Here is a 52,930-nt window from a genome sequence, read left to right as displayed (position 1 = left end):
GCCTGAGCCTGCTGACGCGCCAGACGGAAGACCCCTGGGAGCAGGCGGCGATCACCAGTTCCGTGCTCGACCCCGTCCAGCTCGCGGAGGTCGTCGACGACCCCTACGAGCGGGCGTACCTCAACAAGCTCCGCCCGGGACTCGTGGAACGCCACGGCGAATCACCCGCCGCGCGTGAAGCCATGGACCGGCTGCTGCTTGCCGACGACCCGGACGAAATCCTCTGGCAACGGGTGAGTCTCGCGCTGCTCCTGGACGAGGCGCGTGAGCACCGCGCCGCACCGCGCCCGGAGACCAACCGCCCTCTCCCTCCTCCTCTCCCGGAAACGTCCCGGGGCCTGCGCGCATGGCTGCGCCGCAGGAAGGTGCCCCGCGATCAGGCGCCGTCATGACGGCCAGGAAATATCGGAGGCCCGAGACCGTCAGCCAGGTCGGAGCTTGGGCTCTCGTCCGATGGCTGGAGAGACGGCGGCGGGGCGACCCACTGGGGCCGGGCGCCCGGCCCCAGTGGGGGGAGAGCTGAACGCGAGAACTCGCTGCTGGCCGTGCACTGGCCCCCGGGCGCAGTTGGTGTGTACCTGCCGCTAGAGTGCGTTGTTTGGTTGACGGGCCTTACGGCGAGGGGGACGCATGAGTGGGCAACTGAGGGACACAGCGAGTGAGTTGGCCGAAGTGCTGTGGCGGGAGCACACCGTGTACCGGGACCGCGCCGGGGGCGTCGTCATCAGGGGCGAGCACGTGCAGCGCTGGATCAGTCTCGCTCCGGCGGGCGGCCGCGGCGAGGTCCTCGTCCGCGCCGGCCGCATCCTCGACGGCGGCACCACGGCCCCGGCACGTTCGGAGGCGATAGTGCCGCTCGACGCCGGGACGGCCCAACTCGCCGCGACCTGCCGCCGGCTGCTCGCCGAGGCGGCGGTGGACGCGGCGCCGCGCGCGCCGGGCCCGTCAGGCGCCGACCGCTCCAAGCGCTTCGGCCACTCCAGGGGCGTGGGCCGCTCCGAGGCCTCCCGTCGGTCCGGCCGGTTCAGACGGTCGGGCGAGCCGCGCCGACGGGGGAGACACACGAGCTTCACCTCATGGGTGGTCCTGGTGTGTGTGGTGGGCGTGGTCGCCCTCTTCCTCTACAGCGCCGGGGTGTTCGGCAGGTAGCGGCACAGCGTCACGCGACCCGTGTGAAAGCTCTTGCTGGGAAGGCCAGTGCGCTTCAGACAGGCTTGCGGGCCTCGATGAGGAAGCGGGTCGAGTGGGCCACGAACGGTCCCTCGCTCTCGATCCGGTCGTGCAGTTCCCGCAGCCGGTCGCGGTACTGGCCGACGGTGAAACCGGGGACCATCCAGATCACCTTCCGCAGGAAGTAGATCACCGCGCCGATGTCGAAGAACTCGATCCGCAGCCGCTCGAACCGCAGGTCGGCGACCTCCAGGCCGACCGCTACGGCCTCCCGGCGTGCGTCGTCGGGGTGCCGGCCGCGGCGGACTTCTCCCGGCTGCGGACCGAGGAAGTACTCGACGACCTCGAAGACGCTGGAATGGCCGACGTGCTGGGCGAGGTATGTGCCGCCGCCCTGGAGTACGCGGGCGATCTCCTCCCACCACACCGTCGCGGGATGACGGCTCGTCACGAGGTCGAAGGCGCCGTCCGCGAACGGCAGCGGCGGTTCGTCCGAGTCCGCGACCACAATGGCGCCGAGCGGGTGCAACAGCCGCGTCGCCTTGGCGACGTTGGGCGGCCAGGACTCGGTGGCCACCATTGTCGGCGGCAGCTTCGGCGCTCCGGCGAGGACTTCCCCTCCGCCGGTCTGGATGTCGAGAGCGGCGGACGCACGGGCCAAGTGCTCGCTCATCGTGCGCTGGTAACCCCACGAGGGGCGCTGTTCGGTGGCCCGGCCCTCGAGCCAGGAGAAGTCCCAGCCGTCCACCGAGACGGCCTCGGCTTCGGATACGAGTTCGTCAAAGGTGCGTGACATACCCGGATCATTGCGTGGGGAAACGGACGAAGTCAAAGAAGATTTCCATGCTATCCCCTTGGCAAGAGGCCTGTTTGCCATGATCGCTTACATGTCTCCTGTCTCCGCTGCCGCCTGGTGGCCGGCCTCTCTCACCACTTCGAGGCTCACCCTGCGCCCCATCGAGTCTTCGGACGTGCCGGAGATCGCGCGCCTGTGGACGCACCCCGCAGTACGCCGCTACCTCGGCGGCCCGGTGGCCGAGCAGACGGTGCGCAGGCGTGGGGAAGCATGTGTCGGCGCTCCGGGAGCGTTCAGCGTCGTGGGGCAGGACGGGGGCGCGGTCGTCGGGCTGGTGACGGTGGAGCCAGGCGCCCGGGACGGCCGTACGGAGGTCTCGTACCAGTTCCTGCCGGAGTACTGGGGCCGCGGCTATGCCCGCGAAGCGGTGGCAGCCGCCGTCGGCTGGGCCTCAGTAGCGGTGCCCGACGGCCCCGCGGGCGTGGTCGCGGTGACCCAGGAGGCCAACGCCGCTTCCCGGCGCCTGCTCGAAGCGCTCGGCGCGACGTTGACCGACAGCTTCATCGAGTGGCAGGAGCCGCAGGTGCTGTACGCCTTCGACGAGCGAAAGCACCTCGACGGCGAAACGGGCCGCTTTCGACCCTGCCCGGATTCGCGCGCCCGGAGCTGACCAAGCCGGGCCGGGCGGGCGCCCGAGGGGTCCTGTACGGCGAGTGAGGCCGCCCAACCCTTCTCACGCCGTCGGTCGCCCACACGCCGCGCTGACCGGCTGCGTCGCGAGATAACACCCCAATGGCGCAGAAGACCAGAATGAAATCGTCCGAATTCATGGCCGCCTCCACATGCGAAACCCTGGCATTGCGGTTACTCGTAGGTCATGGCATCGAAGTGGCAGCAAGAGCATGGAGACGACGAGCACGGGCACGAACCCAGGCCGGCGGACGCCGGGGCGGGCGCGGAGTCCGGCAGTCGTGCGGGCCCCGGCCCCGAGGTGGAACGGAACGCTCCCGACAAGCCCACCCAGATGGGCAAGCAGTCGTGGGGGGCGGTGCTGAAGCGCACGATGGCCGAGTTCAAGGACGACGAGCTGACCGACCGGGCCGCCGCGCTGACGTACTACGGGATCCTGGCGCTGTTCCCCGCGCTGCTGGTACTCGTGTCGATCCTGGGCATCGCGGGCGAGTCGGCGACCAAGGCCGTCCTGGACAACATCGCGAAGCTGACGCCGGGCTCCGCCCGCGACGTCATCACCGGGGCGGTCGAGCAGCTCCAGGCCAGTGGCAGCGGTACGGGGTCGATTCTGGCGATCGTCGGTCTGCTGGGTGCGTTGTGGTCGGCGTCCGGCTATGTGGCCGCGTTCATCCGTACCTCGAATGCCGTCTATGACATCCCCGAGGGCCGGCCGGTCTGGAAGGTCACGCCGCTGCGGCTGGTCCTGACCCTGGCGCTGATGATCCTGGCGTGCGTCAGCGCCCTGATCGTGGTGTTCTCCGGCGGCCTCGCCCGGCAGCTGGGTACGAGCCTGGGGATCGGCGACACCGCCCTGAACGTCTGGTCGATCGTGAAGTGGCCGGTCCTCGTCCTGCTGGTCACCATCATGATCGCGCTGCTGTACTGGGCGTCGCCGAACGCGCGGGGACGCGGCTTCAGGTGGGTCACGCCCGGCAGCTTCCTGGCCCTGGTGATCTGGTTGATCGCCTCGGCGGGATTCGCGCTGTACGTGGCGAACTTCGCTTCGTACAACAAGACGTACGGCACCCTGGCCGGCGTGATCGTTTTCCTGGTGTGGCTGTGGATCACGAACCTGGCGATCCTGCTGGGGCTGGAGTTCGACGCGGAACTGGTTCGCGAGCGCGCCATCGTCGGCGGCCACCCCAGCGACGAGGAGCCGTACGTCGAACCGCGCGACACGCGCAAATGGACCGACGAGGACCGCAAGCAGATGGGTAGCGACCAGAGGGGCAGCGACCAGAGGGGCGGCGACCGGACGGGCGGCGACCGGACGGGCGGCGACCAGAGGGGCGGCGACCAGAGGGGAGGCGACTGAGTGCCGGAGCGGCGCCTGAGCCGGGGTGTCGACGGGGTGAGCCTCACACATCCGAAAGAGGCCACGACGCGGCTGCTCCACGACCTTCGCCGCCTCGACCGCAGGCTCACCCGACGGGCCGCCTCCTGGGACTCGCCGTGGGCCCGCCAGGTGCTGCCGGCCGTGGAGTCGGTGGCCGAGAGGACCAAACTCTGGTGGGGCGCGGCCCTTGCCATGGCTGCCCTGGGAGGCGCCCCGGAACGCAAGGCCGCGGCCGGGGGAGTGGTCAGCATGCTCTCCGCGCAGGTGATCGCGAACGCGGTGTGCAAGCAGCTGTACGCGCGGGGCAGGCCATCTGCGGACATGATCCCGCACGACGACGTCCAGGACCGGCCGGACAGCTCGTCCTTCCCCTCCGGGCACACCGCCGCCGCTGTTGGGTTCACCGTCGCCGTGGCCCTCAGCTCGCCCTGGCTGGGGGCGGCGGCAGCGGTTCCCGCCGTACTGGTGGCCCTGGAGCGCGTCCATGTGGGGGCGCACTACCCCAGTGACGTCGCGGCCGGCGCCGCCATCGGTGTGGGCAGCGCCCTGCTGGTGCATCACGCACCGCGCCTGATGCTGCGCCTGCTGCTGTAGCGGAGGAGACGAGGTTACGCCGGAGAGGCCGGCGGGCGGATCGTCCGCGCGTCCTCTGCGGCGCGGGTGTCGGCTGGCGGGCGCCCGGAGTAGGGGCTACGACTTGAAATGACAGCCACCAGCGGGCAGGTCATCGCCACCGCCACGGCGGGCGCGGGACGAGATGCGGCAAGGAAAGGCAGGCCACGAGGATGAGCATGTCAGCGGACCAAGCGCGCCACAGAGATGCCGAGGAGTCGGTGGGCGATCTGGTCAAGCACGCGTCGGAGCAGATTTCCCAGCTGATGCGGCAGGAGCTGCACCTGGCGCAGGCCGAGATGCAGCAGAAGGGCAAACGGTTCGGGCTCGGCGGCGGTCTGCTGGGCGGAGCCGGCGTCGTGGGCTTCGTCGCGCTGCAGGCCGTCGCGGCCACCGCGATCGTGGCCCTCGACCTGGTCTGGCCGTTGTGGCTCTCCGCGCTGGTCGTCACCGGCGCCCTGCTCCTGCTCGCGGCGGTACTCGCCCTCGTGGGCAAGAAGCAGGTCGGCCGGGCCACTCCGGCCACCCCCGAGCAAGCGATCCGGAGCGTCAAGGCCGACGTGGCCGAGATCAAGGAGAGGGCACGGCGATGACGGACAAGGCCAAGGGCGACGGTTCCTCGCCCACCCCGGACCAGTTGCGGGCGCAGGTGGAGAAGACCCGCGAGGAGCTCGGCCGGACGGTCGAAGCTCTGGCCGCCAAGGCCGACGTAAAGGCGCAGGCACAGCAGAAGGCGGCGAAGGTCAAGGGCCTCGTGCACGACAAGGCCGCTTCTGCCAACGAGCAGTTGTCGGGCACGGCTCACGTGCTGGGGCGGAAGATGCACCCCAGGAGCGTCGAGCCGGGTGCGCACACCAAGGGCGGCGCTCACACGAACCGCAATCTGCTCGTGCTTGCCGGTCTGGCGGCGATCGCGGTGATCGTCGTCGCCACGCGCCGCAGCGGGAGGTGCTGGTGAAGGCGTCCAAGATCGCCTACAAGCCGGTCGGCATGCTGCTGGGCGCCCTGAGCGGCGCCTTGGCCGGTGCGGTTTTCAAGCAGGTGTGGAAGGTCATCGGGCACGACGAGGACGCCCCCGACGCCACCGACCAGGAGCGCGGCTGGCAGGAGGTCGTGCTCGCCGCTGCCGTACAGGGTGCGATCTTCGCCGCGGTCAAGGCGGCGGTCGACCGCGGAGGCGCCACCGCCGTACACCGCCTGACCGGAACGTGGCCCGGCTGACGGTGTGTTCGTACGCCGCCCGAGCGCTCGGAGCGCTCGCACTGCACGGGGCGCCGGCAGGGCCCGGTGTGTTCAGAGCGCTATGCGTCGCTCGTCGGCCGGGATGGCGAGGTCGTTGATGCTGGCGTAGCGGCGCCGCATCAGACCGTCGTCGTCGAACTCCCAGTTCTCGTTGCCATAGCTGCGAAACCACTGGCCCTCTTCGTTGTGCCACTCGTACTCGAAGCGGACGGCTATCCGGTCGTCCGTAAAGGCCCACAGCTCCTTGCGCAGGCGGTAGTCCAGCTCGCGCTCCCACTTGTCCCGCAGGAACTGCACGATCTCCGCGCGCCCGCGCAGGAACGTGTCGCGGTTTCGCCACTCGGAGTCCTCGGTGTAGGCGAGGGCCACTCGCTCGGGTTCCCGGCTGTTCCACGCCTCTTCGGCCGCCTGGACCTTCCGCCGGGCGGTCTCGGCGGTGAACGGCGGGAACGGCGGCCTCTTGTCGGTCATGACTCTCCCCTTCGCGGATGGGAGAACGAGCATTCTCCCGTGTGTGCAGTAGCCTAGGAGAATAGTGATTCTCTTTCAAGGGAGACGTGGGCATGGAAGCCGCGGCACAAGAGATCCGCATCCTCGACGCCGCCGAGACGCTCTTCTACGGGCGCGGCCTGCAGGCGGTCGGCATGGCTGAGATCCGCGACGCGTCAGGGGCGTCCCTCAAGCGCCTCTACCAGCTCTTCCCCTCCAAGGACCACCTGGTCGAGGCGTACTTGCGGCGGCGCGACGTGCGGTTGCGGGAGTCATTGGCGAGCCACGTCGAGGCGCGCCGGCCGGGCGGCGACCAGATCCTGGCGGTCTTCGACTGGTTGCGGTCGTGGTTCCAGGAGCCGGACTTCCGAGGCTGCGCCTTCGTCAACTCCTTCGGGGAGCTGGGCGCCACGTCGGACGCCGTCGCGGCCGCCGCCCGCGACCACGTCGACGCCCTGAAGGACTATCTGGCGGGCCTGGTGGCCCGGACGGGCCACTCCGAATGGCTGGCCCGCTCGCTCTTCCTGCTGGTGCAGGGCGCGATCACCACGGCCGCCGTCTCCGGCGGCGCCGACGCGGCGGACCAGGCTCGCGAGGCGGCGCGCAAGCTGCTGGAACTGGACTCGGTCACCCCCAGCAGCCGAGCTCCCGGGCGAGGCTGACTGCCCGTCGCTCCCCCCCCCCGCGTCCCTGATAGGTCACATCCTGCGGTCGACGAGGAACGGCAGGAGCGTGAGGATGTCACCGACCGCGGCCGGGGCCAACGGGACGCTCTCCAGGCAGTCGCGGGCGCTGTCCAGGTGGTGGTGCGCCTCGGCCAGCGTGGCGGAGCGCCCACCGGCGGCTTCGATGAGCTCGGCGGCCCTGCGGGCGCCCGTGTCGTCGAGTGGACTGCCCGACGTGAGGAGCGCGACGAGCTGCCGGGCCTGCGGACGGTCCGTGGACACGGCCGCGAGGACGGGGTACGTCTTCTTCAGACGGCGCAGATCGCTGTGGACCGGCTTCCCCGTGACCCGAGGATCGCCCCATATCCCGAGCAGGTCGTCCACGGCCTGGAAAGCCACCCCGAGATGCCGGCCCGCGCGAGCGAGGACCTCCACCGTGGGTGCGGGCGCCCCGGCCAGTACGGCGCCCAGGCCCGCCGCGCAGCCGAGCAGCGCACCGGTCTTGTGACCGGCCATGGACCGGTACTCCTGCGGGGACACCGCCTCGGGCCCCGTCCAGGGCCGGGTCTCGAAGAGGAGGTCTTCGGCCTGCCCGCGCACCAGGTCGTTGAGCGTTCCCGACAAGTGCCGCACCGCTGCCCCGCTGTGTACGCTGCGCGCGTCGGCCAGCGTCTCCACCGCCAGGGCGAACAGCGCGTCTCCCGCCAGCACCGCGGGGCCCGTGCCGTACTCCTTCCACACGCTCGCCCGCTGCCGCCGGGTCTCGTCGCCGTCCATGATGTCGTCGTGCAGCAGCGAGAACGTATGGATCAGCTCGACGGCCACCGCGCCGGCCGTCGCGTCCTCGCCGGACCCGCCCGCCGCCTCGGCGCAGAGCACGGTGAGGGCCTGGCGCACGCCCTTGCCCTGCGAACCGGCGTCGGGACCGGGCACGAATCTGCCGCCCACCTCGCTCCAGCCGAGCGAGAAGGCGGCCATCTCGGCCGGCCAGGGATGGAGGCGCTGCACCGCCTGCGTGAGGGCGGGCCGCACGAGGTCGCGGCAGCGGGCGAGGATCTCCGGCGCGGTGGCCCGGGCTGTTACCGGCAGAGTCATCGTCGGCCGTCTTCCTCGTCCGCCACACGCGCCAGGGGGAGTACGCCGAGTTCGGCATGGGCCTTGTCGACCATGTCCCGGGCGTGACGCAGGCCGATCCGGTCGAGCGTACGCCGCAGGTCGCCCAGCTCGGCGGCGGTCTCCGCCTGGTCCCGGCCGAGATGGGCGCGTGCCTTGACGAGCCCGAGGCGCGCCAGCGCTTCGCCCCGCGGCTCGCTCATGGCGCGGAATTCCGCGAGGGCCTGCTCGTACACCTGGCGGGCTTCCTCGTAACGGCGGGCGCGGTAGAGCACATTGGCGCGCATCTTGTGGTTGTAGGCGAGCGCGCTGGACAAGTTCATCTCGCGGCACGTGAGTTCGGCCTCGGCGAGCAGCGCCAGGGCGCGTTCCGGATTGTCGTCCCGGAGAGAAACGATGTCAGCCATGCCGCGCAGCGCCCATGCCCTGCCGCGCCGGTCGTCGGCCTTCCCGGCTATCTGGGCGGCTTCCTCGAACATCTCCAGCGCCGTGTCGTACGAGCCGGTATTGCGGTGGATCTGCGCGATGCCCTCCAGTGCCCACACGGTGTGGCGGGCCTCGCCGCGTTTGCGTGCCTCGGCGAGCAGTTGCTCGTGCAGTACGGCCACGGCCTGGTAGTCGCCCTGGATGCGGCCGGTCTCCGCCAGGCCGGCGAGGGAGTAGCCGCGGGCGACGACGTCCCCGCCCCGCTTGCCCATGTCGGCGGCGAGTCCCAGCAGTCTGAACGCCAGCGCCAGCGCGCCCCGCTGCCGGGCGAGCGTCCCGCCGCTCCACAGCGCCCAGGCCATGGCTCCGAGGTCGTCGGCCGAACGGGCGGCGCGGTAGCTGGCCTTCCACGCCCGATCGGCTTCCTCGATGTTGCCCAGCCTGCGATGCGCCTCGGCCACGGCGAGCCCCGCCCGCGCCACCTCCTGCTGGGAACCGGACGCTTCGGCCGCCCGCAAGTGCTGGGTGCCCTGCTCCAGTACGTCCGTAAGGGAGGAGTTCACCGACAGTGCCGTCAGGGCGCCTTGGTACTCCGGCGCGAATGCCTTGCTGTGCATGGGTGCCTTTCGTGCGAGGCCAGAGCAGTGGCGCGACGACAGCTATACGCAGCGTGTATACGCACGGTGTATAGCAGCCTGGTTCTCGAACCCTGGCGTTGGGGGGACCCGGGGCCGCCGGCGAATCCGCGGCGGACCCGGCCTGCTGTGGATCAAGACGGCTGCCGCCCGCTCGGGGTTGCTCGCGCCCGATGTGTTTTATCCGGACCCCCGGGCGATCGGTCCTTGGCGGTCAGGGCGGCGGTCAGGGCGGCGGTCGGGGCGGCAGTCGGGACGGCAGTCGCGAAGGCTAGAGCTCTCCACCCCGGGCCCAGGCCCGCTGGACGGCCCTGTAGTCGGTCACCGTGATCCCCTCTTTCCGGAGAAGTTCGCGGGCCGCGGGCGACGTCAGGAAGTCGAAGTCGGGCCGGCGTACGTGCCGGCCGTCGGGATCGATGGCCGGCGGCTCCTCGTTGCCCGGGCCGGGATGCACGGCCCACTCGTTGAGGCCGGTCGGCAGGTCGTGCAGCAGCTCGGCGTACCGGGCGGGCTTGCCGTGGAGGCCGAGACCGATCTCTCCAGGAAGTCGTTGTCGACGACCGGCAGCCCCTGCCGGCGTACCTTGCGGCGGCCGGGCTCGCCCCAGGCCCGGACCGCCGGCCGTACCCCCGGCCAGGGGCACCGTCAGGTCGAAGATGTCGTCGCGTCCGCCGTCGGCCAGGCAGTGCCAGTCCGGGTGGGTCGGGGCCGGCCCGGCGCCGACGACGGTGTCGATCTGTGCGAGGAACTCGGTCTCGACCTCCTCGACGCGTGCCGCGGCGAGGAGGTGGGGAATCCCGGCGTGAACATCGCGCCCGCGGCGTCGAGCAGCGAGGCACCGCGGACCTGTCGGACAGCGGCCCCCACCGGTAGTGGGTCGTGTCGCACGCCGGCGTGAGGTGGATGCCGAACGCGATCCCGGGCGGGTCGCGGAGCAGACGCCTGGCGTGCGGTGCCCACGGACACGGTGCCGTCAGGCAGCAGGAACTGTCGATTCCGTCCTCGATCGAGCGGACGATCGCGGTATTGACCGCGTGTGCATCCCGAAGTCGTCGTTGTTCAGGATGGGTACGCGAGCATCGGCGGGGAATCCCTGCAGTTCACCCGACGGAGGCTCAGGTCCGTCGCCTCAGCGTGGACCGTCGGACGGGGTCCGTGCCGCGAAGAGAATCGAGCCTGAGCCGGGAGCCCCTCAGTGCGTCGTCCGGGGGAGATGGACGGTGCCGCTGTGGCTGATGGTCAGGGGTGGGCTGCAGGCGTCGTACGCCAGCTCGGGGGACGTGATGCGCACGCGGTACGGTCCCTCGGGCAGCTCCGGCACCACGACGGACGCCCGGAGCGCTCGTGGATCCACTTGTGAGGCCAGTACCGCCGCCTCGCACCACTGCCCCTGTTCGGTCCTGCGCTCCAGCAGGACGCTGCACGGATATCCCAGGCACCCCGTTATCCGCCAGCTGACCTGCCGTCGTTCGACCCAGTTCCAGCACTCCCCGCCGGTGGGCGCCCGTACGAGCAACGCGTCGGGGTCCGGCTCGGGTGAGGTGGTGGGGGGCAGGGGCAACGCATCGGTTGCCCGCTTGAGTTGAGCTCTGGCCAGCGCGATCCAGCGCATTGTTTTCCTTCCGTGTCGCTCCTGCGGCGGCGGCGGGCCGGCCGGGGCGGGAGCGGAGCCTTCGTCTTTCTGATTTGGGTGTTTCCGCCCCAAAAGTGCCCAACACGGGACTAAAGTCCCGAGCGGGCGGGCCTTTCGCCCCCAGTGCCGGCGCTCCCGGCCGGGTGGCGGTACGCGATCGCGCTTCGGGGGCCGAACCTACGATTCAAGACGGACGGATCTTGACGTGCGACGCCGGGAGGTCTTCACCGTGAGTTCCTGTATCGCGGGGCGGTGACGATCTTGTGAGCTTTCCCCTGCCCGGCCTGCCGGCCGGACTCTCGTCGGAGCCCTGCCCGGCCGGGACGCCCCCCGTCGGCTGGGGTCTGCCAGAGGTGAAAGGCTCCAGGGACTCGCCGCTGAGGGGCGACGCACGACTGATGCCGGTCGCGAGCGGCAGGCGTGCTTCCGCCTTGCGGCGTACATCCGCGCGCAGTCCGGCGACCTCACGCTCGATGCGTGACTGGATGGCGAGCAGACAGGCGTCGTCGTGGGGCGTGCGCCTGTAGTCGGTGCTGATCCGCCCACGGTGATGTCCTCACCCCGGCGCTCGACCACGCCGTCGGTGTAGAGGAGCAGCGGGTCACCCCTGCGCAGTGGCACCGGCGCGGTCTCGTACGCGTACCCCGGCATCAGGCCGAGCAATGGGCCCAGATGGTCGGAAGGGAGGGGGACTCCTCCTCCCCTCGCCGCAGCAGCGGAGGCGGGTGGCCCGCGCATGCCCGGCGCGGGAGCCCCGGAGCGTACGCCGCGGGCCATGCTCGGCTGGGTCAGCCGCCACAGGCCCATGGCGCGGCGGTTGTGCTCGCCGACGGCTGCGTAATACCTGTTGACGGCGTACGTGCCGCGCCTGGCGTCTGCGTGCTTGTCCGCATGCGCAGACGGCGGGGCGGGCTACGGCAACCGGGCCGGGCTACGCCGCGCCTGAGAAGCGCAGTACGAACCGCCTCTGCCAGGGAGTCTCCACGGCGCGCGGGTCGTAGTGCCGACGCGTGTACGTCACGGCCTCGGGCGCCGGCACCCCGTCCAGGACGGCCAGGCACGCCAGCGCCGTCCCCGTGCGCCCGCGACCGCCGCCGCAGGCGATCTCCACGCGCTCGTCGGCTGCCCGCCCCAGGGCTTCCCGGAGTGCGTCCCGGGCTTCCCGGCGGTCGTGCGGCAGCCGGAAGTCCGGCCAGCGCAGCCAGCGGGCCTCCCACGCGGTCGGCGGCGGCTCCTTGCCCAGCAGGTACACGGCGAAGGACGGCGCAGGCCCCGGCGGCAGCGGCCGGCGCAGGCCGCGGCCGCGCACGAGCAGGCCGGAGGGCAATCTCATGACTCCGGGACCGTCCGCGCACCACGTCTCGCTCATCCGTCCACTCTAGTGAAGGCCGGAACGCGCCCCAGGGAGTCCTGTGGACGGGAGCCCGCGACCGTACGCCGGTGAACGCGCGGCCGGACTTCGGCCGACTCCTGCTCCGTACGCCGCCCGCTTGCGCGCATGGGCGTGAACATCCGCGTCCGTCCGGGTGGGGTCGCGGAGCAGACCGTGCGTCAGGGGAAGCCTTTCCAGCGGGCGCGCACGAGCGCGCCCGATCCTTCCCTAGGAGAGCAGAATGCGCATCCGCACCGCGATCGCCGCCACCGCCCTGGCCGCAGCAGCCGTCCTCGGCAGTGCGGGCTCCGCCATGGCCGACGCCCACGCCGAGGGCAAGGCGAAGCACTCGCCCGGTTTCCTCTCGGGCAACCTCGTACAGGTTCCGATCCACGCCCCGATCAACGTCTGCGGCAACACCGTCAACGTCATCGGCCTGCTCAACCCGACAGTCGGCAACGTCTGCATCAACAAGTAGTCACCGCGCCGCCCGGCCACGCTCGGAGCGCGGCCGGGCGGCGGCTTCACCCCCCCCGTGAGGCGTCAGGCAGCCGTCATCTTCGGCATCTCGCCCTTCGTCGTCGACATGTCGATCACGGCGAACGCCGCGCCCTGCGGGTCCGTGAGCGCCGCGAACCGGCCGAACGGGCTGTCCATCGGCCCGAACTGCAGTCGGCCGCCGCGCTCGGTGGCCTTGGCCACCGCGGCGTCGCAGTCCTCGACGGTGAAGTACACCTGGATGTACGGCGGGATCTCGGACGGGAACTCTTCCGTCATCGTCATCCGCCCCAGGACGGTGTCGTCGCCGACGTTGAAGACCTTGAAGTCGATCGCGTCGTCCTCCATCCGTTGCGCGGTGTACGGGAAGACGGCAGGGAAGAAGGCGTCCGACTTGTCGGGCTCGCGCGTGAAGACCTCGGCCCAGGCGTACGCGCCGGGCTCGCCTCGCTTCTCGAAGCCCTCGTGCCGGCCGGCCTGCCAGACGCCGAACGCGGCCCCGCTGGGGTCCTTCGCGATCAGCATGGAGCCGAAGTCGCCAACCTGCATCGGCCCCATCAGCACCTCTCCGCCGCTGTCACGGATCTTCCGTGCGGTGGCGGCGACGTCCGGCGACGCGAGGTACAGACACCAGGCGGAGTGGGTCTCCTGCCCGGGCATCGGCGGGACGACGGCGGCCACCGCCCTGCCGCCCGAGTACGCCTGGGTGTAGTTGCCGTACTCCGTCGAACTCTCACCGAAGGTCCAGCCCAGTACGTCGCCGTAGAAACTCTTGGCGCCCTCCACGTCAGTGAACATCGCGTCTGCCCAGCACGGAACGCCCTCTGGTTGTGCGGCCATCGTTTTCGCTCTCTCCTGCTTGATGAATGGTCCGGTTTGTCGCGGTATCCAGTCATCCATAGGTCCGCGCGGGCGCATCCGGCACGCTCGGAAGGCCGAAGGGGTGAAGGTGCGCAGCCAGCCGGGTGACGCCTCGCCCGTGGCGATCACCCGGAGCCGCTCCGGTGCGTTGAGGTGGGCTCGCGCTTCCGCCCGCGCCTCCGGGGCCGGGCGATCCCTCTCTCATCCCTGGAGGTTTCATGACCCGCTTCCGTGCTCGACAGCTGCCGGCCGCTGTGACCACTGCCGCCGTGGCGATGACTGTCACGGGCACTCTCGCCTTCACCACGCCGGCGGCAGCGGTCCCGGCGCCCAAGGCCGAGTCGAAGCCCAAGGTGCTCAACTGGCTGGCGCACAAGCACTCGGACAGCATGCCGCGCTCGCTGCGCAAGGGCGCCGACTGGACCTCGTACGCGTACCTGTACGACTTCATGAAGGACAAGCCCGGCAAGAAGATCGGTGACGCCACCGCTCATTGCAGTGCTGTCGAGGTGACGCCGTACAGCGTCGTCGCGCAGTGCCAGAGCGTGCTGCGAACCGACCACGGCAGCATCACCCTGAGCGGCACCGTCGACCACCGCCGCTCCGGCACGTACGGCGGCGATGCGGCGATCACCGGCGGCACCGGCAAGTACGAGGACGCCGAGGGGCAGGTCGAGGCCGTGTTCCACGGCGACTACGCCAAGCTGCGCGTCAGCCTCGACGACTGAGCGCGCGTCGGCTGACCTCCTCCTCCGCCCTGGGAGAGCGCACGGGTGATTGACGGCGGATGTTGCCTGTGTGGCAGCAGAGGGGGAACAAGCTAAGGGTGCCTGAAGTTACCGACCCTCTGCTGGACCTTGTCCGGCGGCACAAAGAACCCGTGGTCGTACAGACCGTCAGGTCCACCGTAGCCGCAGTGATCTCCTACGTCGTCGCCCTGCTGCTCAGCAGCGAACCGGCGCCGCTGACCGCGCCGCTGACCGCGCTGCTCGTCGTTCAGGTCACCCTGTACGCGACCCTCACCACCAGCATGCGCCGCGTGAACGCGGTGGTGGCGGGGGTGGTCATCGCCATCGGCTTCAGTTCCCTGGTGGGCCTGACCTGGTGGAGCCTCGGACTGATCATCCTCGCTTCGCTGGTGCTCGGCCGATTCGTACGGGCCGGTGAGTTCGTGCCAGAGGTGGCGATCAGCGCCATGCTGGTACTCGGTGTGACGCGAGTGGCCGCGACGGCCTGGGACCGCGTCCTGGAGACACTGATCGGGGCGGTCGTCGGGCTGCTCTTCAACGTCCTGTTCGCGCCGCCCGTCTGGGTGCAGCCCGCCAGCGCGGCCATCGAAGGACTCGCCGGCCGCATGCGGGACTTGCTGATGCACCTCGCCGACGAGGTGCGCGGCCACACGACCGTCGCGGAGGCGGCGGACGCGCTGCACGAGGCGCGCCGGCTGGATCACGACATTGTCGAGGTGGACGCGTCCCTGCGGCAGGCGGAGGACAGCCTGCGGCTCAACCCCCGGGTCAAGGAGGGGCTGCTCTTCCGGATCGTCCTGCGGACCGGTCTCGACACCCTGGAGATCTCCGCGGTGGTGCTCCGTACGGCCTGCCGCACCCTGACCGACCTCGCCAAGGCGCGGACGGACGAGTCGCTCTTCCCTCCGGAGATCGCCACCGCCCTCACCGAGTTGTTCACCCACATGGCCGGTGCCGTCGAGAGTTTCGCGGTACTGATCACCACACAGGTCAGCGTCAACGCGGAGGAGGCGGAGGAGCGTCTCGTCAGAGAGCTCGCCCTCAGCCGCGCCAGCCGCGAGATCGTGGCGCACCTGCTCCTCGACGGCGTACAGGAGCACCCGCGCCAATGGCAGCTGCACGGGGCGCTGCTGGCCGAGATCGACCGGATCCTGGACGAGCTCGACGTGGAGAAGCGCTCCATGCGCCTGGTCGAGGAGCTCGACCGGCAGTCCCGTGAGCAGCGGGAGAAGTACCCGGTGGTGGACAAGCTGCGGGGCCGGCTGCGCATCGGCCGGTCGCGGGAGCTGCCCGACGAGACGCCCGACTAGAGAAGCGATGATCGGGTACCCGGTGGTCGTGCCAAGATCCGCGCGGCAGGCACGCTGCCGTGCGTCACCGAAGAGGAGGCGCAGATGAGCACGGTGAAGGAGACGGTAGAGGTCGAGGTCCCCGTCCGCACCGCCTACAACCAGTGGACGCAGTTCGAGGAGTTCCCGAACTTCATGGAGGGCGTGGAGGAGGTCAGGCAGATCGACGACCGCCACAACCACTGGACCACGAAGATCGGTGGAGTCCAGCGGGAGTTCGAGACCGAGATCGTCGACCAGCTACCCGACGAGCGCATCACCTGGCGCACCACCGGCGGCGACACCAAGCAAAAGGGCATGGTCAGGTTCCAGCGCCTCGACGACACGCACACACGGGTGGAGCTCGTGATGGACGTGGAGGCGAGCGGCGCGGCGGAGAAGGCCGCCGACATGACCGGCATGATCGACCGGCGCGTCAAGGGTGACATGCGGCGGTTCAAGGAGTTCGTCGAGCACCGCGGCGGCGAGTCCGGCTCCTGGCGCGGCCGCATCAAGCCCGGATGACCGCTGCCTGACCGCTGGTCCGGCCCCTTTCGCCGCACCTGCCCGCTCAGCCGCCAGCTGTTCCTGGGCCAGACCTTGGGCACCGAGCGCATCGACGCGGCACACGTCGCCGGAGTGCTGCGGCTGACCGTCCCCCGTCGCGGAGCAGGCCGAGCCGCGCAAGATCTCCATCACCGGCGGAAAAGGGGCCGGCGGCGTGGTGATGATGTGGGACGGGTTCCTGGCCGCCGTTCAGGAGCGGGGCCAGTACTCCGCGCGGCAGGAAGCAGAGCGGGCGACCCGTGCGGTGATCGCCCTTCTGGGGGCGCTCGTCGTGGGCTCCCAGCGGTCCGAGCTCGCCGCCCGGCTGCCCGAAGCGTGCGCGCGCTGCTGCTGAACCCGTTGCCCGCCGCTGAGCCGCTCGGGCCGCAGCGGTTCGTACGGGCGACAGCGGCCTGGATCGAGGGCGCCACGGAAGACACCGCGAAGTGGGAGCTGTTCGGTCGCCCCCAGCCGATGTGAGCTGTGGGGCGTTCGGCGGAGCCGGCCCGGCGGCCCGGCGGCTCCGCACATAAGGTGCTGCCGCCCAGAACAGGGGGCATGCTGATTTCGGACACCGAGAAGACATCATTCAGTCACCACTCGGACACGGTCCGGTCACCACAAAAACAGCAGAGAGGCAGGTAGCCACAGTGATGCGGTGGAACGAACTCGTGCAGCAGGTCCGCGCCTCAGGGCAGTACGCCACCGATGCCGAGGCGGAGCGCGTCCTGCGCACCGTACTGACTGTGCTGGGCGCCCATACCAGTGGTGAAGAACGCCGTGCACTGGTGCGCCTGCTGCCTGTGGAGGCGGCCGTCATCCTCGCCCGCCAAGCCCCGGCCGCGCGGTACCTGACCGCACCGGAGTTCGTCGAGACCGTTGCCGCGAGACTCGGCGGACTCACACCGCCCGCCGCGCGCTGGGGAGTGAGTTCCGTGCTCGGCGTCGTGGCCGACTGCGCGGGCGACGACCTCACCCGGCGGATCACCGCGGTCCTGCCGAGGGGTTACGCCCTTCTCTTCGGCCGCGCGGAACTGGCTCCGGCCGCCGCCTGACCACGCACCGCCGTGCCCGGCGGGAGGAGCGTTCCGCGTTCCCCCTGCCGGGCCGACGCATACGGTCGTACGCTGGTCGTATGGCGGACAAGGAACGCGTCACGATCACGATCCCGGCGGAGAGCGCGGCCGCGCTGAGAAGGCTCGCCAAGGAGAAGCGCATCGAGTCCGTGTCGGCGTACGTGACCGAGGCGGTCGAGGAGCGGCTCGGCCGCGAGGAGCGCGCCCAGCGCATCATCGAGGGCTGGGCCGCCGAGGTCGAGCGGGCCGGCACCGAGAAATGGGCCGAGGCCGTGGAGTGGGCACGCGCCTCCGACCGGCGGGGAGCCGACACGGGGGGCGCGGCCGCGTGATCGGTGGCTACATCCTCGACGCCGGCGCGATACGGCACCTCGTTCTCGGCCGCCCCTTCATGGTGGCCCGCGTGGTCGTCTCGGTCGAGCAGATCCAGGTCCTCTACGTCCCCACCACGGCCCTCGCCGCCGGTCTGACCGGCCACGACATCTCGCCCCGCCGTCGGGAACAGGTCGACCTCGCGCTGGCCGCACCGGTCTTCGAGTTCCACGGCCTCGACCGCCCGGCCGCCCTCGCCGTCGCCGAACTCGCCACCATGGCGCAGGTCGAACTCGCCACCGCCCACGCCGGCCACCTGGCCCTGCGGCGCCCCGGCTGGCCGGTCATCACCGACCGTCCCGCCGAGCTGCACAAGATGAACCCGGGCATCGAAACGGTCGAACTGCCCTAGCGGACCGGCCGTCGGTTCACCGGCCGCCGACGTGCGCGGCCGTGTCCTCGGCGCGGCGGCGGGCTCTGCGGGCCGCGGCGCCGGATTCCCGGACGCGGTCCCGGGCGGTCGTGACCTCTTCGCGGGCGGCTTTCTGCCGCTCCTTGGCCGTCTTCAACTGCTCGGCCAGCTCCCCGGCCTGGTTCTCCGCCTCCCGCAACCGGGCTTCGGCCTGTGCGAGTTCCTCATCGGAGTCCAAGGCCTGCTGTTCGGCCGCCGCGGCTTCCTCCTCGGCCCGGACAAGCTGCGCGCGCTGCTCCTTGCGCGCCCTCTCCTTCTCCTCCTTCCGGTCCTTCTTCTCCTGGGCGCTGTCGGCGGAGGTGGAGGCGAGCCGGGCACCCTTGTGCGGCACCGTCGCCGGGCTGGTGGCAGCGGTGAACCCGACCGGCGAACTGAGCGGTTTGGCGAGGCGGCCTGCTGCCCACTCCCGTGCGGCCCCGGGGTCGGCGAGGACGGCATGCAGTGTCGACTCGACCTCGTGCTGTACGGCGTCGCTGACCGGATGACCCGCATCGGCCGCCAGTTGCTTCGCCTGCCGGGCCAGCGCGCCGACCAGGTCGTGCTGCCGCCGGCCGAGCTCACGCAACTGCTCTCCGTCGAGATCGCGGTGGGCCTGGCGCATGCCTTCGCCGAGGCTGATCAGCGGCTGGACCTGCTCCGGCCGGCTGCGTACGAGCAGATTGCTGGCCCACGCCGACAGCGTCGGGCGGCGCAGCGCCTGAATCCGCCCCGCGAGCTCGCGGTCGCCGGCGGTACGGGCCGCCGCCGCGCTCTCGTTCCTTGCTGCGGTGAAGTCGGCCGGTGCCAGCCCGTACAGCTCATCGGTGATGCTTTTCAGGTCCACGATGCTCCAGTCCGGCCAGGACGCCCTCTCTACCGCTTCGCTCAACTATCCCGCCGGGCGGGAAGCGCCGCCGCGGCGATCGGCGTTCGGCGTAGCGCGCACCGGTATACGGGTGACTTTCCGGCCGGCGCGAAGCCGTGGGGGCAGGCGGGTGGCACGATCGGCCGGGGGCGCTGTACGCCTCCGGCCGGCTACCGACGAGGAGAGGGTTGACCGTGGCGGGAGAGGATCTGGGACGTCTGCTCGGACGGCTGCTGGGAGGAGCCGACGGAAGGGCGAACCTCCTCGGCTCGCTGCTGGGTGAGCTGGGCGGCAGCACGGCGGGGAGCGGTAACCCGCTGGACGGACTGCTGGCGGCGCTCGGTGAGGGAGGACTCGGCCACCAGGCCCACTCATGGGTCGGAGCCGGCGCGAACGAGCCGGTCGACGGCGCGCAGCTCGCGGAGGCACTGCCGCCCTACGCCCTCGAGGAAGTCGCCCGGCAAGCCGGACTGCCCACGGACCAGGCGGCCGACCAGCTGGCCCAGGTCCTGCCGCAGGCCGTGGACAAACTGACGCCGGGAGGCCAACTCCCGCACGACACGTCCCTCGAAGACCTGATCAGGTCCCGGACATCCTGACGCCACCACCGTGCTTACCCGGGGGGCCCGCGCTCCCGCGCCGCGCCCATGCCGGGCGACGGCGGGACATCCCGGGCCCTCCTTGGCCGTGGCGGCGAGGCGGGGAGACTATTGGGGGCCGGGTTCCTCCGATCCCTGCTCGTCGTTGTCGTCCCGCTCTCCCTCCGCCTGCGACGGGGTTGTCTGCCGTACGTCCTCGTGCGTCTCGCCTTCGCGCTCGCCCTCTGCCTGGGACGGTGACTGCTCGGTCATCGGTGAGGTCCTCACTGCTGGGAGTGTGCCCGGTAGCCGTGGACGCGCTACGCCGTTCACACGCCATTTTCGGCGCTCGGCACCTTTCCTGCGATCCGGCAGAGCCGCTCCCCGTGGTTGAAGCGGCAATTGGTCCACCGGGACGGTCTCACTCGGTGGGCTTGCGCAGATCCTCGTTGAGACGAAGGGCTTCTTCGAGCTGGTCTTCCAGGATGACGATGCGGCAGGCGGCTTCGATCGGCGTACCGCCGTCGACGAGCTCGCGTGCGCGGGCCGCGATGCGCAACTGGTAGCGGGAGTAGCGGCGGTGGCCGCCGTCGGACCGCAGGGGAGTGATGAGCCGGGCTTCGCCGATGGCTCGCAGGAATCCGGGCGTGGCGCCGATCATCTCGGCGGCGCGGCCCATGGTGTAGGCGGGGTAGTCGTCGTCGTCGAGCCGGTCGGTGGTGGTGTGCGGATGGGTTTCCTGCGTCATTTGCACCTCTTCTGGAACGCGCGTCGAGGGGCCCCGGTGCCTTACGGCACCGGGGCCCCGAGGGGTTTCAACACCATCTACCGGCTCTGGGCTGCGCCGGCTCTCTGTTTCCGCACATCCGCCTGGGAGGCCGGAAATGCGGGGATCGTGAATGCGTGACCGGGGACCACCTTCCAATCCGGGGCCTGCGGTACCCGAGCGAACTGGTTCCTCGCCCGGGCGATCCTGATGGCGTCGGCTCCTCTCTCGTGTCTGCTGGGGCGGTACTGCTGTTGATGCTGGTCATGCGGTACTGCTCGGCGCCCCTGAGGGCCGCCCGGCCCGGCAATCAGCCGTGAGACCTTCCGGTACTTCCCGGCCTCACCACTCCACTGCCGTGCTGCTTACTGCTCGCGCCAGTTCGTCCCTGCCGCGTATCGCTGACTTCCTTGGCTACGTCAGGAACCCTACCCACGTGGATCTCGGATGTCTACCGTCGCCACGATAGATATTCAGACGTGTCGCGCAAGGGCTCAGCCGCCGCCGCCGCCGACACGCAGTCGCACCTGTTCCTCCAGGCGCTCGAGGCTGTGGTCGAGGGCGGCGTTCACGGACTTCTCGCCGGGGTCATGGGCCGCGTCGAAGAAGGACAGATGCACCGTCACCTCGGTGGCTCCGCTGCCGATGCCGGCCACTTGGAGCCACCCGGTATAGCTGCCCTCGGCCCGCGTGCCCCACTCCAGTCGCATCTGGTCCTTCTGCGCGCGCAGGAGCGCCGAGGTGTCCTCGTCGGTGCGGTCCTCATGGACGGTTGCGGCGGGCAGTTCCTCGGCGTGCACATGCAGCGTTTCCGGCAGCCACTGGTCCAACTGGTCGACATTGGCCGCCTGGTCGAAGACGTGCTCGGGCAGTGCGGGCATTGTGCGTGAACGCTCGTACTCGGTCATCACCACACCATTCTTCGGCTCGAAACCGTTCGGACGAACGCTTGCCCGGCCTGTCGGACGTGAAGCCGCACCGCCGTACAACCACCCGTTCGCCGGAGGCGCCGACGCCGACCGCCCGGTTCGCGGTCGACGTCCGGGGGGGCTCCGAAGGCGTCGTGCAAGATCCCTTGACGCACCCTCCACGCCCTCACATACTGGCGGCCAAATCGATTTGGCCGAATCGATGTGGCCCCCGTCCCGGGCCGGATCACGGTCGAAACCGGAGCGAGCCGAACGGAGCTCGAACGTGCCCAGTCCCCGTCCCGCGTCCCTTCACCCCGAGTCGACCCACCCCGAACCGATCCACCCCGTGGACGAATCCCGCCCGGTCGGCAGAATCCTGCTGTTCGGCATCCAGCACGTGCTCGTCATGGCCGCGACCCCCATCTCGGCGATCTTCCTGATGAGCGCGACCCTCCATCTTGACCCCGGTCTGACCGTCGACCTGCTCTCGGCGGCCTTCCTGCTCTCCGGGATCGGCAGCCTGATCCAGTCGCTCGGGCCCTGGAAGTTCGGCCCGAAACTGCCGTTCGTCATGCTGCCGGGCGGCGCCCCGCTCATCCTCTTCCTGGCCATCGCCGAACAGCACGGCCTCCCCACCGCGAGCGGTGCGGTGATCATCACCGCCGCCTTCTACTTCATCGTGCTGCCGGTCTTCTCGCGGCTGCTCGCGTTCTTCCCCGCCCTCGTCGTCGGCACGATGATCGTCATCGTCGGCATCAACCTGGTGAAGGTCGGCGCGCTGCTAGTCACCGGACGCCCCGGACAGCCCGGCTTCGCCGACACGACCAACCTCCTTCTCGGTCTCGCGACCATCGGCTTCACCGTCGCCTTCTACTGGCTGTTCACCGGCATGCTGCGGCAACTCGCCGTCATGCTCGGCCTGATCGCCGGCACGGCCCTGGCCTTCGCACTCGGTGCGGTCGACGCCGGCCGGGCGGCCGACGGCGGTCTGCTGAGCGTGCCGCAGCTCCTGCCGTTCGGCTCACCCGAGTTCAACCTGCTCGCGGCGCTGCCACTGATGCTCTACAGCCTCGCCTCCATGGCGGAGGCCACCGGCCAGACCGTCATCAACGCCGAGGCCGTCGGCAAGGAGATCGACAAGCGCCGGGACGTCCCCAGGACCATCCGCGGCGACGCGCTCACCTCCCTCTTCGGCGGCTTCTTCGGCCTGCCGCTGATGGTGACGAGCGGCGAGAACATCGGCATCGTCCGCGTCACCGGCGTACGCAGCCGGTACGTCACCGCGGCCGCCGGCGTCGTACTCATCGCCATCGGCTTCCTCGCGCCCGTCACCCGCGCGATCAGCGTCGTTCCCTCAGCCGTCGTCGGCGGCACCGCGATGGTCGTCTTCGCCGTGATCACGGTGCTCGGCGTGCAGATGCTGGGGCGCGCCGACCTGGACCAGCACACGAACACCTTCATCTGCGCCGTCGCCATCGCTCTGGGGCTGCTGCCCATCCTCATCCCCGGCGTGTACGGCGGCTTCGCGCCCGGCGTCCGGATCCTGCTCGAAAGCGGCGTCGCCGTCGGTGCCTTCGTGGCCGCCGTACTCAACATCCTCTTTCACCACGTACGCCCGCGGCTGACGCGCAAGCCGGCCCCCGCCGGCATCCCGGCCCGGGCCGAGACCGGCGAACCCGCTCCCGCCCAGCACTCCTGACCCACCCGCACCGGAAAGAGCCCGATGACCGACCTGACCGACCTGACCGGCCTGCCAGACCTGCCAGACCTGCCGGACCTGCCCGGCCTGACCCCCGACCGGCTGCGCTCCGACGGCGCCCTGCTCCTCGCACCCGATGTGGTGCTGACGCCCGACGGACCGATGGACCACTACGCGGCCGTCGTCACCGGCGGCACGTTCCTCGCCGTAGGACCGGCCGAACGGCTGGAGCGGACGTATCCGCACCTGACGCCCGTACGGCTGCGCGGGCACATCCTGATGCCCGGATTCGTGGACGCCCATCACCACCTCACCCAAACCTTCGGCGCGGCCCTTGCGTTCGGCGAGCCCTCGGAGATCTTCCGGCGGCTGTGGGTGCCCCTGGAGGGCGCTCTGGACGAGGAGGCGGTGTACGTCGCCGCGAAGCTCGCCGCGCTCGAATCGCTGCGCGGCGGATTCACCACCGTCGCCGAAGCGGGCACCCGGGCCCCGGTCGACGTGGAACTCGTGGCCGCGGCAGCCCGTGACGTGGGGATCCGGTGCGTCCTCGGGCTCGTGTGCAACGACGCCGACAGCGGCACCGACACCTCTACGAGCCTGGCCGACGCCGAGAAGCACCTGGTCCGTTACTGCACCGAGGAGCTGATCCACCCCTCGCTCGCCGTATCCGTCCCGGAGGCCGCGACGGCCCGCACCCTGCGGGACACCGCCCGGCTGGCCGCAGCGGCCGGAGCCGTAGTCCAGATCCACGTCAACGAGCACCTCGCCGGGGTGGAACGCTCCCTCGTCCAGCACGGAGTGCGCCCACTGGAGTACCTGCACGAAGTGGGCGCGCTCGGCCCCCAGTTGCTCGCCGCGCACGCCACCCTGCTCACCCCGCGCGAACTGACCCTGCTCGCCGACACCGGAGCCGCCGTCAGCTACAACCCCGTCGCGAGCGCCTGGAAGGGCAACGCCGTGGCCCCGGCGACCACCATGGCCGAGCGCGGGATCCGGTTCGGGCTGGGCACGGACGGCACCCGGGGTGACGCGTTCCGCCTGGCCGAGGCCGCCGAGTTCGCGCAGCGACTCGCCTACGGCCTGGCCACCGGGGACTCCTCCTGCGGGGCGGGCTGGACCTGGCTGGAGCACGCGAGCCGGGGAGGCGCCGACGCCGTCGGGCTCGGCGCCCGTACCGGCCGGATAGCCGAGGGCGCCGCCGCCGACTTCCTCCTCGTGGACGTGAGCGGCCCGGAGATGCGGCTGTCCTGGGACCTGCCGTGGGAGCTGGTGCGGCGCGGCAACCGCGACCAGATCACCGCCGTCTTCGTCGCCGGCCGGATGCGGCTGTGGCGCGGATGGCCCGTCGACTGGGACGGCCCGGCGCTCGTACGGCGGGCCGCCGAACTGAGCCGGGACGTTCTTCCGCGGGCCACCGTGACCCGCGTCCATCCCACGTCCACGGCCGCCCGGCACGACCACGCGCAGCGGACCGCCGCCCAGTGAGCACGGAGACGATGGTTGTCCTCGCGGTCACGGTGGCCGTCGCGGCGTTCGTCCAGGGCAGCAGCGGTCTGGGCTTCGCGCTGATCGTCGCGCCGGTCGCAGGGCTGCTCGATCCGGCGCTGGTCCCGGTGTTCGTCCTCGCGTCGATGATCCCGCTCAATCTGTACGTCGCCTGGCGCGAGCGGAGCTCCCTGGACCTGCGCGGAGCGGGCTGGATCACCGCCGCGCGGCTGGCCGCCACGCCGGGCGGGCTCGTGCTGCTGTGGGTCATCCCGGACCGCAGCCTGGGCTTGTTCGTCGGAGCGGCGACCGTGCTGGCGGCGGTGGTGAGCCTCGCCGCCCCGGCGTTCACACCCGGGCGCGGTGCGTACGTCGCCGCCGGGGCCGTCACCGGACTCACGGAGACCGCGACCGGGGTCGGCGGACCGCCCCTGGCGCTGGTCTACCAGCACCGCCCGCCCGCGGAGCTGCGCTCCACGGTGGCCGTGTGCTTCCTGGTGGGTGAAGTCGCCTCGCTGGCGCTGTTGTTCGCGACCGGGCAGGGAAGCGCCGCCCAACTGGGCTGGGTGGTGGTGCTGTTGCCCGCGCTCGCGGCGGGGGCCTGGCTGAGCCGCCTGGTGCACCACCGCTTCGACGCGCGCAGAATGCGCCTGTTCGTGCTGGCCTTCGCCCTCGTCTCCGGGGCGGTGCTCATGCTGGCGCCGTGACGCGCAGCGACGAGGCGCGGGGGATGACACGGGGCTCGGGCACCGTTGTGACCGCGGTGGCCGCCGAGTCCCCCGCGCCCGCTGCGCCGCCCAGTCGGCCGAGCAGCAGCTCCACCGCGTCGGAGGCCGCCCGGTCGAGGTGCAGGTCGACGGCGGTCAGCGGGGGTTCGCAGGTCCGGGCCCGCAGGCCGTCGTACCGGGTGACGACCATGATGTCGTCCGGAATGGTGCGGCCGCTGTCCCGGATGGCCCGTACGGCGCCCACCGCGAAGGCGTCCACGAGCGCACAGATCGCGTCCGTCCGGGGGTGGTCGGCCAGCAGGGCGGCGCAGCGGTCGTACCCCGCCTGCTCGCCGCCCTCCTCCGGAGCCGTCACGACCAGCGGAGCCCAGCCCTGCTCGGCGGCGGCCCGCTCGTACGCGGTCCGGGCGTCGACCGCGGAATGGCGGGCACCGGCGCCGATGAGCAACGCGGGACGGCGCGCTCCCTGCTCCCGAAGGTGCGCCAGCAGCAGATCGACGACGAGGCCGCCGCGCAGATCGACATACGGGGCGTCGTCGCCCGGCGGCATGGGGCGGCCGAGCGCCACGTACGGCAGGTGGCGCTCTCGCAGCTGCGCCACCGCCATGTCGTTCTCGTCGGGTTCGACGACGATGGCGCCGTCGATGTCCAGGGAGTACAGCGCCGAACCCGACTGCACGGGCGGTACGAGAACCAGCGCGTAGTCGTGCACGAGCGCCCGCTCGGCGGCCGCCGCCGCGACCTCCATGTAGAAGCCGAGCCGGGACGGCCCGCCGGCCACCGCGAAGGGCATCGACGAGGCGAGTGCGATGGCCTTCGCCTGCCCCCGGCGCAGGCGCTGGGCCCGCAGATTCGGCCGGTAACCGAGTTCGGCGGCTACCTTCTTGATGCGCTCGCGGGTCCGGGGGTCGACCTTGCCGAGCCCGTTCAGGGCGTGCGAGACGGTCGTCCGCGACACGCCGGCGGCCTGGGCGACATCGGCGATCGTCGGCGGCCGTGCACCGGAACCGGAAGGTGGCATCTGCGCTGACGCTCCTCGCTCGCTCTGACGGGATGGATGAGGTGTGACAGCCACATCTTCGCCCACCGGCGGGCCGTCGCACACGCGTACGCCGCATTGCCGGCTGCTCCATTGGGCGCAAACCCGGGGCCCGGCGGCGTGGGCTTCCGCCCTGACGAACCGCCGCCGGTCACGATGCCGAGCGGTGGACAGGTTCCGCTCCGGAGTCCGGCGGTGAAGAGGAGACCTTGTGACGGCTGCACCGGGTGTTGCCATCCCGCGCGAACCGGTACCGGGCGGGGGCGGCCCCGGGCGGGGCGACCGGAAGGACCGAGGCCCCTTCCGGTCGTGGACCGCCGTCTGGACGACAGGGCTCTGCCTGCTGCCGCTGGGGCTGCTCGCCGCCGCCTCGTGGCTGGGCCGGTACGTCCGTCCCAGCGCGGACGAGTGGTGCTTCCTGCCCAAGGTCCGTGACCTCGGCGTCTGGGGAATGGTCGAGAAGTTCTACGTCACCGACAACGGCCGGATCGGCAATGGGCTGCTGGTCGGGGTGTACGCCCAGTTCCCGGTCGCCGGTCACCAGTGGTTCGCTCCGCTCAGCGGTGTTGTCATGCTGGCCGTGCTGTGGGCCCTGACCGTCCTGCTGCTGCGCAGGACCGGCCGGACCGCGCCCCGTGGAATCCCGCTGCTCGTGGCCTCCATGATCACGGCGGTCTTCCTCTTCGCCACCCCCAACACGTACAAGACGTTCTACTGGCCCGCGGCCTCCGTCTCGCACACCCTGGCGCCCGTGCTGGCCTGCGCGGCGGCCCTCCCGCTCCTGCTGGCACGCGGCCGCCGGGGCTGGATCGCCGCCCTCGCCGTCGTACTGGTGGCCGGGATCTTCATGGGCACGCTCTCCGAGGAGGCGTCGGTGGTCTGCCTGGTGGTCCTCGCGGGGCTCGTCCTGCTCGGCCGCTGGACCCTCACGGCGCGGGCCAGGCCCCTCGCCCGCCGCTGGGCCCTGGCCGGAGTGGCCGGAATCGGCATCGGAACGCTCGTCCTGATGACCTCGCCGGGAGGACGCAGGCGGCGCGAGCGGTTCGGCCTCGAAACCGCCTCCATGCTCGCCCCCGAGTCGCTGATCGCGTCGCTGCGCGCCTACGTACACATCCTGGAGACCGTCTTCACCACCTGGCAGTACGTCGGAGCCGTCGCGGCGGGGGTACTGCTGGGGCTGCTGGCGCGAGGCAGGGAAGGGGCTTCACCCGTGCTGCTCCCGTGCCGGCCGCTGCTGTGGACGTCGTTCGGCGCGCTCGCCTTCCTCGTATCGGGCTATCTCTGCACCGTCATCACCTATCCCGTCTTCGGCGCACGCGTGATGACCGCCCAGCGGACCTGGAACGACTACCTCCTGCTGTACGTCGTGCTGCTCGTCGGCGCCGGCGCCTTCCTGGGACGCGCACTGCGCCTGAGTGAGCGCCGGACGGGCATGGCGACGGCGGTCGCCGCGGCCGTGTGCGCCGCGGCCGTCGCCGGGCTGGCCGTCCCCCTCTACGACCTGGGCCACGACATGCGCGTGCGCGCCCAGAAGTGGGACCGTCAGGACCGCTTCCTGCGGGCGCAGGCGGCGAAGGGCGCGAAATCGGCCCCCTACACGCCGCTCTCGGTCGCCGGGACGCTGGAGCCGTTCGGCGGCAAGGGGCAAAAATCCTGGCCGGCCGGGTGCGTGGCCGACTACTACCACCTGGACCGGGTCATTTACTCGACTCGGCTTCCGTGACCTGCGGCTCGGTCCCCGGCGGCTGCGCGTCCGCTCCCGGGTCCGGGGTGGCGGCCGCGCCCGAGGTGATGGCCCACCGGGCGAGAAGGAACGACAGCGGTGTGACGAGGACACCGGCGGCGAGTGCGGAGATGTTCTCGGGCAGCCCCAGCCGGCTCACAGCGACGTACAGCAGGATGCCACTGCCCACGACGTTGGCCACGGCAGACAGGGGATACCGGGCGAAGGCACGCCAGGTCGGTTTCGTACGAAGGGTGACGTACGAGTTGAGCAGGAACGAGCCGACGATGCTCACCGCCCAGCCCGTTCCGTGGGCCACCAGGTACGGCACCCAGATGTTCAGCGAGGCGTACACGGCGTAGTAGACGCCCGTGTTGACGATGCCGACCGCGGCGAAGGCGGCGAACTGGCGCAGGCCCCGGGCGTTCATACCTCCGGCCGCGCCTGCCCGGCGGGCTCCAGCGAGAGGCCGGAACCCAGCACTGCGGCGGACTCGTCCGTTTCGCGGACCACATAGTGCGGTCGGCGTTTCGACTCGTCGTAGATCCGCCCCACGTACTCGCCGATGACGCCGAGCGTGGCGAGCTGGATCCCGCTGAGGGCGACGACGGCGGTGATCAGTGTCGCGTAACCGGGGGTGTCGACACCGTTCAGCACGACGTTCGCGATGATCCACAGCGCATAGACGAGAGCGGACAGGAAGAGCCAGAGGCCGGTGTGGATCGCGAGGCGCAGGGGGCGGCTGTTGAAAGAGATCAACCCGTCGATGCCGTAGTTCAGTAGATGCCGGCCGCTCCACTTGGACTGTCCGGCGGCCCGCTGGACGTTCTCGTACGTGAAGCTGACCGTGTCGAAGCCGATCCAGGAGAAGAGTCCCTTGGAGAAGCGGTTGCTCTCCGGGAGTGCCAGGAGGGAATCGACGGCCCGGCGCGACAGGAGTCTGAAGTCACCCGCCCCGTTCACGATCTCGACATTCATGCAGCGGCGTACGAGGCGGTAGTAGGAACGGCACAGCGCGGTCCGCAGAGCCCCCTCGTGCGTACGGTCGCGCTGTGCCACGACCTGGTCGTACCCGTGCTGGTGCAGCTCCAGCATGCGGGGGATGAACTCGGGAGGGTGCTGGAGGTCGGCGTCCATGAGGACGACCGCGGCGCCGCGGGACATGCGCAACCCGGCGAGCATCGCGGATTCCTTGCCGAAGTTCCGGCTGAAGGAGGTGTAGCGCACGCGCGGGTCGGATCCGGCGAGGTCCTTCAGCATCACCATGGTCTCGTCGGCGCTGCCGTCGTCGACGTAGCAGATCTCGAAGGTCGTCCCGGTCGGCTCGAGAGCGTTGACCAGGGCGTCGTGAAAGGCGTCGATCACCTCGCTCTCGTTGAAGCACGGCACGACGATCGAAATCTGGACCATGGTCATTTCACTCCGTGCACGGTTACCGGTACATGAGCTGCCGCTTCCAGTGGAACGCGGGGGCGGCCCGAAGGCCGTCCCAGGCGCTCCACACGGGTGACGGGAGCCACGGGACGCGCGGCGCACGGTGTCGGCGGACGGCGGCCTGTTCCGCCCTCGGCCGGGCTTCAGGCGGAGGTGAGGCCGGGCCTGCCGGCTTCGGTGACGAACGAGGCGGTCGTGGTGAGCGTGCCGCCCGGTCTGGTGACCCCCGAGACGGTCTTGAAGTCGGCGCGGGCCCGTTCCGTACCCAGGGTGATGACGGTGTATCCGCGGCGGCCGTTGTAGAACTTCAGGTGCGGGTTCGCCCGGACGAGGTGGTCGAAGTTGGCGGGGCGGTCGGCGCCGTCCTTGCCGCTGGAGACCGAGGTGGTGGAGATCTCGGTGCCGACGGTGCGCGAGGCCGGGTCGTCGAAGTCCTTCTTCAGGTCGAAGCCGTAGCCGACGTGGGCGTCACCGTCCAGCACCATCAGGTTCTTCACGCCCGCCGCTTCCGCCCCGTCGAGGATCCGCCTGCGCGCGGCGGGGTAGCCGTCCCACGCGTCCATGGACAGCTTGTAGTCGGCGGTCGGAACGTCGCGTCGCTGCGCGAAGGTGACCTGCTGCGGTACGACGTTCCACGTCGCGGTGGAGTTCTTCCACCCGTCGAGCAGCCAGCGCTCCTGCGTCTCGCCGGTCATGGTGCGCGACGCCTCCTTCGACTCCGGACCGGACTTCCGCCAGCCGTCCCCCGAGGCCCGTTGCGAGCGGTACTGACGGGTGTCGAGGATGTCGAACTGGGCCAGCCGCCCGAACTGCAGGCGCCGGTAGAGCCGCATGTCGGGGCCGCTGGGCTGCTGGGGGGTGCGCAGGGGCTGGTTCTCCCAGTACGCGCGGTAGGCTCCGGCGCGCCGGAGCAGGAACTCCTCGGGCGGGACGCCGTTCTCGGACGTCTCGTCCGCGTAGTTGTTCTCCGTCTCGTGGTCGTCCCACGTGACGGCGAACGGGTGCGCGGCGTGCGCGGCGATGAGGTCCGGGTCGGACTTGTAGAGGGCGTACCGCAGCCGGTAGTCCGCGAGCGTCGTGGCCTCGCGGTCGAAGTGGGCGGGCAGTCGGCGGTCGGTGTAGTCGCGGGAGCCGCCGGCGCTGTTGACGGCGTACTCGTAGAGGTAGTCACCGAGATGGACGACCAGGTCCAGGTCCTCACCGGCGAGGTGCTTGTACGCCGTGTAGTACCCGTGGTGGTACGCCTGGCAGGCCACGGCGGCCAGCTTCAGCTGCGACTTCGCCGCGCCGGGCGCCGGCGCGGTGCGCGTACGGCCGGTCGGACTGGCCCAGGTTCCGGTGCGGAACCGGTAGTAGTACTGACGGTCCGGATCGAGCCCGAGGACCTCGACATGCAAGGTGTGGTCGAACTCGGGATGCGCGGTGACTGTCCCGTCTCTGACGGTACGAAGGAACGTCTCGTCGTGGGCGAGCTCCCAGGTGACCACGACCCGCTTCTCGGGCAGGCCGCTGTCGGGTTCGAGGGGGCGGGGCGCGAGCCGGGTCCACAGCAGCACGCTGTCGGGCAGCGGGTCCCCGGAGGCGACGCCCAGCGTGAACGGGTTCTCCGTGATCTTCCTGCCGTCCAGCTCGGCGGCGCTCTCCGCGCCCGCGGCGGGCAGATCGGTGGCGAAGGCGAGCGCTGCGGCGGCTGCGGTGAATGTGAGGAAGTGACGGCGTCCAAGTCGCCGGACGGCGGCACGGAGCTCGGGCTGATGACTGTTCATATGCCGCGTCATATGCCCGCTTCGGGGCTTTCTTGATCGCCGCATACGAGTGGAGCGGGCTTGCCGCACCGCGACCGGGGGCGGAGGGCGGCCCGGACGGGGCCGCCCCCGTGGTGACCGGGCGAGTGGGCCGGCTGGTCGGCGGCCCGGCTCTGCCCGCCCGTCAGACGCCGCTCGCCGCGTCCGGTTCCTTCTGGCGGCACAACAGGGCCGAACCCGCGAGGACCGCGCCGACCGCGGCGCAGGACACCGCTGCGGCGTCCGCCCACGCGAAGGATTCACCCAGACTGCTCTCCAGCAGGTCCACCGTGCCGACGCTCGCGAGCGCGTGCAGGGCGACGATGCCGATGGCGGTCGCCGCGCTTGCCGCCCAGACACGCGCGGTGTCCCGAACAGCCAGCCACACGCCGAACACGAGGCACAGCACGGTGACGGCGATGGACAGCGCGTCCGCGTATCCGCCGGAGCGCAGATGCGCGAAGTCCGTCGGCAGGTGGATGACGCCGCAGGCGAAGAGAAGGACGGCCGCGGGCCATCGCAGTACGGAACGAAGGGCCGCCGTGGGCATGTCGTCGCCGGATCCGACCGGGAGCGCGTCGCCGACGCCCCGGGGGCTGAAGGTGGGCGGCGCCGGGGTGCCACTGGGGCGCTCGCCGTCGGCGGCCGGCTTGCTGTCGGTGCCGCGGCTGTCGACGAGCGGTGTCGTCTCGACATCGACGTAGAGCCGCTTCCTGCGGGCGGCGGCCGTCTCACCGGCGGGGGAGCGATGGTGGTCGCCGTCCTCGTGGCCCAGGATGCTCACCAGCTCCGCCACGTCCTCGATCGGCCTGCCCACAGCCGCGGCGCGCAGCGTCGTGTCGGCCTCGTCGATCTCGTGCGGGTGCTCGTTGAGCATGGCGACCAACTGCCGGACCTCGTCCAGGGGGCGGGCCACAGCGGCTGCGCGCAGGGCTTCGTCGCAGGGGCTGGGAACCTCCCCGGTCCGCTTCAGCAGGCTCACCAGCGCGGCGACTTCCTCCAGGGGCCGGCACGTGGCGGCCGTCCAGAGCAGCATGCGTATGGGCTCCTCGCTCGAGTCCGGTGCCTGGTCCTGCGGCCCGGCAGCCGCGGCGGCCTCGTCGTCGGCGGTCACGTTCGAGGAAGCCGCACTCGCGGTCGCCTCCTTCGCGGGCGTCTCTCTCGCGGTGGCGTCGTCGTGAGCGGCCACGTAGGCAGCGGCGGCGTACGTGGCGGCGGTGTCATCGGGGGGCTGCGAGCGGTCGTCGTTGCTGGGCGTGGGGGACATTGTCGGGTCGGTTGTCATGGCGCGGCTCCGTTCGCCGTACTTCCGGTGGCACACACCGTTCGGTTGTCGTGCGCCACCTAGACGCACGCTTTGGGTCCATCAAAGGGGCATTTCTGTCCATTGCGCCATCCGGGCATGGCAGAAGAGGGGGTCAGGTAGCCGGTGCGTCCTGGTTCCCCGTCTGAACCCTCGGCAGGAGAAGTACGCCCCAGGTGACCATCACCGCGCCGATGCCCTCCGGGATCAGCCACCACCCCGTGCGCACCTCGTCTCCGTACACCAGCATGCCGAGAGCCACGCTGACCAGCGCCTCTCCCAGCGTGAGGGCGGGCTGGGAGGCCACCAGGGGGCCGGATTCCATGGCGTTGGCCAGCAGGAAGAGTGAGCACGCCCCCGCCGCCACGAAGCCGTAGGTCTGCCAGCAGGCCAAGAAGGCGCCGAACCCGTGCTGTTCGAACGTGGTGGTGGAGAACTTCATCAACGTGGCCGTCAGGGCATACCCGATCGCCGAAGCCGAACTGAACAGGGCCGCGCGTGCCATTCCCCGGGGGCGCGGCAGGGCGGCGAGCACGCAGAGCGTCATGGCGCCGACCGTCGTCAGCAGGGTCAGTACCCACACACCTGGCGCGACATCGGACTGGCGTTCGTGCGGAGACGCCGCGGCCAGGGCCAGGCCGAGCCCGGCGGCGATCAGTCCCGCGGCCGTCCAGCCGGTGGCGGGAAGCCGTCGCCGGGAGACCAGGCAGGCGATCAGGAGAGTGAAGGGCAGCTCGCTCACCAGGATGGGCTGTACGAGCGACATCGACCCCAGGGTGAGGGCCAATGCCTGGCAGGCCGCCGCTACGACAATGACGGCGATCCCGCCGAGCCACGCCGCGCTGTGCAGCAGGTGGGGGATCAGCCGGACACTGAAGGCGTCGCCCGGGGGCACGCGTTGCGCGGCGATCCGCTGGAGCACTGTGCCGGTGGCGTTGCCCAGTGCCGTCAGCACGGCGAACAGCACGGAGAGTACGGATGCCACGCGGCGGTTCCTCCGGTTCGCCCGAAACTCAGGAAGTGCGGCCGACCGGCAGGTTCTCCGGGTGTTGCCGCAGTGCGCCGCCGGCCCATGCCGCGTCAGGTGGCTGCGGCCGTGGCTGTGGTGGGCCGGATGTGAGGAGTTGACGTGCGAGCAGGGCGAACCACAGCCCCACCAGCAGCACGTGCGCCCGCTGCGGGAGGCCGTGCCAGCCGGGGTGGCCGATCAGCGGTCCGATCGTGCTGACAGCGGACACGAGGGCACAGGCCGCCAGGCACGGGCCCCAGCGGCGTACGAACGGGCCCGGTGCACGGGCCGGTTCGTACGCGGCTGCCAGGCAGAACAGGACCATGGAGGCGAAGAGGAAGAAGTGGACCAGCCCGCTCGTGACCGTGTGCCAGGGGTGCACGGCATCACAGGCCGGATTCAGGGAGGGGGCGCAGCCCATGGGCAGCAGGACGTCGGCCAGGGACGCCGTTCCGAACCCGAACAGCGTCCACCAGCCGGCGCGAGCCGCGGCGCCCGGCAGCAGGCCGCGCGCGAGCAGGGCTCCCGCCATGACGAGTGCGGCGCACGCCATTTCGATGCCGCCGAAGAGCGTCCTGAAGGGCTGGTCGGCCGCGAAGAGTTCGCTCACGTAGGAGTGCCGGTAGTCCAGGCCGGTCGGCAACGACAGCTCCAGCAGCCAGCCGTTGTACAACAGCGCGGCCCCGGCCAGCACGACCGCCGTCAGCCTCTGCCGTCCACCGGCCGGCGGTGGGAGAAGGCCCGGCTCTCCGGGCTGTCCGATCGCGCCGCGGGTCAGGTGCGGCATGACGCTCCGCACCACCGGGCGGTCGTGGCGACGGGCGTCGGCGGCGCTCGGATCGGTCGGCGTGACCGCGGCGCTGCCACGCGGAAGAGGCATGGTCATCGCCGCTGGTTTTAGCGGGCCGGGCGCGCCCAGTCCAGGACCTGGACGGTTGTCTCACCCGTGTGGGGGAGATTTATCCGCGCGACAGTGCCGGACGGCCGACGCGCTGCCCGGAGTTGTGCCGGATCAGGGACTCGACCAGCCCGGTGCGGGTGTTGGGGAAGTCCATCGGGACCACACCGAGACCCGTCCAGCCGGCGGCCTCCGCGCCCCCAAGGAAGCTGTGCACTCGGGGATTGAGCCGGTCGGAGTTCCAGCGGGGCGGAAGGAGCGCCGACGTACTGACGTAGTTGAGGAACAGTTTGCCGGGCTGCTGGGCGGCCTTGCGGAAGTGTGCCTCGATCTGCGGGTACTTGGCGCCCGGCTCGGCCATGTAGTCGTCCTGGATGTCGAAGAGGGCGGAGTCCCCGTACCGGACGCCGGGGAGCCCGCCGCTGTCGGCGAGCAGTACGACCTTGCCCCGCGCCTGCCCCAGCGTCGGCAGGGCCGTGTCGATACGGAACAGCGGCCGCCAGCCCTTCGTGTCCAGGTAGAGATCGAAGATCCGCCGGAATTCGGCGTCGGCCACCTGCGAGTACTCCTGCTTCACGCGCATCAGGACCGTCTCCGAGGGACGGGCCCGCAGGAAGTCCTGGCAGGCGATGAGCACGTCGCCGAACATCAGGTTCTGGTAATACGCGCCGTGGTGGATGGCGAAGGAGTCACCGGTGGCCCGGCACCGTACGTCCAGGAAGCGGATACCGCTGTGCAGTTGTTCGGCGACGGAGGTGTTCTGGCATGCCACCCAGGGGCCGCCCACGCGCGCGCCCGAGTCGTGGGTGCCGGGGACGGTCAGCCGCTGCACGGGCGTGGAGTCGGCGAGGCCCGCCATCCAGTCCTGTACGGACAGCGTGCGCTGCGCCGCGGCCGCCCGCGGTGATCCGAGCAGAGCGGTCGCGGAGACCGCCACCGCTCCGGTGAGAAAGCCGCGCCGGTCCATGCTCATGTGCCCGCTCCCCTCGGTCGGCCAGCGACCGCCGACCGCCCGATCGGCCTCCGAAGTATGACGTGCACAGGTCATATCTGCCAGGGTCCGGACGCCTTCACAGGCACGGGGGATCCGGGACACTCGGACGCACGGCCCTCAACCCATGGATGCCGAGGTTCACATGACAGTCCGGAACACACGCATACGCACCGCGCGGCCCCTTGGCGTCGCCGCCGCCGCGCTCCTCGCCACAGTCGCGCTCCACATGGCGCTCGTCGCCTTCGGCAACGTCACCGACTTCGGCACGAACCAGGAGTTCGTACGGCACGTCCTGGCGATGGACACCACCTTCAAGGACGAGGACCTCATGTGGCGGTCCATCGATTCGACCACGGTGCAGGACATCGCGTACATCGCCATCATCGTGTGGGAGACCGTGGCCGCGCTCGTACTGATCGTGGCGAGCGCCCAGTGGGCCGTCGCTCTGCGAAGTGGTGAGTTCGGCCGGGCGAGGCGCGTGGGAACGCTCGGGCTGTTGATGGTGCTGCTGCTCTTCGGGGCGGGGTTCATCGCGATCGGGGGCGAGTGGTTCGCGATGTGGCAGTCCGCCGACTGGAACGGCCTGGACGCCGCCACCAGGAACTTCCTCGTCGCGGGCCTGACCCTGGTGGTCGTTCATCTGCCGGCCGGGGACGGGCGGCAGGCTCCGGTGACATGACGCGGGTGAGGGCGGGACAGAAATGTCCCGCCCTCACCGACGTCTGATCGAGTCAGGGCTGCGGCGGCCGCTCCTGGCCCCGGTCCTGGTCCGTGCCGAACTGGCCCCTCAGCTTGTCCTGGGCCGAGTCCACCTGGCCGCTGTACTTGCCCTGGGTCCGGTCGTCGACGGCGTCGCCCGCCTTGTCGACGCCCTTTCCGGCCTGCGACTCGTGGCCCTTCATCATCTGCTTGAGCTTGTCCATCATGGACATGGGCTAGCCTCCTAGCTGGTCGCCCCCACCCCTACAGGGTCCCCGCACCTCCCGCTGTCCGCATCTGCGGGCCCTGACGATTTCGGCGAGGACCGCGATGAGAAAGATCATTCTGTTCATGTCGGTGTCCCTCGACGGCTTCTTCGAGGGCCCCGAGCGCCAGATCGACTGGCATCTGGTCGACGACGAGCTGCACACCCACTTCAACGAGCAGCTCAGCGTGATGGGCGCCTTCCTGAGCGGTCGGGTCACGTACGAGCTGATGGCCGACTTCTGGCCCACCGCCGACAGCGACCCCGCGAATGCCGGGCCCATGGCCGAGTTCGCCCGCATCTGGCGGGACATGCCGAAGATCGTGTTCTCCAGGACGCTGGAACGGGCCGACTGGAACACCACCGTCATGCGGGACGTCGTCGTCGACGAGATCATGGCGCTCAAGGCGCAGCCGGGCGGAGACCTGGCGCTCGGCGGCGCCGACCTGGCCGCGGCGTTCATGCGGCACGAGCTGATCGACGAGTACCGCCTCTACATCCATCCGGTCGTCATCGGACGGGGCAAACCACTGTTCCCGGTGTCCGACAGCAGGGTCGGCCTCCGGCTCGAGGAAACCCGTACCTTCGGCAACGGCGTAGTCCTCGTCCGTTACGCGAAACGGTGAGAGCGGCTGCTCAGCCGGCGTCCAGCCAGCCCCGCGCACGCAGTTCCGCGACGAATCGCTCGTAGGACGCGTCCAGCGCCGCCCGCTCCCGCTCCACCGGCTCGACCAGGCGCCCCGCCGTCGTCATCGCCGCCGCGCTCGCGGCGAGATCCGGATGGAGTGTCCCCGAGGCGGCGAGCAGGGCCGCCCCGAACGCCGTCTCCGCGCGCTCGGCGACGCGCAGCGGCCTGCCCAGGACTGTGGCGCGGATCCGGGTCCACAGGTCGCTGCGGCTGCCGCCGCCCGCGGCGTGCAGCGGCCCCCGCACCTCGACACCCAGCGCCTGGACGCGCTCCAGGGCGAGACGCTCCAGGAACGCCACGCCCTCCAGCGCGGCCCGGTGCCCGTCGGCCTCGTCCTGCGGCGTACCGGCCAGGAAGCCCCGCGCGTCGCCGCAGACGAACGGGAACCGCTCGCCCTCGCGGCGCAGCGGATAGTCCAGGCACGAGGCGGGACCGCGGGCGTCCGCCGCCGCGTCCAGACCGGGCAGCCGCGCCGGATCCACCGGGGCCAGGGCCTCGCCGCCGGTGTTGGAGGCGCCGCCGGGCAGCCACCAGCCGTTGGGGTGGCGGTGGCTGTAGAGGGCGCCCGCCGGGTCGGTGACCAGCTCGCGGGTGACGCCCTTGAGGACGTACGTCGTCCCCAGTACACCGACGAACTGGCCCGGTTCCACGGCGCCCGTGGCGATCTGTCCCGCGCATCCGTCCGTCATGCCGAGGCGGACCCGGCATCCGGCGGGCAGGCCCGTCTCCGCCGCCGCCCCCGCCGCGACCGTGCCGGCCTCGGTGCCGGGCGCTTGAACGGCGGGGAGGAGGCCGGCGGGCACCCCGAAGGCGTCGAGGACCTCGGTGGCCCACTCACCCGCACGCGGGTCGTAACCGGTCTTGAGCGCGTGGCTCCAGTCGGTGGCGACGGGATGACCCGTCAGTTTGTGACCGAGCAAGTCCGGTGTGTGCAGCACCACTTGGCCGGGGCGGGCCCGGTTCGCGTACCAGACCAGCTTTCCCAGCGCGGCGGTCGGCCCGACCGTCAGGCCCAGTGCCCGCCACCGCAGCGCGCCCAGTCCCTGCGCCTTTGCGTTGAGGTCGGCGGCCCGCCGGTCGTCGTACATCAGCGCAGGCGCCACGGGCTCGCCGTCCGGGCCCGCCAGGACGAGGGTCCCCGAGGTGGCGGAGGCGGCGACCGCAACCACTTCCCGGCCGCCACCGGGCAGCGCGCCGGTAGCCTCCCGCAGGGCGGCGGCCGTGGCCGGCCACCAGGCGCGGGCGTCCTGCTCGCTGTGGCCGCCCACGCCGCGTACCGGTTGGGGGAGCGGCGCCCGCCCCTCGGCGAGGACCTGCCCGCGGGCGTCGGCGCACACCACTCTCACCGCCGCGGTGGCCACATCGATGCCGGCCACGACGGGGACGGGAGAGCGGGGTGCGTCGGCGGAGCTGCTCATGTGCGGGACGGGTCCTTTCGTCTGCGCGGGAGTGGGTGCGCGGGTGTACGCGCGTAAGCGCGGTCGCGGGGTCAGGTGGTGGCGCGGGCGGCGACCGGTACGGCGGCTTCGTGGAGGGACTTGCCCTGCTCGATGGCTTCCTCCGACGCCCTCGGGAGCCTCAGGAAGAGTGTGAGCACCGCGGCGACGACGTACAGGCCGGCAAAGATCAGTACGACACCGTCCCGGCCCAGCGGACCGAGGAAGAGCGAGACGATCGCGGGCCCCACGAAGGCTGCGCCGCCCGCGCCGAGGTTCAGCAGCGCCATCGCGCCGCCCTTGTTCTCGGGCGCCAGCGACGGCATCAGCGCGGAGATGGGGACGAACCCGGCGAGCGTGGCGCCGTAGATCATGCCGACGCCGACCGCGACCCAGTAGTTGTCGGTCATCAGCTTCGGTACGAAGTACAGGGCGAGGACGCTCACCGCGCAGCCCACCGCACCGAACCAGCCGATCGTGGTGCGCCAGCCGATCCGGTCGCTGACCAGCCCGAAGAGCAGGTTGAAGAAGATATTGGTGGCGAACATGATCGACAGCAGTCGCAGCCAGTCCCCGTCGCTGAAGCCCATCTCGTCGGTGAAGAAGGCCGGGAGGATCACCCACAGCCCGAACTGCGGGGCGGTGTTGATGATGCGCACCACGCAGCCGACGGCGACCTTGGGGTTGGTCCAGGCGATGGACAGGCTGCGGGTCAGCGACTGCACCGGCTTGACCCCGGGCGGCGCGAGCCGGGAGTACCCGGTCCTTTCGCGTACGCCGAGGAGGCAGAAGGCGCCGCCGATCGCGATCAGTGCGAGCGCGACCCAGAGCGTGCCGAACTTCCCGAAGAGCGGGTTGGTGACGGACGCGGTGAGCGAGCCGAGGGTGGGCAGGCCGCCGGTGAAGGCGAAGTAGAACCATCCGACAGCGGCGCCGAGGCGGGCGACCGGGGCGGTGGCCGTGACCCACACCAGGAAGGAGAAGGCGAAGAGCGGGTAGCCGAAGCCGCGCAGGCCGTAGAAGAGCAGCATCAGCGTGTAGTTGTCCTGGGCCGCGCCGAGGGTGAGGAAGAGGATGTCGAAGACGATCCAGATGGCGAGGCCCATCTGCATGACCCGACGGGGCCCCCACAGCTCGGACAGGGCGCCCGACAGCCAGGAGGCGAGCATGACCGTGACGCCGTACGCCGTGATCACGTAGCTCGCGCGGACCTCGCTGCCGGCGCCGTTGCCCTCGATGAACGGCGCGATGAAGCCGGACTCGACGCCGTCTCCGATCATGAAGATCAGGACGCCGATGAAGCCGAAGAGGAGCGGACGGGGGATGCCGATGCGATCCCAGACGGTTCCCGTACGGGTGGCGGGCGCGGTGCGTCCGGCGGATGCGGCGGTGCTGCTCATTGCTCGTGCCTCCACAGTGAGGTGCCATAAGGCCCGCGGACGTACAGCCGCGACGGGAATGCATCATGACCTCTGTGAAATTAACACGCAAGAGTTTAAGAAATCTTGTTGTCACCCGGTGGGTGCGACTCGGACATCCGTACGTTCCTTCAGGGCGGCCAGCAGCTCCCCGTCCACCCGGTCGTCCACCACGAGGTGGTCGAAGTCCTCGAGAGGGCCGAGGCGGTGCAGTGCGGTTCTGGCCAGCTTGGTGCGGTCCATCAGCAGCACCTTGCGCGTGCCGGAGGCCAGCATCGCCCGCTTGACCAGCACCACGTCCTGCTCCTGGTGGTAGGTCATCCGGGCGTCCATCGCCGAGGTGGAGACCAGCACCATGTCCACCGAGAGCGCCTCGATGGCCTCCAGGCAGGGGACGCCCAGGAAGGAGTCATGGGTGTGTGAGTACTCCCCGCCGAGCGAGATGAGACGTATGTCCTCGTGCCCCACGAACAGGTCGATGACCCGCCGGGCATTGGTCACCACCGTCAGCGGGGCCTGGTCCACCAGTAGCCGGGCCAGTGCCAGCGCCGTCGTGGAGTCGTCCAGCATCACCGACATACCGGGCTCGACCAGGTCGGCGGCCGTCTTCGCGATGGCCTCCTTCTCGGCCGTGTTGACGCCGAGCCGGTAGTCGAGGTTCGACTCGAAGACCGTGGAGGGCAGCGCGGAGACCCCTCCCCGGAACCGGCGCAGCACCCCGCGCCTGGCCAGCTCGTCCAGATCCCGGTGCACCGTCATGAGGCTCACGCGGGTGAGCTCCGCGAGCTCGGCCCCGCTCGCCGTCCCGTGCCGCAGGACGTGCTCGGTGATCATCTGCCTGCGGGCTTCCGCGCCGGTCGTCGTCATGTGCCCAAGTTTCGCGTACCGCCATGGAGGGGTGCCCAGGTGGGGACGTTGAGCGAGCGCAGGGCGGTGCCGGCGTCCGTCACCTCGATCTCGGTCACGGCCGCGTTGTCCAGCCGGGGGAACACCAGCCGGTAGCGGCCCACCGGGATGGAGAGCAGCGCGCACAGCGCCATGCGCAGCAGCGTGTTGTGCGCCACCACCAGGACCGTGCCGCCAGGGTGCCGGTGCGCGATGCCGCGCAGGGCGGTCGAGGCGCGGGCCGCGGCCTCGGACGGCGGCTCCGAACCGGCGAAGGCCCCGAGCTCGGCGTCCTCGAGAAAGCGCCGTACGGCCTCGGGGTCCTCGGCGGCCATCTCCGCGATCGTGCGGCCCTCGCCCCAGCCGAAGTCCACTTCGCGCAGCCCCTCGACGATCTCCGGCTCCACGCCGAGAACGCCTGCTGCGGGCGCGGCGGTGAGCCGGGCGCGGCTGACGGGCGAACAGGCCACGGCGTCGACACCGCGGTGCCTCGCCCAGTTGCCGAGCTCCTCCGCCTGCCGCAGCCCCTTGGCGGTCAGCGCGACGTCGGAGATGCCGGCGTACCGGTTCTCCGCGTGCCATTCCGTCTCTCCGTGCCGTACGAGCAACAGGCGTGACGCCATGGACGATCTCTCCCCTGCGAGGTGGTGACGCGGGCCCCGATGGCCGCGCCGGTGCATTGATTCTTCAAAACAATGATGTTAAATCTATCAGCGCCAGTGTTAGTGGCGCTGCGGCAACGCTGACACGCATCGCCACCGCGACCCCAAGAAGGGCCCGCCCCATGCGCATCCTCGCCGCCGGTGATCATTTCGTACGCCCCGACCTCCTCCGCGCCGCCCTGCGCGAGGAACTCGGCACCGCCCCGGAGATCACCGAACTCACCCTGCCCTGGCCCCACGAGCCCTTCGGCCCGGTCGGCGACGTCCACGAGGCGAGCGGTACGGAGGAAGAGGTCGTCGAGGCGCTGGAGGGCGCCGAGATCTGCGTGACCCAGATGGCGCCCTTCACCGAGAAGGTCTTCACCGCCTGCCCCGACCTGCGCATGGTCGCCGTCTCCCGGGGCGGCCCGGTCAACGTCGACCTCGACGCCGCCACCCGCCACGGCGTCGCCGTCTCCTTCGCGCCCGGCCGGAACGCCCCCGCCGCAGCCGAGTTCGCCATCGGCCTGATGCTCACCGCCATGCGCCGCATCACCACCGCCGACGCCGAACTCAAGCGCGGAAAGTGGCGCGGCGACTTCTACGCGTACGACGAGGGCGGCATCGAACTCGACGGCGCCACCGTCGGACTGGTCGGCTACGGCGCCATCGGCCGCATCGTCGCCCGCGTCCTGCGCGCCTTCGGCTCCCACGTCCTGGTCGCCGACCCCTACACCGACCCGGCGGCCGCCCGCGCCGACGGCGTGGAACCGGTCGAGCTCGACGAACTCCTGCGCCGCAGCAGCGTGGTGAGCCTGCACGCCCGCCTCACCCCGGAAACCCACCACCTCATCGACGCCACGAAGCTCGGCCTGCTCCCCGAGGGCGCCGTGCTCGTCAACTCCGCCCGCGGCGGCCTCCTCGACTACGCCCCGCTGCCCGGCCTGCTGAGGAGCGGCGGCCTCGGCGCCCTCGCCCTCGACGTCTACGACATCGAACCCCCGCCCGCCGACTGGCCGTTGCACGACGCCCCGAACGTCGTCACCGCCCCCCACCTGGCCGGCGCCACCCAGCAGACCGCGCACCGCGCCGCCGCCATCACCGCCGCCGAAGCGGGCCGATTCGTACGCGGAGAAAAGCTCGCGCACCCCGCCAACCCCGAGGTCCAGGAGGCCGCGCGCCCATGAGCGTGATCATCGGCGTCGACATCGGCACCTCCGTCACCAAAGCCGTCGCGTTCGACAGCGAAGGAGCCGCGCTGGCCACCGCCACGCGCCGCAGCAGCGTGGTGCGCCTGTCCGGCGGCCGCGTCGAACAGGACCTCGACGACGTCGTCCGTACCGTCGCCGAGGTCGTACGGGAAACCGCCGCCGCCCTGGCCGGACCGCCGGTCGCACTCGCCCTCACCGGCCAGGGCGACGGCCTGTGGCTGCGCGACGCGGACGGCCGGTCGGTCCGCCCGGCCATCTCCTGGATGGACGGCCGCGCCTCGGACCTCGTCGCGCGCTGGCGGGAGGACGGCACGGTCCAGGAGGTGTACGCGCACACCGGATCCGGTATGTTCCCCGGCTGCCACGCCCCGCTTCTCGCCCATCTCGCGGAACACGAACCCGAGGCCCTGGCCCGTGCCGCCACCGCGGGCTACTGCGTCGACGCCGTCGCCCAGCGCCTCACCGGCCGGGTCGGCGTGGACGCGTCCGACGCCACCCTGCCCTTCCTCGATCCGGTCAGCCGCACCTACTCGTCCGAGGCACTCGCCGCCTGCGGAATCGAGAAGCAGAGGCATCTGCTGCCCGCCCCCGCCGCACCCGGCACCGTCCTGGCCCTCGACGCGCACGGCGCTCAACTGCTGGGCCTGCCGAGGGGCCTTCCGCTCACGGCGGGACCGTACGACCTGCCGCCCTGCGCGATAGGCAGCGGCGTACGCGACGTGGGCGACGGACTGCTGATCGTCGGCACCACCCTCGCCTGTCAGGTCCTCACCGACCGTGCCCGGACCGACGGTTTCACCGAACCGGCCGGCATGTGGCTGTGCACCCCGGACCCCGGCCGCTGGCTGCGTGCGATGCCCGCCATGGTCGGCACCGCCGCTCTCGAATGGCTCCTCGCCCTCACCGGCACGACCACGGCCGGCCTCGACGGTCTGCTCGCCGGGAGCCCGCCGGGCGCGAACGGCGTCACCGCGCTGCCCTTCCTCTCCGACGCGGGGGAGCGCGCCCCGTTCGTGGACCCGGCCGCCCGTGGCCGGCTCGACGGCCTCACGCTTGCCCATACCCGCGCCGACGCGGTACGCGCCATGTGCGAGGCCATCGGTTACGCCGCCCGGCACTGCCTGGAGGCCGCAGGCCTCACCGGCACCCTCGCCGCGTGCGGCGGCGGCACCCGCTCCGGCCCGTGGGCGCAGCTCTTCGCCGACATCCTGGGGCGTCCGGTCCGTATCCCGGTGGAGAACGAGGTGGGGGCGCTCGGCGCCGTGCGCGTCGCGCGGCGCTTCCTCGGCGAAGCCCCGGATGCGAAGCCCCAGTCGTTCCACACCGTGGAACCGCGACAGGAATCCCGCACGGTGTACGAGGACGGCTACGCCGCCTACCGCGCCGCACTCGACGCGGCCCGCGCGCGGTGGGGCGAGGCGGCTCCACGCCGGTCAGGGGCCGGCCGGGGCTAGGCCGGCGCTCACCGGGTGGCAGTCGCAAGTACCCCAACTGCGCCAGTCCACGCGGTCACCCTAGGCCTTGGACAGCGCGGCGGCCGCGCGGGCCTCTCGGATGGGTGCTCCTGCCCGGTGGAGGCTGGTGAGCGCCTGCCGGTACGAGGTGATGAGGCTGGTCTCCAGGTAGCTGATGCCGAGGTCCCGGCAGTAGTCCCGGACGATGACCTGGGCGCGCCGCAGGTGCGGGGTGGGCATGCTGGGGAACAGGTGGTGCTCGATCTGGTAGTTCAGCCCGCCGAGCATGACGTCGGTGAACCAGCCGCCGCGCACATTGCGCGAGGTGAGCACCTGGCGGCGCAGGAAGTCCGGGCGGTCGTCGCCGGTCAGGATCGGCATGCCCTTGTGGTTCGGGGCGAAGATGGACCCGAGGTAGACGCCGAACAGGCACTGGTGGACGGCCAGGAAGGCGATCGCCATGCCGGGCGGCAGCACCAGGAACAGCGCGGTCAGGTAGACCGCGAAGTGGCCGAAGAGCAGCGTGCCCTCGAGCGTACGGTGCTTGAGCGAGCGGTTGGCCAGCGCGCGCACGCCCGCCACGTGCAGGTTGAAGCCTTCCAGCGTGAGCAGCGGGAAGAACAGGAACGCCTGCGAGCGGCCGAGCAGCCGGGGAAGCCCCTTGGCGGCGCGCGCCTGGTCCTGGGACCAGACGAGCACGTCGGGCAGGACGTCCGGGTCGAGTTCCGCGTGGTTGGGGTTGGCGTGGTGGCGGGTGTGCTTGTCCTGCCACCACCCGTAACCCATGCCGATGCCCAGGTTCCCGGCGAGGCGCCCGGACCGCTCGCTGGCCTTGCGCAGCCGGAACACCTGACGGTGGGCGGTGTCGTGGGTCACCAGCGCGACCTGGCCGAAGACCAGGGCGAGGAATGCGGCTACCGCAAGCGTCCACCAGCTGTCGCCGACGCGTACGAAGGCGACCCAGCCGCCGACGTAGAGGGCGGTCACGGCCGCGATCCGGGCCGTGTAATAGCCGGGGCGGCGGCCCATCAGTCCGGCCGCGGTGACCTTCTTCGACAGCTGGGCGAAGTCACTGCCCGATTTCTGCGAGGGCAGGGGCGGAGGGCGTACGGAAGTCTGCACTGACATGGAAAGGAGTCCTTCTGGTGGGGGCAGGGCGGGCGTAGGCGGGCTCAGGGGTCCCGTGCACGCACCCTGGTCGGGCGAGGCCCGGCGGCATCGCCCGACGGCCGGACGGGGGCCGCAGGCGCACGCTGGAGGCTCGCGGCGCCGTACATGCGCGACATGCGCGGTTTCGTGCCACGCCACCGGTCGGTGGGCGCCGATGGCCGGAAAGAGGGTGGGGAATCGGTCGGCCGGGAAGGGCTGAGTGGGCGGACTGATCGGCAGTGCGACCCTGCCTTCGGGTTCTTCTGCCGGGGGACCGCTTCGGCCTTGCGGATAGGGGGCGACCCGGCTGTCGGCGGCCGAGGCGACGGCTCTTCCTCCGCCAACGGTAAACCACACGCGATCGGCGCCCCGGCGGAACAGGGCCTCTCCGCCCTTGCGGGATCCGCCGCGGAGCCTGCCAGACAGCTTATGGGCTGCTATCGGAGTTTTTGTCTGCTGTGGTACGAATCACTGCCGACAACTCCGCGCCGAGCTCCGAACCGGCTGCCGCCGACGTCGAGGCCCCGGCTCAGCGATGGTTGCGCAGTACCTCCAACGCCCGGTCGAAGGCCGAGTCGCGGTGGTGGGCGAATTCCTCGTCCGTGAAGACCGGCTCGCTCAGATGCGGCGGGATGCCCGGTCCGTCGAAGGTCTGCCCGGACCGGGTGAGGAACTCCTCATTGGGCAGCAGGAGGGTCCAGCCTCCCGGAAGCCGTCGCTCCAGTACGTCCGAGAAGACGCCCTGCGTGGATTCCCCGATCCGGACCGTCCGCCCGGGACGGTCCATCAGGGCCTGTGTGAAGGTCTCGCCCGCACTGAACGTCGTCCCACCGGTGAGTACGGTGACCGGTCCCGTGTACCGGGGCCCGTCCGCCGGATGGACGTAAAGAGGCTGCGGGCGCGTGAAGCGGGACGGATCCGCCGGATTGTTGCGGGCCCGCGGAGAGGAAGCGGGGCGACGCGGCGGCGCCGCCCGAGCGCCGGGCGGTTGCGCCGTGGAGGCAACTGGCCGAAGTGACGTGGTACTCGCGCAGCCGCCCCCGGTCGACCGACAGCACGGTGCCGTATCCGTCCACGCGCCACACGCCGGTCGGCGACGGAGACGACGGCGTGTCCCCGGCAGGGGCGGCGGGCAGGGCCATGCTGCCGGGGACGGCCAGCAGCGCGGCTACCGCGACCGCCATGGCCACTTGGCGCGATGAACTCCTGAGCTGCATGGTGCACGTCTCCCCGTGGACGACCAACGGGCCCGGTCCGGCCCAGACTCCCAGCATGGCCAGCGCGGTCCGGCGCGGGACATCCAGCTGCCCGGTGAGTGTGCGGTGGGGTTACCCCCGCCGGTCCTCCATGTGCCGGGCGAGCCGGTCGAGGAAGACGCGCTGCCCCGTCACGAGCCGCTCGTGGGCGCTCTCGGGCGTGCACCACGCCACCTCGTCGATCTCAGGGAATTCCTGCTGCGCACCGGAGCCCCTCGGCCACTCCATGGTGAACGTCCCGAACTCGGCCAGCGCGGGGTCGAGGTCGGCTTCGATCGCCCAGACCGTCACGATCTTGCCGCTCGGCTGGCGCGACTCGCCGAGAGGGACGAGCTCGCCGTCGGGCACCGGCAGGCCGAGCTCCTCCGTGAACTCCCGGCGGGCAGCCGCCTCGGGCGTCTCGTCCGGCTCGTACTCCCCTTTGGGGATCGACCAGGCCGCAGAATCACGGCCGGCCCAGAACGGGCCGCCCATGTGGCCGATGAGTACTTCGGCCCCGTCGTCCGAGGTACGGAACAGGAGGAGACCCGCGCTTCGCTTGCCCGACATGGCGTCAAGTCTGCTTGTACGGGCGGTCCCACGCCACCAGCCGCAGCCGTGTCGCACGCGGCCTTTCCCGGGTGCATGGGGGCCATGGATCAAGTGGGTGGGGACCGTGGGCGGGGCGGTGGCCTACACGGCGGGCAACGTCTGGCTGGCGCGGTGCGGGGCCCGGCACCGCAAGCGCTCCGGTCACCGGCAGTCCCAGCCGTCGGAGGCTTGGTGGTGGCGGTGTTCATCAGCAACGTCCCCGAGGGCCTTTCGAGCTCCGCCGGCATGCGGGAGGCCGGCCGCGGCAAGATGTACGTCTTCGGCATCTGGGGTGCGGTCGCCGCCGCGAGCACGGGCTCCCGCGGTGCTCGGCTACGCCGTCGTCGGAGGGCTGCCCACCGCGGTGGTGGCAGCGGTGACGGCGGTGGCGGCCGGTGCGATTCTCGCCGTGATCGCCGACACGATGATCCCGGAGGCGTTCGAGGACGCCCACCTGGCGATCGGCCTGATCACCGTCAGCGGGTTTCTGGTCTCGTTCGCGCTGTCGCACGCCTGGGCCGGGTGCCGTCAGCCGTCACCACCACGTGACCACCCGGACGTCAGTGTGCCGAGAGGCAGAGGCGCGAAGCGGATCGTGTGGTGGGTCGCCCGTTCCCCTGTCTCATAGAGCAGCCCGACCCGGCCCATGCCCGTCTGCACGAGGTCCGAGTAGCCGGCAGGGTCGTCCGACACGGACCAGACCGGCCGCCACGAACGCCCGCTGTCGGCGCTGGCACGCACCTGCATGCGACGGCGTCTGTCCGGGTCGGACGGGCCGGAGTACAGCAGCGGGCTCCTCCACAGCGGGCCGGAGACCTGAAGCACGCTGCCCTGGACGGTGGGGCCCGTCAGCTCGGGCTGTGGCCGGAAGGGGACGGACAGGGTCACGCCGCCGTCGGCGCTGTAGGCGTCCGCGCGGGAGCCCTCGGCGGTCCGGTCGTGGTCACGGGCGTTGATGTAGACCGTGCCGTCGGGGAGTTCGGCCAGCGTGCTCTCGTTGAGCGCGAGCGGGCCGCCGACCGACCCGCTCACGTAGCCCACGTGCCAGGTGTGCCCGCCGTCGTCGCTGTAGAGGGAGTGCGCGCCGCTGCGCCCCGTGGTGCCCGAACTGTGGTTCGCGGGCACCAGCAGCCGGCCCCGGTGGGGTCCGTGCCGCAGGGCGACCGCGTGGCCGGGCCCGACGGCGTACCAGCGCCAGTCGGCGGCCTTGACCGCCCCGGTGATGTCCCGCTGCGCGGACCACGTCCTGCCGTCGTCGGCGCTTCGCTGGACGTACACCCGGCGGACCGAGGCGGCGACCTGTCCCGACGTCACCTGTCGTTTCGTGGCGCCGCCGATGGTCCGGCACGTCACGAGCACGATGTCTCCGCCGCGGGGGTCGATCACCGGCACGGGGTTGCCCACCGTGTCCTTCCCGGCGTCGGCGACCAACTGGAGGGGCTGCCAGGTACATCCGCCGTCGAACGAGCGCCGCAGGACCAGGTCGATGTCGCCGTCGTCGGCGGAGGAGTTCCGCCGGCCCTCGGCGAAGGCGAGCAGCACACCGCCGGACACACGCAGTGCTGCGGGGATACGGAAGGTGTTGTAGCCGGAATCGCCGGAGCGGTAGGGGACGGACGCCGGGCACGGCGGAGCGCGGTGGTATGCCGCCTGGCCGGACGCTGCACGGTCGTACGTGGCGTGGTCGTACGCCGCGGGGGCAGGCGTCCACGCCCCCGTCAGCCCGGCGGCCAGGGTCAGCAGGAAGGCCAGTCGCCGGGTGGCAGTGGCACGCAGTCTCATCGCGTCTCTCGTCCGGTGCGGCGTTCATGGAGGTTCCAGGGGCTTGCGAAGATCCGCCCGCGCCTGTCCGGATGGAACATAACGAGAGAAAGCGCCCGCATCGGCGAGCGCCACGCCTGCTCGGGCATCGGGTCCGACGTGCGCCGGAGGTCAGCGGCGGGGCGGGAGGCGGCGCAGGCGTACTTCGCTCAGCCGCCCGTCGTCCGCGACAGCGGTCATGTAGGTGCAGAAGGGCTGGCGCCGCCGGTCGGTCGGTGAGCCCGGATTCAGCAGGCGCAGTCCGCCGGGAGCGGTGGTGTCCCACGGAATGTGACTGTGCCCGAAGACCAGCACGTCCAGGTCCGGGAAGCGCTCCGCGCACCTGACCTCCCGCCCCTGAGCGGTTCCGGTCTCGTGTACGACGCCGAACCGCAGTCCGCCGAGCTCGGCCCGCGCCACTTCGGGCAGCCGCGCTCGCAGCTGGGGACCGTCGTTGTTGCCGTACACCCCGATGAGGAGCCGTGAGTGCGCTTCGAGCAGGTCCAGCGCGGCCGTGTCCACCCAGTCGCCGGCGTGCACGACGGCATCGGCCTCCCGAGCCTGCGCGAGCAGCTCGGCGGGCAGTTCCCTGGCACGGGTGGGCAGATGAGTGTCGGACGTCAGCACCAGGCGCACGCGCACCACCGTACGCACCGCCACCACTGCGGGCGCGTCGGGCGCCGCCGGTGCGCGGTGTGGCGGTAAATCCTCGGGAGCGCCTCTGGCCTGTGGGGATAGCGGTGCGTGACCGTTCGGAATGCGCGGGCGCCCCGGCACTGTTTCGCTGGTTCCGCCCGATCTGTCCTGTCACCCGAGGAGTGATCATGAGCGTTGCAGGTGAGTCCGGCGGTCGCGCCCAGGAACTGCGCCGGAGGGCGCAGGAGATGGAACAGGCCGCGGAGCGCGCCGCTGACGCGGAGCAGCGCAAGCGGCTCAGGGACAAGGCCCGCCGTCTCAGGGAACAGAGCGAGCAGGCAAGCAGCATGGGCGGCGGGGACATCTACCCCCCGCAGTAGCGTCCCCGCACAGACACCGGCCGGTGGCTGCCCCCGCGCCCCAGGCGCGCGCGAGGCCACCGGCCGGTCACCTTTGCCCGGGTCGCCCTCGACGGGGGCGGCAGCGCCCGGCCAAGACTCGTTCAGCGCACAACAGCGCTGAGCGCCCGCGTACGCCGGTCACTTCTGTCGGCGCCGCTTGCGACGCGGGCGGTGTGGACGTACCAGGGTGTCGAGCTCGCCCACCGCCGCGCGGAGGTGGGCGGTGCCGGGCAGGCCGCGTTCGCCCGCGCACCACCAGGACAGCGGCCCGGTGGAGTCGCGCGGGTGCATGCCGATGCCGTGCTCGGCGCACAGCGGCCACGCCTGCCACAGGCACTCGACGACGGTCTCCTGAGCCGCGTCGGCGATATCGGCCACCGCACCGCCCGGCGCTCCCGGGACCGGTGCCGGGAGGCAGTTGCCGTGCCACCGGCCGTCGGCCAGGGCGACGTACACGCTCTCCGGTTCGCCCTCCGCGTACGGCGGAAGGGCCATCAGCCGCAGCTGCCCATGCTCCGGCAGGGTCGCCGCCAGGTCTCGGTTGAGGAGGGCGAGAGCCGCGTCCCACGCGGCATACTCGCCCGGCAGAACCGGTCGGGGCGGCCAGTCGCCGGAGAAAGTGTGCATGCCACCATCCTGCACGGCGGGCGAGCGGGCCGGCCGATGGTATGCCGGTATGGCGGTGGTGTGCGGGGCGACAGAAGCACGGAAGCGCGTGATGCTGATGCGGTGAACACTCACGACCAGGGATCCAGCAGCGCGCCGACCGCTGCCCTCGCGCCGACGGTGGGTGTCGAGGAGGAGTACTTCCTCCTCCACCCCGGGACGCGCCGGATGGAGCCGGCCGGTGACCGGGTCGTCGCGCGGGCCTCCGCGGTCCTGGGCGACCTCGTCTCCGGCGAATTCACGCAGTACCAGATCGAGGGGAAGACACCCCCCTGCTCGGGCGCCGAGGACCTGCGCGAGGAATTGACCCGGGTACGCGCCGCCGCCGTCGCAGCCGCCCGCGACGAGGGCCTGCGCCTGTGCGCCTCCGGTACGCCGGTCCTGGGAGGCGGCGTACCGGAGGACATCGGGGACCACCCTCGCTACCGGGCCGGTGCCGACCAGTACCGCGCCCTGCTCGACGACTTCGCCCTCTCCGCCTTCCACGCACATGTGCACCTGCCCGACCGGGAAGTCGCCGTGCTGGTCACCAATCACCTCAGGCCGTGGCTGCCGCTCCTCGTGGCGATGAGCGCCAACTCGCCCTTCCACCAGGGACGCGACACCGGATACGCGAGCTGGCGTGCCGTGATGAGGAGCGGGTTCCCGTGCCTGGGACCGCCGCCGTACGCCGCCTCACTGGAGGAGCACGAGCGGCTCGCCGTGGCGATGGAGGAGTCGGAGGCCATGCTGGAGGCCGGCATGCCGTTCTGGGACGTCCGGCTCAACCCGAGGCTGCCGACGCTGGAGATCCGCACCATGGATGTCCTGCCGGACATCGACGACACGGTGGCTCTCACGACGCTGATCAGAGCGCTCGTGGTGACGGTCGAGGGCGCGGTCGTACGCGGCGACCCAGGCCCGCGTACGTCCGGCGAACTGCTGCGCGCCGCGTACTGGCGCGCGGCGCGGGACGGCTGGTCCGGCGCGGGTGTCGACGCGCTGAGCGGGCGGATCCTGCCCACTCCGGTGCAGGCGGAGCGTCTTGTCGAGTACGTGCGTCCCGCGCTGGAGGAGTTCGGGGATACGGGCGAGGTGACGGAACTCCTGCGGCGCCTCGCGGCGCGGGGCTGCGGCGCGCAGCGTCAGCGTGCGGCCGCCGCCACGGGGGCGGGCCCCTGCGGCGTCGTGGACGAGCTCGTCGCGGCGACGGCAGCGGCGCGGTGGGCCGTGCCGCTGTGAGCGCGCCCGTGTGTGCTTGTGTACGCGCCGCGCGCGTGCCCCCGTGTGCACGTGTGCCTGGTTTCAGTGTGCCGTCAGGGTCGTCACCAATACGTCGCGGTAGGCGAGCCGGCCGGTGTCGAGCGGGCGGATCGGTGAGACCTGGTGCAAGGTGCGGCGGTCGTCACCGAGGAGCAGGGTCCCCGGCTCGTTGAGCGTCGTCGCCAGCACTCGCTTCCCGTCCGGGTCGAACACCGAGCTCTCGCCGCCGCCGGCGTTACGCCGGGCGACCAGGAGCGAGGAGACGAGGGTGACGCCGTCCCGGTGCAGCCCTTCGGGGGTGGGCTCTCCCCGCTCGTCGGCCGCGGCGACGACCCGGAACGGATGTACCTTCACGCTCCATTGCGCCGTCCGGTCGAGGCAGGCCGCGAGGTCTCCCAGCAGCCTGAGCAGGGACAGCAGAACGGGGTCGGCCACGAAGGCGTCGGTGAGGGGGTCGAAGTGACGGTCCACCTGGACGTAGAGCGGATTGGTGTCCCGCGGCTGTACGAACGGGACGTGCGGCAGGAGCGTCGCTTCTCCCGTCGCCGCCGCGAGCGAGAAGTGCCCGTAGCGACGCAGTCGGCAGGTGCCGGCCTCGGCCGCGTATCTGTCAGGTGACAGATTCTCCCAGTGAGCGGCGAACCGGTCCCAGGCCCACTGGTCCGTTCCCGTACACGCCATCACGGTGTCCGGCGGCATCAGATGCACTCCGGTCGAGGTCAGGGCCCGCTGGGCGGCCTCGACCGGGGCGGTGCGGACGGGGTCGGGGGCGGCACCGGTCGTGGTGCCGTAGTCCAGGTCATCCATTGACAACGTCCATCCACTTCAGCGGTGTGGCGCCCGGCGGCGCCCCGGCTTCCATGGTCGGGCGACCGGAGGCGGGCCGCATCCCGGCCGCGCCTCCGGGCGAACCCCGGTGGTCCGGTGCGTCGGTTCAGTGCGGTGTGGGACCATCCCGCCATGGATCTCTCCCCTCTTGAGCTGGCCGTCCACCGTTTGCGCGACGCCGAGGCCGCGGTGGATGCCGCCCGCGCCGATGTGGAGACGGAGGCCGTCGGGGCGGTGCGCGAAGGCGTGCCGGTCGAGACCGTCTGCGAGACCTCCGGGCTCACCCCGCACGACCTGCTGCGCCTGGAGAAGACGGCGGGCCAACTTCCCCACTAGGGCCTGTTTCAGAAGTGGATCAAGGTCTGGGATGATCTTGTTTCGTGGCTCGGGGAGATCTGACAGACGCACAGTGGGCAGTGCTGGAACC

At 71.2% G+C, this 52,930-nt stretch carries 60 protein-coding genes and 4 pseudogenes (1 of these 64 cut by a window edge); 31 read left to right on the top strand and 33 right to left on the bottom strand.

Annotation, left to right across the window (positions count from 1 at the left end):
* Positions 1-392, top strand: partial view of a DUF6397 family protein gene (locus ACWIHY_RS25515; RefSeq protein ID WP_454378001.1) — the 3' end only. Its footprint begins 499 nt before the window's first position; the window shows 392 of its 891 coding nt (coding positions 500-891); the start codon falls outside the window, past its left edge; the stop codon is at positions 390-392.
* A 238-nt stretch (positions 393-630) separates the two neighbouring features.
* Positions 631-1,149, top strand: coding sequence for a hypothetical protein (locus tag ACWIHY_RS25510; RefSeq protein ID WP_454378000.1), 519 nt, complete (start codon positions 631-633; stop codon positions 1,147-1,149).
* A gap of 55 nt (positions 1,150-1,204) precedes the next feature.
* Here the strand turns inward: ACWIHY_RS25510 and ACWIHY_RS25505 are convergent, their stop codons facing one another.
* On the bottom strand, positions 1,205-1,966 hold the full coding sequence (locus ACWIHY_RS25505; protein ID WP_454377999.1) for a class I SAM-dependent methyltransferase: 762 nt from the start codon (positions 1,964-1,966) through the stop codon (positions 1,205-1,207).
* Between the two features lie 91 nt (positions 1,967-2,057).
* Here ACWIHY_RS25505 and ACWIHY_RS25500 point away from each other — a divergent pair, with 91 nt between their 5' ends.
* The 6 genes from ACWIHY_RS25500 (at position 2,058) to ACWIHY_RS25475 (ending at position 5,867) form a co-directional block, all read left to right on the top strand.
* On the top strand, positions 2,058-2,636 hold the full coding sequence (locus tag ACWIHY_RS25500; RefSeq protein WP_454377998.1) for a GNAT family N-acetyltransferase: 579 nt from the start codon (positions 2,058-2,060) through the stop codon (positions 2,634-2,636).
* A gap of 207 nt (positions 2,637-2,843) precedes the next feature.
* A complete protein-coding gene (locus ACWIHY_RS25495) occupies positions 2,844-4,013 on the top strand; it encodes a YihY/virulence factor BrkB family protein (protein WP_454377997.1) in 1,170 nt (389 codons plus the stop codon).
* A 36-nt stretch (positions 4,014-4,049) separates the two neighbouring features.
* Positions 4,050-4,628 carry a phosphatase PAP2 family protein gene (locus ACWIHY_RS25490; protein WP_454377996.1) on the top strand — a complete coding sequence of 193 codons (579 nt, stop codon included), beginning with the start codon at positions 4,050-4,052 and terminating at the stop codon, positions 4,626-4,628.
* A gap of 191 nt (positions 4,629-4,819) precedes the next feature.
* Positions 4,820-5,239: a phage holin family protein gene (locus ACWIHY_RS25485; protein ID WP_454377995.1), complete on the top strand. Its 420-nt coding sequence runs from the start codon at positions 4,820-4,822 to the stop codon at positions 5,237-5,239.
* Positions 5,236-5,604: a DUF3618 domain-containing protein gene (locus tag ACWIHY_RS25480; protein WP_454377994.1), complete on the top strand. Its 369-nt coding sequence runs from the start codon at positions 5,236-5,238 to the stop codon at positions 5,602-5,604. Before ACWIHY_RS25485 ends, ACWIHY_RS25480 begins: the two co-directional genes overlap by 4 nt.
* Complete coding sequence (locus ACWIHY_RS25475) at positions 5,601-5,867, top strand: DUF4235 domain-containing protein (protein WP_454377993.1); 267 nt, start codon at positions 5,601-5,603, stop codon at positions 5,865-5,867. The genes ACWIHY_RS25480 and ACWIHY_RS25475 overlap by 4 nt, the downstream gene beginning before the upstream one ends.
* A gap of 72 nt (positions 5,868-5,939) precedes the next feature.
* On the opposite strand, the gene ACWIHY_RS25470 is transcribed toward ACWIHY_RS25475, so the two are convergent.
* Positions 5,940-6,359, bottom strand: coding sequence for a DUF1348 family protein (locus tag ACWIHY_RS25470; protein WP_454377992.1), 420 nt, complete (start codon positions 6,357-6,359; stop codon positions 5,940-5,942).
* 92 nt (positions 6,360-6,451) lie between these two features.
* On the opposite strand from ACWIHY_RS25470, the gene ACWIHY_RS25465 reads away from it, so the two are divergent.
* A complete protein-coding gene (locus ACWIHY_RS25465) occupies positions 6,452-7,039 on the top strand; it encodes a TetR/AcrR family transcriptional regulator (RefSeq protein ID WP_454377991.1) in 588 nt (195 codons plus the stop codon).
* Positions 7,040-7,075: 36 nt separating this feature from the next.
* Here the strand turns inward: ACWIHY_RS25465 and ACWIHY_RS25460 are convergent, their stop codons facing one another.
* The 6 genes from ACWIHY_RS25460 to ACWIHY_RS25435 all read right to left on the bottom strand — a co-directional run bounded on the left by ACWIHY_RS25460 (position 7,076) and on the right by ACWIHY_RS25435 (position 12,218).
* Positions 7,076-8,137 (bottom strand): polyprenyl synthetase family protein, encoded by a 1,062-nt coding sequence (locus ACWIHY_RS25460; RefSeq protein ID WP_454377990.1) that lies wholly within the window; start codon positions 8,135-8,137, stop codon positions 7,076-7,078.
* Entirely contained in the window at positions 8,134-9,198 is a 1,065-nt protein-coding gene (locus ACWIHY_RS25455) for a tetratricopeptide repeat protein (protein WP_454377989.1), read from the bottom strand. Before ACWIHY_RS25455 ends, ACWIHY_RS25460 begins: the two co-directional genes overlap by 4 nt.
* Positions 9,199-9,487: 289 nt before the next feature.
* Positions 9,488-10,012, bottom strand: a complete 525-nt coding sequence (locus tag ACWIHY_RS25450; protein WP_454378060.1) for a ChbG/HpnK family deacetylase — start codon at positions 10,010-10,012, stop codon at positions 9,488-9,490.
* A gap of 396 nt (positions 10,013-10,408) precedes the next feature.
* Positions 10,409-10,828 (bottom strand): hypothetical protein, encoded by a 420-nt coding sequence (locus ACWIHY_RS25445; RefSeq protein ID WP_454377988.1) that lies wholly within the window; start codon positions 10,826-10,828, stop codon positions 10,409-10,411.
* Positions 10,829-11,026: 198 nt separating this feature from the next.
* Positions 11,027-11,500: a hypothetical protein gene (locus tag ACWIHY_RS25440; protein ID WP_454378059.1), complete on the bottom strand. Its 474-nt coding sequence runs from the start codon at positions 11,498-11,500 to the stop codon at positions 11,027-11,029.
* A 280-nt stretch (positions 11,501-11,780) separates the two neighbouring features.
* Entirely contained in the window at positions 11,781-12,218 is a 438-nt protein-coding gene (locus ACWIHY_RS25435) for a protein-tyrosine phosphatase family protein (RefSeq protein WP_454377987.1), read from the bottom strand.
* Between the two features lie 244 nt (positions 12,219-12,462).
* On the opposite strand from ACWIHY_RS25435, the gene ACWIHY_RS25430 reads away from it, so the two are divergent.
* Positions 12,463-12,699, top strand: a complete 237-nt coding sequence (locus tag ACWIHY_RS25430; protein WP_454377986.1) for a chaplin — start codon at positions 12,463-12,465, stop codon at positions 12,697-12,699.
* Between the two features lie 65 nt (positions 12,700-12,764).
* Here ACWIHY_RS25430 and ACWIHY_RS25425 read toward each other — a convergent pair whose 3' ends face one another.
* A complete protein-coding gene (locus tag ACWIHY_RS25425; protein ID WP_454377985.1) occupies positions 12,765-13,559 on the bottom strand; it encodes a VOC family protein in 795 nt (264 codons plus the stop codon).
* 239 nt (positions 13,560-13,798) lie between these two features.
* Between ACWIHY_RS25425 and ACWIHY_RS25420 the strand changes: the two genes are divergently transcribed.
* The 8 genes and pseudogenes from ACWIHY_RS25420 (at position 13,799) to ACWIHY_RS25385 (ending at position 18,003) form a co-directional block, all read left to right on the top strand.
* Complete coding sequence (locus ACWIHY_RS25420) at positions 13,799-14,308, top strand: allene oxide cyclase barrel-like domain-containing protein (RefSeq protein ID WP_454377984.1); 510 nt, start codon at positions 13,799-13,801, stop codon at positions 14,306-14,308.
* Positions 14,309-14,367: 59 nt separating this feature from the next.
* Positions 14,368-15,639, top strand: a complete 1,272-nt coding sequence (locus ACWIHY_RS25415; protein WP_454377983.1) for an FUSC family protein — start codon at positions 14,368-14,370, stop codon at positions 15,637-15,639.
* An 84-nt stretch (positions 15,640-15,723) separates the two neighbouring features.
* Positions 15,724-16,182 carry an SRPBCC family protein gene (locus ACWIHY_RS25410; protein ID WP_454377982.1) on the top strand — a complete coding sequence of 153 codons (459 nt, stop codon included), beginning with the start codon at positions 15,724-15,726 and terminating at the stop codon, positions 16,180-16,182.
* 45 nt (positions 16,183-16,227) lie between these two features.
* Positions 16,228-16,363 (top strand): annotated as a pseudogene (locus tag ACWIHY_RS25405) (Hsp20 family protein); the annotation flags it as partial.
* 21 nt (positions 16,364-16,384) lie between these two features.
* Positions 16,385-16,659 (top strand): annotated as a pseudogene (locus tag ACWIHY_RS25400) (DUF2267 domain-containing protein); the annotation flags it as partial.
* Positions 16,660-16,856: 197 nt separating this feature from the next.
* On the top strand, positions 16,857-17,258 hold the full coding sequence (locus ACWIHY_RS25395) for a DUF2267 domain-containing protein (protein ID WP_454377981.1): 402 nt from the start codon (positions 16,857-16,859) through the stop codon (positions 17,256-17,258).
* An 80-nt stretch (positions 17,259-17,338) separates the two neighbouring features.
* Entirely contained in the window at positions 17,339-17,611 is a 273-nt protein-coding gene (locus tag ACWIHY_RS25390; protein WP_454377980.1) for a ribbon-helix-helix protein, CopG family, read from the top strand.
* Entirely contained in the window at positions 17,608-18,003 is a 396-nt protein-coding gene (locus tag ACWIHY_RS25385) for a hypothetical protein (RefSeq protein ID WP_454377979.1), read from the top strand. Before ACWIHY_RS25390 ends, ACWIHY_RS25385 begins: the two co-directional genes overlap by 4 nt.
* A gap of 16 nt (positions 18,004-18,019) precedes the next feature.
* Here the strand turns inward: ACWIHY_RS25385 and ACWIHY_RS25380 are convergent, their stop codons facing one another.
* Positions 18,020-18,886: a hypothetical protein gene (locus ACWIHY_RS25380; RefSeq protein ID WP_454377978.1), complete on the bottom strand. Its 867-nt coding sequence runs from the start codon at positions 18,884-18,886 to the stop codon at positions 18,020-18,022.
* Positions 18,887-19,101: 215 nt separating this feature from the next.
* Between ACWIHY_RS25380 and ACWIHY_RS25375 the strand changes: the two genes are divergently transcribed.
* Positions 19,102-19,506, top strand: a complete 405-nt coding sequence (locus ACWIHY_RS25375; RefSeq protein WP_454377977.1) for a YidB family protein — start codon at positions 19,102-19,104, stop codon at positions 19,504-19,506.
* A 108-nt stretch (positions 19,507-19,614) separates the two neighbouring features.
* Here ACWIHY_RS25375 and ACWIHY_RS25370 read toward each other — a convergent pair whose 3' ends face one another.
* The 3 genes from ACWIHY_RS25370 to ACWIHY_RS25360 all read right to left on the bottom strand — a co-directional run bounded on the left by ACWIHY_RS25370 (position 19,615) and on the right by ACWIHY_RS25360 (position 21,159).
* A complete protein-coding gene (locus ACWIHY_RS25370) occupies positions 19,615-19,758 on the bottom strand; it encodes a hypothetical protein (protein ID WP_454377976.1) in 144 nt (47 codons plus the stop codon).
* A gap of 148 nt (positions 19,759-19,906) precedes the next feature.
* On the bottom strand, positions 19,907-20,233 hold the full coding sequence (locus ACWIHY_RS25365; RefSeq protein ID WP_454377975.1) for a MerR family transcriptional regulator: 327 nt from the start codon (positions 20,231-20,233) through the stop codon (positions 19,907-19,909).
* A gap of 512 nt (positions 20,234-20,745) precedes the next feature.
* On the bottom strand, positions 20,746-21,159 hold the full coding sequence (locus ACWIHY_RS25360; protein WP_454377974.1) for an SRPBCC family protein: 414 nt from the start codon (positions 21,157-21,159) through the stop codon (positions 20,746-20,748).
* Between the two features lie 286 nt (positions 21,160-21,445).
* On the opposite strand from ACWIHY_RS25360, the gene ACWIHY_RS25355 reads away from it, so the two are divergent.
* The 3 genes from ACWIHY_RS25355 to ACWIHY_RS25345 are packed head-to-tail and all read left to right on the top strand — an operon-like array spanning position 21,446 to position 25,053.
* Positions 21,446-22,861, top strand: coding sequence for a uracil-xanthine permease family protein (locus ACWIHY_RS25355; protein WP_454377973.1), 1,416 nt, complete (start codon positions 21,446-21,448; stop codon positions 22,859-22,861).
* Between the two features lie 24 nt (positions 22,862-22,885).
* Positions 22,886-24,346, top strand: a complete 1,461-nt coding sequence (locus ACWIHY_RS25350; protein ID WP_454377972.1) for an amidohydrolase family protein — start codon at positions 22,886-22,888, stop codon at positions 24,344-24,346.
* Positions 24,343-25,053 carry a sulfite exporter TauE/SafE family protein gene (locus tag ACWIHY_RS25345; RefSeq protein WP_454377971.1) on the top strand — a complete coding sequence of 237 codons (711 nt, stop codon included), beginning with the start codon at positions 24,343-24,345 and terminating at the stop codon, positions 25,051-25,053. The genes ACWIHY_RS25350 and ACWIHY_RS25345 overlap by 4 nt, the downstream gene beginning before the upstream one ends.
* Here the strand turns inward: ACWIHY_RS25345 and ACWIHY_RS25340 are convergent.
* Positions 25,037-26,095 carry a LacI family DNA-binding transcriptional regulator gene (locus tag ACWIHY_RS25340; RefSeq protein ID WP_454377970.1) on the bottom strand — a complete coding sequence of 353 codons (1,059 nt, stop codon included), beginning with the start codon at positions 26,093-26,095 and terminating at the stop codon, positions 25,037-25,039. The two genes, ACWIHY_RS25345 and ACWIHY_RS25340, sit on opposite strands and share 17 nt — an antisense overlap.
* A 229-nt stretch (positions 26,096-26,324) precedes the next feature.
* Here ACWIHY_RS25340 and ACWIHY_RS25335 point away from each other — a divergent pair, with 229 nt between their 5' ends.
* A complete protein-coding gene (locus tag ACWIHY_RS25335; protein WP_454377969.1) occupies positions 26,325-27,836 on the top strand; it encodes a DUF6056 family protein in 1,512 nt (503 codons plus the stop codon).
* On the opposite strand, the gene ACWIHY_RS25330 is transcribed toward ACWIHY_RS25335, so the two are convergent.
* From ACWIHY_RS25330 to ACWIHY_RS25300, 7 genes are all read right to left on the bottom strand, one after another.
* Positions 27,811-28,266 carry a GtrA family protein gene (locus ACWIHY_RS25330; protein WP_454377968.1) on the bottom strand — a complete coding sequence of 152 codons (456 nt, stop codon included), beginning with the start codon at positions 28,264-28,266 and terminating at the stop codon, positions 27,811-27,813. The two genes, ACWIHY_RS25335 and ACWIHY_RS25330, sit on opposite strands and share 26 nt — an antisense overlap.
* Positions 28,263-29,246: a glycosyltransferase family 2 protein gene (locus ACWIHY_RS25325; protein WP_454377967.1), complete on the bottom strand. Its 984-nt coding sequence runs from the start codon at positions 29,244-29,246 to the stop codon at positions 28,263-28,265. The genes ACWIHY_RS25330 and ACWIHY_RS25325 overlap by 4 nt, the downstream gene beginning before the upstream one ends.
* Positions 29,247-29,413: 167 nt before the next feature.
* Complete coding sequence (locus tag ACWIHY_RS25320) at positions 29,414-31,036, bottom strand: alkaline phosphatase D family protein (protein ID WP_454377966.1); 1,623 nt, start codon at positions 31,034-31,036, stop codon at positions 29,414-29,416.
* 163 nt (positions 31,037-31,199) lie between these two features.
* A complete protein-coding gene (locus ACWIHY_RS25315) occupies positions 31,200-32,339 on the bottom strand; it encodes a hypothetical protein (RefSeq protein WP_454377965.1) in 1,140 nt (379 codons plus the stop codon).
* A gap of 133 nt (positions 32,340-32,472) precedes the next feature.
* A complete protein-coding gene (locus ACWIHY_RS25310; RefSeq protein WP_454377964.1) occupies positions 32,473-33,342 on the bottom strand; it encodes a DMT family transporter in 870 nt (289 codons plus the stop codon).
* Positions 33,343-33,370: 28 nt separating this feature from the next.
* Entirely contained in the window at positions 33,371-34,252 is an 882-nt protein-coding gene (locus tag ACWIHY_RS25305) for a DUF998 domain-containing protein (RefSeq protein WP_454377963.1), read from the bottom strand.
* A 73-nt stretch (positions 34,253-34,325) separates the two neighbouring features.
* Positions 34,326-35,231 (bottom strand): phosphatidylinositol-specific phospholipase C domain-containing protein, encoded by a 906-nt coding sequence (locus tag ACWIHY_RS25300; RefSeq protein ID WP_454378058.1) that lies wholly within the window; start codon positions 35,229-35,231, stop codon positions 34,326-34,328.
* 169 nt (positions 35,232-35,400) lie between these two features.
* Between ACWIHY_RS25300 and ACWIHY_RS25295 the strand changes: the two genes are divergently transcribed.
* Positions 35,401-35,937, top strand: coding sequence for a DUF2165 domain-containing protein (locus ACWIHY_RS25295; protein WP_454377962.1), 537 nt, complete (start codon positions 35,401-35,403; stop codon positions 35,935-35,937).
* A gap of 52 nt (positions 35,938-35,989) precedes the next feature.
* On the opposite strand, the gene ACWIHY_RS25290 is transcribed toward ACWIHY_RS25295, so the two are convergent.
* Positions 35,990-36,190: an antitoxin gene (locus ACWIHY_RS25290; RefSeq protein WP_454377961.1), complete on the bottom strand. Its 201-nt coding sequence runs from the start codon at positions 36,188-36,190 to the stop codon at positions 35,990-35,992.
* A gap of 97 nt (positions 36,191-36,287) precedes the next feature.
* Between ACWIHY_RS25290 and ACWIHY_RS25285 the strand changes: the two genes are divergently transcribed.
* Positions 36,288-36,848 (top strand): dihydrofolate reductase family protein, encoded by a 561-nt coding sequence (locus ACWIHY_RS25285; RefSeq protein ID WP_454377960.1) that lies wholly within the window; start codon positions 36,288-36,290, stop codon positions 36,846-36,848.
* Between the two features lie 10 nt (positions 36,849-36,858).
* Here the strand turns inward: ACWIHY_RS25285 and ACWIHY_RS25280 are convergent, their stop codons facing one another.
* The 4 genes from ACWIHY_RS25280 to ACWIHY_RS25265 all read right to left on the bottom strand — a co-directional run bounded on the left by ACWIHY_RS25280 (position 36,859) and on the right by ACWIHY_RS25265 (position 41,272).
* Positions 36,859-38,328: an FGGY-family carbohydrate kinase gene (locus ACWIHY_RS25280; RefSeq protein WP_454377959.1), complete on the bottom strand. Its 1,470-nt coding sequence runs from the start codon at positions 38,326-38,328 to the stop codon at positions 36,859-36,861.
* A 71-nt stretch (positions 38,329-38,399) separates the two neighbouring features.
* Positions 38,400-39,746, bottom strand: coding sequence for an MFS transporter (locus ACWIHY_RS25275; protein ID WP_454377958.1), 1,347 nt, complete (start codon positions 39,744-39,746; stop codon positions 38,400-38,402).
* Positions 39,747-39,857: 111 nt separating this feature from the next.
* Positions 39,858-40,631, bottom strand: coding sequence for a DeoR/GlpR family DNA-binding transcription regulator (locus tag ACWIHY_RS25270; RefSeq protein WP_454377957.1), 774 nt, complete (start codon positions 40,629-40,631; stop codon positions 39,858-39,860).
* Positions 40,628-41,272: a histidine phosphatase family protein gene (locus tag ACWIHY_RS25265; protein ID WP_454377956.1), complete on the bottom strand. Its 645-nt coding sequence runs from the start codon at positions 41,270-41,272 to the stop codon at positions 40,628-40,630. Before ACWIHY_RS25265 ends, ACWIHY_RS25270 begins: the two co-directional genes overlap by 4 nt.
* Positions 41,273-41,433: 161 nt before the next feature.
* On the opposite strand from ACWIHY_RS25265, the gene ACWIHY_RS25260 reads away from it, so the two are divergent.
* Both ACWIHY_RS25260 and ACWIHY_RS25255 read left to right on the top strand, forming a co-directional pair.
* Complete coding sequence (locus ACWIHY_RS25260) at positions 41,434-42,477, top strand: 2-hydroxyacid dehydrogenase (protein ID WP_454377955.1); 1,044 nt, start codon at positions 41,434-41,436, stop codon at positions 42,475-42,477.
* Positions 42,474-43,955, top strand: a complete 1,482-nt coding sequence (locus ACWIHY_RS25255) for an FGGY family carbohydrate kinase (protein WP_454377954.1) — start codon at positions 42,474-42,476, stop codon at positions 43,953-43,955. Before ACWIHY_RS25260 ends, ACWIHY_RS25255 begins: the two co-directional genes overlap by 4 nt.
* A gap of 60 nt (positions 43,956-44,015) precedes the next feature.
* On the opposite strand, the gene ACWIHY_RS25250 is transcribed toward ACWIHY_RS25255, so the two are convergent.
* From ACWIHY_RS25250 to ACWIHY_RS25240, 3 genes and pseudogenes are all read right to left on the bottom strand, one after another.
* Positions 44,016-45,083, bottom strand: coding sequence for a fatty acid desaturase family protein (locus tag ACWIHY_RS25250; protein ID WP_454377953.1), 1,068 nt, complete (start codon positions 45,081-45,083; stop codon positions 44,016-44,018).
* Positions 45,084-45,633: 550 nt separating this feature from the next.
* Positions 45,634-46,056 (bottom strand): annotated as a pseudogene (locus ACWIHY_RS25245) (S41 family peptidase); the annotation flags it as partial.
* Positions 46,057-46,432: 376 nt separating this feature from the next.
* Positions 46,433-46,909, bottom strand: coding sequence for an NUDIX domain-containing protein (locus ACWIHY_RS25240; protein ID WP_454377952.1), 477 nt, complete (start codon positions 46,907-46,909; stop codon positions 46,433-46,435).
* Positions 46,910-47,006: 97 nt separating this feature from the next.
* On the opposite strand from ACWIHY_RS25240, the pseudogene ACWIHY_RS25235 reads away from it, so the two are divergent.
* Positions 47,007-47,444, top strand: a pseudogene (locus tag ACWIHY_RS25235) (ZIP family zinc transporter); the annotation flags it as partial.
* Positions 47,445-47,458: 14 nt separating this feature from the next.
* Here ACWIHY_RS25235 and ACWIHY_RS25230 read toward each other — a convergent pair.
* Both ACWIHY_RS25230 and ACWIHY_RS25225 read right to left on the bottom strand, forming a co-directional pair.
* The gene (locus ACWIHY_RS25230; protein ID WP_454377951.1) at positions 47,459-48,712 is read right to left on the bottom strand and encodes a sialidase family protein; all 1,254 of its coding nucleotides are present in this window, start codon (positions 48,710-48,712) and stop codon (positions 47,459-47,461) included.
* A gap of 150 nt (positions 48,713-48,862) precedes the next feature.
* Positions 48,863-49,366: a metallophosphoesterase family protein gene (locus ACWIHY_RS25225; protein ID WP_454377950.1), complete on the bottom strand. Its 504-nt coding sequence runs from the start codon at positions 49,364-49,366 to the stop codon at positions 48,863-48,865.
* Between the two features lie 188 nt (positions 49,367-49,554).
* Here ACWIHY_RS25225 and ACWIHY_RS25220 point away from each other — a divergent pair, with 188 nt between their 5' ends.
* Positions 49,555-49,746: a DUF6381 family protein gene (locus ACWIHY_RS25220; protein ID WP_454377949.1), complete on the top strand. Its 192-nt coding sequence runs from the start codon at positions 49,555-49,557 to the stop codon at positions 49,744-49,746.
* Positions 49,747-49,905: 159 nt separating this feature from the next.
* Here the strand turns inward: ACWIHY_RS25220 and ACWIHY_RS25215 are convergent, their stop codons facing one another.
* Positions 49,906-50,394, bottom strand: a complete 489-nt coding sequence (locus tag ACWIHY_RS25215; protein ID WP_454377948.1) for a hypothetical protein — start codon at positions 50,392-50,394, stop codon at positions 49,906-49,908.
* A gap of 102 nt (positions 50,395-50,496) precedes the next feature.
* Between ACWIHY_RS25215 and ACWIHY_RS25210 the strand changes: the two genes are divergently transcribed.
* A complete protein-coding gene (locus tag ACWIHY_RS25210) occupies positions 50,497-51,654 on the top strand; it encodes a carboxylate-amine ligase (protein ID WP_454377947.1) in 1,158 nt (385 codons plus the stop codon).
* 63 nt (positions 51,655-51,717) lie between these two features.
* On the opposite strand, the gene ACWIHY_RS25205 is transcribed toward ACWIHY_RS25210, so the two are convergent.
* A complete protein-coding gene (locus ACWIHY_RS25205) occupies positions 51,718-52,482 on the bottom strand; it encodes a 2OG-Fe dioxygenase family protein (protein WP_454377946.1) in 765 nt (254 codons plus the stop codon).
* A 153-nt stretch (positions 52,483-52,635) separates the two neighbouring features.
* On the opposite strand from ACWIHY_RS25205, the gene ACWIHY_RS25200 reads away from it, so the two are divergent.
* Positions 52,636-52,839 carry a hypothetical protein gene (locus ACWIHY_RS25200; protein WP_454377945.1) on the top strand — a complete coding sequence of 68 codons (204 nt, stop codon included), beginning with the start codon at positions 52,636-52,638 and terminating at the stop codon, positions 52,837-52,839.
* Positions 52,840-52,930: the final 91 nt, after the last annotated feature.

Source organism: Streptomyces sp. NPDC055287, assembly GCF_053646035.1.
The sequence above is the reverse complement of the archived record's forward strand: the minus strand, read 5'-3'. Positions and strand labels throughout refer to the sequence as shown.

Coding starts and splice junctions, on each gene's coding strand:
- ACWIHY_RS25510 (WP_454378000.1), top strand. CDS start 631: ATGAGTGGGCAACTGAGGGACACAGCGAGTGAGTTGGCCGAAGTGCTG.
- ACWIHY_RS25505 (WP_454377999.1), bottom strand. CDS start 1,966: ATGTCACGCACCTTTGACGAACTCGTATCCGAAGCCGAGGCCGTCTCG.
- ACWIHY_RS25500 (WP_454377998.1), top strand. CDS start 2,058: ATGTCTCCTGTCTCCGCTGCCGCCTGGTGGCCGGCCTCTCTCACCACT.
- ACWIHY_RS25495 (WP_454377997.1), top strand. CDS start 2,844: ATGGCATCGAAGTGGCAGCAAGAGCATGGAGACGACGAGCACGGGCAC.
- ACWIHY_RS25485 (WP_454377995.1), top strand. CDS start 4,820: ATGAGCATGTCAGCGGACCAAGCGCGCCACAGAGATGCCGAGGAGTCG.
- ACWIHY_RS25480 (WP_454377994.1), top strand. CDS start 5,236: ATGACGGACAAGGCCAAGGGCGACGGTTCCTCGCCCACCCCGGACCAG.
- ACWIHY_RS25470 (WP_454377992.1), bottom strand. CDS start 6,359: ATGACCGACAAGAGGCCGCCGTTCCCGCCGTTCACCGCCGAGACCGCC.
- ACWIHY_RS25465 (WP_454377991.1), top strand. CDS start 6,452: ATGGAAGCCGCGGCACAAGAGATCCGCATCCTCGACGCCGCCGAGACG.
- ACWIHY_RS25460 (WP_454377990.1), bottom strand. CDS start 8,137: ATGACTCTGCCGGTAACAGCCCGGGCCACCGCGCCGGAGATCCTCGCC.
- ACWIHY_RS25455 (WP_454377989.1), bottom strand. CDS start 9,198: ATGCACAGCAAGGCATTCGCGCCGGAGTACCAAGGCGCCCTGACGGCA.
- ACWIHY_RS25445 (WP_454377988.1), bottom strand. CDS start 10,828: ATGCGCTGGATCGCGCTGGCCAGAGCTCAACTCAAGCGGGCAACCGAT.
- ACWIHY_RS25440 (WP_454378059.1), bottom strand. CDS start 11,500: ATGCCGGGGTACGCGTACGAGACCGCGCCGGTGCCACTGCGCAGGGGT.
- ACWIHY_RS25435 (WP_454377987.1), bottom strand. CDS start 12,218: ATGAGCGAGACGTGGTGCGCGGACGGTCCCGGAGTCATGAGATTGCCC.
- ACWIHY_RS25430 (WP_454377986.1), top strand. CDS start 12,463: ATGCGCATCCGCACCGCGATCGCCGCCACCGCCCTGGCCGCAGCAGCC.
- ACWIHY_RS25425 (WP_454377985.1), bottom strand. CDS start 13,559: ATGGCCGCACAACCAGAGGGCGTTCCGTGCTGGGCAGACGCGATGTTC.
- ACWIHY_RS25420 (WP_454377984.1), top strand. CDS start 13,799: ATGACCCGCTTCCGTGCTCGACAGCTGCCGGCCGCTGTGACCACTGCC.
- ACWIHY_RS25415 (WP_454377983.1), top strand. CDS start 14,368: ATGTTGCCTGTGTGGCAGCAGAGGGGGAACAAGCTAAGGGTGCCTGAA.
- ACWIHY_RS25410 (WP_454377982.1), top strand. CDS start 15,724: ATGAGCACGGTGAAGGAGACGGTAGAGGTCGAGGTCCCCGTCCGCACC.
- ACWIHY_RS25395 (WP_454377981.1), top strand. CDS start 16,857: ATGCGGTGGAACGAACTCGTGCAGCAGGTCCGCGCCTCAGGGCAGTAC.
- ACWIHY_RS25390 (WP_454377980.1), top strand. CDS start 17,339: ATGGCGGACAAGGAACGCGTCACGATCACGATCCCGGCGGAGAGCGCG.
- ACWIHY_RS25370 (WP_454377976.1), bottom strand. CDS start 19,758: ATGACCGAGCAGTCACCGTCCCAGGCAGAGGGCGAGCGCGAAGGCGAG.
- ACWIHY_RS25365 (WP_454377975.1), bottom strand. CDS start 20,233: ATGACGCAGGAAACCCATCCGCACACCACCACCGACCGGCTCGACGAC.
- ACWIHY_RS25360 (WP_454377974.1), bottom strand. CDS start 21,159: ATGACCGAGTACGAGCGTTCACGCACAATGCCCGCACTGCCCGAGCAC.
- ACWIHY_RS25350 (WP_454377972.1), top strand. CDS start 22,886: ATGACCGACCTGACCGACCTGACCGGCCTGCCAGACCTGCCAGACCTG.
- ACWIHY_RS25340 (WP_454377970.1), bottom strand. CDS start 26,095: ATGCCACCTTCCGGTTCCGGTGCACGGCCGCCGACGATCGCCGATGTC.
- ACWIHY_RS25330 (WP_454377968.1), bottom strand. CDS start 28,266: ATGAACGCCCGGGGCCTGCGCCAGTTCGCCGCCTTCGCCGCGGTCGGC.
- ACWIHY_RS25325 (WP_454377967.1), bottom strand. CDS start 29,246: ATGGTCCAGATTTCGATCGTCGTGCCGTGCTTCAACGAGAGCGAGGTG.
- ACWIHY_RS25320 (WP_454377966.1), bottom strand. CDS start 31,036: ATGAACAGTCATCAGCCCGAGCTCCGTGCCGCCGTCCGGCGACTTGGA.
- ACWIHY_RS25315 (WP_454377965.1), bottom strand. CDS start 32,339: ATGACAACCGACCCGACAATGTCCCCCACGCCCAGCAACGACGACCGC.
- ACWIHY_RS25305 (WP_454377963.1), bottom strand. CDS start 34,252: ATGACCATGCCTCTTCCGCGTGGCAGCGCCGCGGTCACGCCGACCGAT.
- ACWIHY_RS25300 (WP_454378058.1), bottom strand. CDS start 35,231: ATGGACCGGCGCGGCTTTCTCACCGGAGCGGTGGCGGTCTCCGCGACC.
- ACWIHY_RS25295 (WP_454377962.1), top strand. CDS start 35,401: ATGACAGTCCGGAACACACGCATACGCACCGCGCGGCCCCTTGGCGTC.
- ACWIHY_RS25290 (WP_454377961.1), bottom strand. CDS start 36,190: ATGTCCATGATGGACAAGCTCAAGCAGATGATGAAGGGCCACGAGTCG.
- ACWIHY_RS25285 (WP_454377960.1), top strand. CDS start 36,288: ATGAGAAAGATCATTCTGTTCATGTCGGTGTCCCTCGACGGCTTCTTC.
- ACWIHY_RS25280 (WP_454377959.1), bottom strand. CDS start 38,328: ATGAGCAGCTCCGCCGACGCACCCCGCTCTCCCGTCCCCGTCGTGGCC.
- ACWIHY_RS25275 (WP_454377958.1), bottom strand. CDS start 39,746: ATGAGCAGCACCGCCGCATCCGCCGGACGCACCGCGCCCGCCACCCGT.
- ACWIHY_RS25270 (WP_454377957.1), bottom strand. CDS start 40,631: ATGACGACGACCGGCGCGGAAGCCCGCAGGCAGATGATCACCGAGCAC.
- ACWIHY_RS25265 (WP_454377956.1), bottom strand. CDS start 41,272: ATGGCGTCACGCCTGTTGCTCGTACGGCACGGAGAGACGGAATGGCAC.
- ACWIHY_RS25260 (WP_454377955.1), top strand. CDS start 41,434: ATGCGCATCCTCGCCGCCGGTGATCATTTCGTACGCCCCGACCTCCTC.
- ACWIHY_RS25255 (WP_454377954.1), top strand. CDS start 42,474: ATGAGCGTGATCATCGGCGTCGACATCGGCACCTCCGTCACCAAAGCC.
- ACWIHY_RS25250 (WP_454377953.1), bottom strand. CDS start 45,083: ATGTCAGTGCAGACTTCCGTACGCCCTCCGCCCCTGCCCTCGCAGAAA.
- ACWIHY_RS25240 (WP_454377952.1), bottom strand. CDS start 46,909: ATGTCGGGCAAGCGAAGCGCGGGTCTCCTCCTGTTCCGTACCTCGGAC.
- ACWIHY_RS25230 (WP_454377951.1), bottom strand. CDS start 48,712: ATGAGACTGCGTGCCACTGCCACCCGGCGACTGGCCTTCCTGCTGACC.
- ACWIHY_RS25220 (WP_454377949.1), top strand. CDS start 49,555: ATGAGCGTTGCAGGTGAGTCCGGCGGTCGCGCCCAGGAACTGCGCCGG.
- ACWIHY_RS25215 (WP_454377948.1), bottom strand. CDS start 50,394: ATGCACACTTTCTCCGGCGACTGGCCGCCCCGACCGGTTCTGCCGGGC.
- ACWIHY_RS25205 (WP_454377946.1), bottom strand. CDS start 52,482: ATGGATGACCTGGACTACGGCACCACGACCGGTGCCGCCCCCGACCCC.
- ACWIHY_RS25200 (WP_454377945.1), top strand. CDS start 52,636: ATGGATCTCTCCCCTCTTGAGCTGGCCGTCCACCGTTTGCGCGACGCC.